This window comes from Dyadobacter sandarakinus, from assembly GCF_016894445.1.
Lineage (GTDB): Bacteria > Bacteroidota > Bacteroidia > Cytophagales > Spirosomataceae > Dyadobacter > Dyadobacter sandarakinus.
In genome coordinates this window covers 57672-115342 of sequence record NZ_CP056775.1, presented here as the reverse complement: position 1 = coordinate 115342, position 57671 = coordinate 57672, and the positions used below count along the sequence as shown (strand labels likewise).

35 protein-coding genes (2 of these 35 cut by a window edge) are annotated in these 57671 nt (G+C 46.8%); 26 read left to right on the top strand and 9 right to left on the bottom strand.

Annotated elements, in window-relative coordinates; translation table 11 throughout:
• Positions 1–575: the start of an aldehyde dehydrogenase family protein gene (locus tag HWI92_RS00400; RefSeq protein WP_229248640.1), read on the bottom strand. Its footprint begins 979 nt before the window's first position; the window shows 575 of its 1554 coding nt (coding positions 1–575); its start codon is at positions 573–575; the stop codon falls past the left edge of the window.
• Between the two features lie 186 nt (positions 576–761).
• On the opposite strand from HWI92_RS00400, the gene HWI92_RS00395 reads away from it, so the two are divergent.
• Both HWI92_RS00395 and HWI92_RS00390 read left to right on the top strand, forming a co-directional pair.
• Positions 762–1694, top strand: a complete 933-nt coding sequence (locus HWI92_RS00395; RefSeq protein WP_204660241.1) for an AraC family transcriptional regulator — start codon at positions 762–764, stop codon at positions 1692–1694.
• A gap of 919 nt (positions 1695–2613) precedes the next feature.
• Positions 2614–3429, top strand: a complete 816-nt coding sequence (locus tag HWI92_RS00390; protein WP_204660240.1) for a LytR/AlgR family response regulator transcription factor — start codon at positions 2614–2616, stop codon at positions 3427–3429.
• Positions 3430–4121: 692 nt separating this feature from the next.
• Here HWI92_RS00390 and HWI92_RS00385 read toward each other — a convergent pair.
• A complete protein-coding gene (locus HWI92_RS00385) occupies positions 4122–4763 on the bottom strand; it encodes a 3-keto-disaccharide hydrolase (protein WP_204660239.1) in 642 nt (213 codons plus the stop codon).
• 471 nt (positions 4764–5234) lie between these two features.
• On the opposite strand from HWI92_RS00385, the gene HWI92_RS00380 reads away from it, so the two are divergent.
• The 18 genes from HWI92_RS00380 (at position 5235) to HWI92_RS00295 (ending at position 29628) form a co-directional block, all read left to right on the top strand.
• A complete protein-coding gene (locus tag HWI92_RS00380) occupies positions 5235–5972 on the top strand; it encodes a tyrosine-protein phosphatase (protein ID WP_204660238.1) in 738 nt (245 codons plus the stop codon).
• 206 nt (positions 5973–6178) lie between these two features.
• A complete protein-coding gene (locus tag HWI92_RS00375; protein ID WP_204660237.1) occupies positions 6179–6994 on the top strand; it encodes a polysaccharide biosynthesis/export family protein in 816 nt (271 codons plus the stop codon).
• A 53-nt stretch (positions 6995–7047) separates the two neighbouring features.
• A complete protein-coding gene (locus HWI92_RS00370; protein WP_204660236.1) occupies positions 7048–9423 on the top strand; it encodes a GumC family protein in 2376 nt (791 codons plus the stop codon).
• Between the two features lie 354 nt (positions 9424–9777).
• Entirely contained in the window at positions 9778–11100 is a 1323-nt protein-coding gene (locus HWI92_RS00365) for a UDP-glucose dehydrogenase family protein (protein WP_204660235.1), read from the top strand.
• A gap of 42 nt (positions 11101–11142) precedes the next feature.
• Positions 11143–12147 (top strand): mannose-1-phosphate guanylyltransferase, encoded by a 1005-nt coding sequence (locus HWI92_RS00360; protein ID WP_204660234.1) that lies wholly within the window; start codon positions 11143–11145, stop codon positions 12145–12147.
• 96 nt (positions 12148–12243) lie between these two features.
• Positions 12244–13764, top strand: coding sequence for a lipopolysaccharide biosynthesis protein (locus HWI92_RS00355; protein WP_204660233.1), 1521 nt, complete (start codon positions 12244–12246; stop codon positions 13762–13764).
• Positions 13761–14879 (top strand): polysaccharide pyruvyl transferase family protein, encoded by a 1119-nt coding sequence (locus tag HWI92_RS00350; protein ID WP_204660232.1) that lies wholly within the window; start codon positions 13761–13763, stop codon positions 14877–14879. The genes HWI92_RS00355 and HWI92_RS00350 overlap by 4 nt, the downstream gene beginning before the upstream one ends.
• Positions 14880–14909: 30 nt before the next feature.
• Complete coding sequence (locus HWI92_RS00345) at positions 14910–15827, top strand: glycosyltransferase family 2 protein (RefSeq protein WP_204660231.1); 918 nt, start codon at positions 14910–14912, stop codon at positions 15825–15827.
• Between the two features lie 71 nt (positions 15828–15898).
• Positions 15899–16774, top strand: a complete 876-nt coding sequence (locus HWI92_RS00340; protein WP_204660230.1) for a glycosyltransferase family 2 protein — start codon at positions 15899–15901, stop codon at positions 16772–16774.
• Between the two features lie 58 nt (positions 16775–16832).
• Complete coding sequence (locus HWI92_RS00335) at positions 16833–17936, top strand: glycosyltransferase (protein ID WP_204660229.1); 1104 nt, start codon at positions 16833–16835, stop codon at positions 17934–17936.
• Positions 17937–17948: 12 nt separating this feature from the next.
• Positions 17949–19205: a VpsF family polysaccharide biosynthesis protein gene (locus tag HWI92_RS00330; RefSeq protein WP_204660228.1), complete on the top strand. Its 1257-nt coding sequence runs from the start codon at positions 17949–17951 to the stop codon at positions 19203–19205.
• A 33-nt stretch (positions 19206–19238) separates the two neighbouring features.
• Entirely contained in the window at positions 19239–20357 is a 1119-nt protein-coding gene (locus HWI92_RS00325; RefSeq protein WP_204660227.1) for a glycosyltransferase family 4 protein, read from the top strand.
• A 39-nt stretch (positions 20358–20396) separates the two neighbouring features.
• On the top strand, positions 20397–21704 hold the full coding sequence (locus HWI92_RS00320; RefSeq protein WP_204660226.1) for a nucleotide sugar dehydrogenase: 1308 nt from the start codon (positions 20397–20399) through the stop codon (positions 21702–21704).
• A 28-nt stretch (positions 21705–21732) separates the two neighbouring features.
• On the top strand, positions 21733–22917 hold the full coding sequence (locus HWI92_RS00315) for a glycosyltransferase family 4 protein (protein WP_204660225.1): 1185 nt from the start codon (positions 21733–21735) through the stop codon (positions 22915–22917).
• Between the two features lie 1012 nt (positions 22918–23929).
• Entirely contained in the window at positions 23930–26152 is a 2223-nt protein-coding gene (locus HWI92_RS00310; protein WP_204660224.1) for a phage head spike fiber domain-containing protein, read from the top strand.
• Positions 26153–26171: 19 nt separating this feature from the next.
• Positions 26172–26762, top strand: a complete 591-nt coding sequence (locus tag HWI92_RS00305) for a T9SS type A sorting domain-containing protein (protein WP_204660223.1) — start codon at positions 26172–26174, stop codon at positions 26760–26762.
• Positions 26763–27160: 398 nt separating this feature from the next.
• A complete protein-coding gene (locus HWI92_RS00300) occupies positions 27161–28720 on the top strand; it encodes a GMC oxidoreductase (RefSeq protein ID WP_204660222.1) in 1560 nt (519 codons plus the stop codon).
• A 59-nt stretch (positions 28721–28779) separates the two neighbouring features.
• A complete protein-coding gene (locus tag HWI92_RS00295; RefSeq protein ID WP_204660221.1) occupies positions 28780–29628 on the top strand; it encodes an aldo/keto reductase in 849 nt (282 codons plus the stop codon).
• Between the two features lie 73 nt (positions 29629–29701).
• Here HWI92_RS00295 and HWI92_RS00290 read toward each other — a convergent pair whose 3' ends face one another.
• The gene (locus tag HWI92_RS00290; RefSeq protein ID WP_204660220.1) at positions 29702–30670 is read right to left on the bottom strand and encodes a glycosyltransferase family A protein; all 969 of its coding nucleotides are present in this window, start codon (positions 30668–30670) and stop codon (positions 29702–29704) included.
• A gap of 497 nt (positions 30671–31167) precedes the next feature.
• On the opposite strand from HWI92_RS00290, the gene HWI92_RS00285 reads away from it, so the two are divergent.
• Positions 31168–33408, top strand: a complete 2241-nt coding sequence (locus HWI92_RS00285; RefSeq protein WP_204660219.1) for a phage head spike fiber domain-containing protein — start codon at positions 31168–31170, stop codon at positions 33406–33408.
• Between the two features lie 198 nt (positions 33409–33606).
• On the opposite strand, the gene HWI92_RS00280 is transcribed toward HWI92_RS00285, so the two are convergent.
• Positions 33607–35145, bottom strand: a complete 1539-nt coding sequence (locus HWI92_RS00280) for a capsule assembly Wzi family protein (protein WP_204660218.1) — start codon at positions 35143–35145, stop codon at positions 33607–33609.
• Positions 35146–35911: 766 nt separating this feature from the next.
• On the opposite strand from HWI92_RS00280, the gene HWI92_RS00275 reads away from it, so the two are divergent.
• From HWI92_RS00275 to HWI92_RS00255, 5 genes are all read left to right on the top strand, one after another.
• Positions 35912–36184 carry a hypothetical protein gene (locus tag HWI92_RS00275; RefSeq protein WP_204660217.1) on the top strand — a complete coding sequence of 91 codons (273 nt, stop codon included), beginning with the start codon at positions 35912–35914 and terminating at the stop codon, positions 36182–36184.
• 11 nt (positions 36185–36195) lie between these two features.
• Complete coding sequence (locus tag HWI92_RS00270) at positions 36196–36798, top strand: T9SS type A sorting domain-containing protein (protein WP_204660216.1); 603 nt, start codon at positions 36196–36198, stop codon at positions 36796–36798.
• 505 nt (positions 36799–37303) lie between these two features.
• On the top strand, positions 37304–38080 hold the full coding sequence (locus HWI92_RS00265) for a LytR/AlgR family response regulator transcription factor (protein WP_204660215.1): 777 nt from the start codon (positions 37304–37306) through the stop codon (positions 38078–38080).
• 494 nt (positions 38081–38574) lie between these two features.
• Entirely contained in the window at positions 38575–39795 is a 1221-nt protein-coding gene (locus tag HWI92_RS00260) for a polysaccharide pyruvyl transferase family protein (RefSeq protein ID WP_229248638.1), read from the top strand.
• Positions 39796–40089: 294 nt separating this feature from the next.
• Complete coding sequence (locus tag HWI92_RS00255; protein WP_204660213.1) at positions 40090–41457, top strand: sugar transferase; 1368 nt, start codon at positions 40090–40092, stop codon at positions 41455–41457.
• A gap of 710 nt (positions 41458–42167) precedes the next feature.
• Here the strand turns inward: HWI92_RS00255 and HWI92_RS00250 are convergent.
• The 5 genes from HWI92_RS00250 to HWI92_RS00230 form a co-directional block, all read right to left on the bottom strand.
• Positions 42168–47459 (bottom strand): OmpL47-type beta-barrel domain-containing protein, encoded by a 5292-nt coding sequence (locus HWI92_RS00250; RefSeq protein ID WP_204660212.1) that lies wholly within the window; start codon positions 47457–47459, stop codon positions 42168–42170.
• Positions 47460–47682: 223 nt separating this feature from the next.
• Complete coding sequence (locus tag HWI92_RS00245) at positions 47683–48015, bottom strand: hypothetical protein (protein ID WP_204660211.1); 333 nt, start codon at positions 48013–48015, stop codon at positions 47683–47685.
• Between the two features lie 308 nt (positions 48016–48323).
• A complete protein-coding gene (locus HWI92_RS00240; protein ID WP_204660210.1) occupies positions 48324–49118 on the bottom strand; it encodes a LytR/AlgR family response regulator transcription factor in 795 nt (264 codons plus the stop codon).
• Between the two features lie 636 nt (positions 49119–49754).
• Complete coding sequence (locus tag HWI92_RS00235; RefSeq protein WP_204660209.1) at positions 49755–56543, bottom strand: PQQ-dependent sugar dehydrogenase; 6789 nt, start codon at positions 56541–56543, stop codon at positions 49755–49757.
• A gap of 780 nt (positions 56544–57323) precedes the next feature.
• Positions 57324–57671, bottom strand: the 3' portion of a protein-coding gene (locus HWI92_RS00230; protein ID WP_204660208.1) for a hypothetical protein. The gene runs 105 nt beyond the window's last position; 348 of the gene's 453 nt are visible here — the last part of the coding sequence; the start codon falls outside the window, past its right edge; the stop codon is at positions 57324–57326.

Sequence of the window (57671 nt, the reverse complement as noted above, 5' to 3'; positions counted from 1 at the left end):
GCGGCCAGAGCGGGAGCGATTTTCCAGGTAGCCATCAGCAGCGGGAAGTTCCAGGGGATGATCTGGGCTACAACACCGAGCGGCTCGTGCAGATTAATGCAAACGGTATTTTCATCATGCTCTGAAACGCTGCCCTCTTCCGCCCGGATCACTCCTGCAAAGTACCGGAAGTGGTCGACGCACAGAGGCAGGTCAGCAGCGCGTGTTTCGCGGATTGCCTTTCCGTTATCAATGGTTTCGACGATGGCGAGGTATTCCAGGTTATCCTCAATCACCTGGGCAATTTTGAGCATCAGATTGCTGCGGCTTGTGGCGGAGGACTTGCTCCATGCAGGAAATGCAGCATGGGCGGCATCCAATGCACGTTCAATATCCTCTTTCGACGACCTGGCTGCATGCGTAAAAACCTGACCATCAATGGGCGATACGTTTTCGAAGTACTCTCCTTTTGCAGGCTCTACAAACTTTCCGCCAATGTAATTGCCGTACTTTTCTTTGAACTGCGGCCTTTTTGCCAGGTTCTCACTGGCGTATGTTTTTTCTCCCGGAACCGGGGTTTCTATGAACGTGTCCATATCAGTATGTTAAGGTTTAATGAATGATTGAAACAAAACTAAGTTGGACCTGCGTTATGCATTGGTACGATCGTTCCAGATTGTAGCATAATTATCTCATTTATTTAAAAAATAATTATATTCAGGAAGAGGTACTGCCCGGGGTTCCAGGACTGTACCTTATTTTTTAGAAAAACTGATACTGAAATGGCGAGCGGGTACAAATTGGCGGACATCGCCCTATCTTCTGAAAAATCATTAAAAACACTGGTGGAAAACCGCCGTGCATTCACGCTTGATCACTGTGAGCTGAACTTGTTTGAAACGTTACAGCCATCACTGCTGGTGCCGCTTACTTTTTCCGACTTCGTGATTACGAGTATGCTGAGGGGAAAAAAGATCATGCATTTGTTTGATGAACCGGGGTTCGACTACCTGCCGGGCGAAACGGTGCTTGTGCCTGCCAATGTAACTATGCGCATTGATTTTCCGGATGCGGGTACTACCAATCCGACCCAATGCATTGCGCTGGCACTCGACCAGGCCAAAATCCAGCATATTGTTGACCGGCTGAACCAGGATTACCCGAAAGCTGCGCAGGGACAAACCTGGCAGCTGCAACATAATGAGTACCACTTCCTGAACAATCTTGAACTAGCCCAAACCCTGAACAAGCTTATTGGTATTTGCTCCGGCAATAGTGTCGGGAAGGATATCCTGGCTGATCTCACGCTGCGGGAACTGATCGTGCATATCATACAGACTCAGAACCTGTACGCAGCGGACCATTCTTCTTTTGAAAGAGCCGACAACCCGCTGGCTTATGTAGTGAGCTATATACGGGCCAATATTGGTGAGAAGATCCAGGTTGATGAGCTTAGTGAAAAAGCATGCATGAGCCGCGCTTCGTTCTATCGTGCTTTCAAACGTGAATTCAGCCTTAGTCCCCTTGATTTTATTCTTCGCGAGCGAATCAAAAGGGCCAAGCAAATGCTGTCAGAATCGAAGGCGAGCGTTTCTGAGGTATGCTATGAGCTTGGCTTCACAGACCTTAACTATTTTGGAAGACAATTCCGGAAATCCGAGGGCATATCTCCTACCCAGTACAGGGCTCTTATTGGTGGAAGTGATGCCAAATAGCGTGCAACAAAGCATGTAGGGCAATGCACTCTCCTATCTAAATCAAAGTTCCTTCTGAATTCACGCGGCTTTTCCGGAAGTCAAATACCTGCACAACCTGAAAATAACACAAGCCGACCGGAAGATCATGCAAGATTCCTGCCTGCCCATCAGTACCGACTACCAGGGCATTTGCTAAAAATAGTTCGATCGGTTTAAACGATCCGATTCTCCTTCCTTTCCAAGCCTGGCAAGTCAACTGAAATCCTGTTTTCTAAAAATCAGCAAATTCGATTTTTAATATATCCATACCGAACTGCCAATAAAATTCGGCATTATCAATAGAACTAGTTTTATAAATAAACGTTAGCCGCTTTTTCCGTCAAATAGTGCTGCTGCTGCTTTTAAATAATGATTTTGAAAAAAGTTTTTTGTGCATAAAAATGCCTGTATGAGTCGCTACAAGCGAAATACTTTGATGTGATATCACCTGCCTGCAACTTCAATATCTACCAAAATTTGCGCTGTAACTTTTATTTGTATATTTGGTCATGTAAGCAATACTTACACCACCTCCCTATTAGACAATACTTGAATTAACAAAGCTGTATCAACAGATATAGTTTACAGTTGATTGAATAATTTCTACAAGAAGTATTGATTTGCCAGAGGCAAAATTTACCAGAACCCACTTAAACAGGCCGGCAACTATCCAGGTTGTTGCTGAGTACTGGAAAAAACAGGAAAGAAAGCAGGCAATTGTTCCGGTAGGCCGGACATGATCCTGCATGTTCGAGGAAGTACCGCTGACTAACTTCATCAAACTAAATCCTGCCGGAATAAGGAATTATCTGGTATTTGCCGGATAAATGAAGGAGCGGTTACTTACAATTAAAGAAGCTTTTAAACAAAGGACATTTATAAATCAAATGCCTTCCATATGACTAACGTTCTAATAATTGAAAACGACTCAATCGTTGCACAGGAATTGAAGATGATGATTGAGCAGGCCGGACTGGGTTTTACCGTCTGTGATGTTATTCACTCTGTGGTTGATGCCAGGGTTTGGCTGATGACCAACAAAGCACCGCAGCTGATCTTCTGCGACGTGCAGCTGGCCGACGGGCTGGGCTTTGATATTTTCAGCAACATGCCTGTTGTAGCGCCGGTAATATTCTGCACGCACGACGGGGACTACGCTTTTAAAGCCTTTGAAAATTACGGGATCGACTACCTTTTGAAACCGCTCAGTCCTGAAAAGCTGCGGAGGAGTCTTCTGAAATTCGCTCAGCTGAAAGAGCTTTTCGGCGAGGAGAATGCTTTGACCAAGCGCCCGGCAAGTTCCCCGGTCACTTACCGCAACAATTACAAGACCTCCCTACTGGTTTATTATCAGGACAAAATTATCCCCATTAGCCTCGACAAGCTTGATTTCATCTACTATAACAACTACCAGGTAAGTGTATACGCACAAAATGCGCGTTACGAGACCCGCGATACGCTGAACAACATTATCACCACGCTCAACCCAAAAGATTTCTTCAGGGCCAACCGGCAGTTTATCATTCACAGAAAAGCGGTCACCAGCATCCAGCAGTATTTCGGACGTAAGCTGCTAATCGGAATTGCATCTCCTACCCCAGAGCCTGTGATTATCAGCAAAGCCAATGCAACTGATTTCCTGAAATGGGTAGAGGGAATGCATTACCAGGCACCACTGCCTATGCTGCTTGAAAATGCCCGGCTTGTTAATTAATATGCCCGGCTTAAATGCGCGAACTTTGGCTTGTATAAATATTTTGACAACTTCGATGCACAATCTGGAAATTGAGCGTGTTTAAAGCAGATTTAATACGATCTGCGGAGAAGTTAAAAAGAAGAAAAATGCATTTACCCTGATTAAAATAAAAGCGCAAATAGCTGGAATCTGCCGGAAAAATAATATTGGAAACAGTTTAGGTTCCGGATTACTGATCACCAAATTCGCTATCGATTATATAATTGTTATGTTCAGCATTCCTGCACTAAGAATCGTAAGTTAATGCATTCCAACAGCTGTACAGCAGTATAGCGCACTGAAAAACATAGCTTTGATATTGTTAAAACCAAATCAGCCAGGCTGGAATAAAGGATAACTTTCCATTTGAATTATTATCGTTCGGCCTGGAAAAAAGAGCCTGGTTTTACCCGATTTAAGCGAAAAAAATAGTTTTGGTTTTAGTAGAATAAATTTTAACGTATATACATAGTAGTTACCAATAAGTTTGATGCCCTTTGCAAGTTCTTCTTAGTTCTTAAACAACCCTATCAGTCTAAAAAAATGCCTATGAACCATCGTTACCCTCCGCTCATCCATTGTATGCGGCCCAGCTTGTTTACAGTGGATGTCTGATTTTACTCAACCTAACAGAAAATTAAAAGGAGGGAGCATTGCCCCCTCCGCCAAAATCATTCAGTAAGAGGCTTTACCTGGATATCCTTGTATAATACGACACTCTTAGGATCATGTGCCTGCAGTGCAAAGGTGCCGCTGCTCAGGATACGTCCCTTCATGTCGCCCTGCCGGGAATCAGCGTCGTTCTCTTCATAGTCGACCACAACCTTGTCATTGATCTTGATCGTAATGTGCTTACCCTCTACCTTGATGTACTCCGTGTACCATTCATTGTCCTTGGCGTAAGTTTCCTTGATGTCGACAACGTTATAGAGACTACCTGTGCGCTTCCAGTCGGTATGTGAATTGTTTACCTGCACTTCGTAACCTTTGGAGGGCCAGCCATCTTCCTGATAAGCTGTATGGATGTAGATACCGGAATTTGCGCCGGGCTTGGTCATCACCGTGGCTTTAAACTCGAAGTTCTTGAACATGTGATTTTTCACAGGTCCGTCATAGAACAAATGAGCTCTCGGCCCGGCTACCTGAATGGCACCATCGACTACGGAAAACGAGGAAGCATTGGCACCCACTTTCCAGCCGGTCAGGTCGGTTCCGTTAAAAAGCCTCACCCAGCCATCCTGGGCAAATGAGGTAAAACCGGAGATCAGGATTGATAATGTTAAAAACAAACGGAAAATGCACTGTGTCTTCATGTTCTGGGACGATTTTGATGGTTATGTTTTGAAAAACATCGTTTCGCAAATGATAACAAAATCATAAAAGCCTGCAATCCTACTGACTGTTGACGAGTTGCATTACAAACTTGCGGGCATCATAACCGCGCAACAGAAGAAAATCACGGTTTAATACAACAGACCATGAAGGAACACTTCCAACTTGAACGTTGGATTGAGGTAAAAGGCAGCAGAATGGGTGTGAATTCCTTAAAAAATCGGGCAAGCAGTTTAATACAAATGATAACTGCCAATTGATTCACACGCATTTACGATAAACATAAACACAAATATAGATTTTATTCTATTTAATTTGTAGAAAAAATTTTAATAGTAAAATCCTGATGAGTCTTATGTTTTTTATCTTAAATTTGTCCAACTTTTAAAAAATCAAAAATCCGGTCTTCACCGCAGCCCGTCAGGGACTTCGGCACCGGCACGGAGAGGATTATGCTAAGCTGGTTATTTGATAGTAAAAAGGAAAAGGAAGCGGATCTTTCCCAGCTCGGGATCGATATTCACTCCCATATCATACCGGGCATTGATGATGGCGTCGAGACAATCGAAGAAGCCGTAGCTATGGTGCAGAAAATGCAGGCCCTGGGTTATCAGCGCATTGTTACGACTCCTCACGTGATGTGGGATTGCTATAAGAATACGCCCGAGATCATTCTGTCAGGGTTGCAGGATGTGCGGGAGGCAGCGCTGGCAGCCGGACTTACTATTCAGATTGATGCGGCCGCAGAATACTTTATTGACGAGCACTTTATGGAGCTTCTCAACACCCAGCAGCAATTTCTGACCTTACCGGGTAACCGCTTGCTTGTTGAACTGCCCTATTCGACACCATTAATGAATACCTCGGAAACATTGTTTTCCATTATTGCCCAGGGATACCAGCCCGTGCTGGCTCACCCGGAACGCTATACCTACTTTCATGCAGATCCGTCTGTGTACAAAAAGCTGGCTGACCAGGGATGTGAGTTACAGGTAAATATCCTGTCGCTTACAACGCACTACGGCGAAAACGTGCATAAAATGGCCGAGTGGCTGCTTAAAAATGAATTGATCTCCTATATAGGTACAGACGCCCATAAGATACAGCATTTGGAGCTTATCCACAGAAGCATCCGCAACAAGTACTTCTCCAGATATCCGTTTCAGAACTTCAACCTGATACACGCTTGACATAGAAGTTTTTCTACATTTGTAAAATAACTCTTTTTTTATAACATTTGGATAATATAAAGAATGCAAAAATTTGCAATCACATTCAGAATTCTCTGATGAGAGGAATACTTTTGCGTACTGAAATCTAAATCTTTCTAATATTTGTAAATTTTTAAGTTATTCCACTAAAACCAGTTGTAATTTATTTACTCATCGTTGCCCACATGAAAATACACCGCTCACCTATTTTTAGCATCTCCATTGTACTATTACTAGCTTGCATTGGTATCCTCGGAGGTACAAGCTCCTGCGTTTCTCCCAAGACTATCGTATACTTTCAGGGGGATACTGCCAGGTTGTACTCTTCTAAAATCAAGCAGTCGTATGTTCCGTTGATCGAGAGCAATGATATGCTATCCATTATCGTCGGTAGCCTTAACCAGGAAGCCAATGCGATTTTCAACTCAGCCAACGAATATTCCACAGCACTCACCACCTACGGCGGAGGAAGCAATGCCATGCGCCAGCCATTTGGTTACCTGGTTGATCAGCAGGGTAACATTGAGTTGCCTCTGGTTGGAAAAATAAAGGTGGGCAGCCTCACTACCAGAGCAGCAGGTGACACCATCCGTCAGCGGTTGCAGCTTTACCTGAAAGAACCGTCTGTGAATATCAAGAACATCAACTTCAAGGTTTCGGTACTCGGGGAAGTGGCAAAACCGTCTGTATACGTGATTCCGGACGAGCGCCTTACCCTCCCGGAAGTACTGAGTCTTGCAGGAGATCTTACCATTTATGGCCGCAGGAATAACGTAATGGTGATCAGGGAAGAAAAAGGAGAACGCATTTACGCACGTCTTGACCTTACCTCCCGCGACGTATTTGAATCACCATTTTACTACATGCATAAAAACGACGTCATCTATGTTGAGCCTGTGAAGGCGCGCATGAATATGACCGACCGTACGATACAGCTTGCCCCGCTGTTCGTGAGTATTCTTACCGCCGTTGTTCTCGCATATTACCGCCTCGGTAACTAGGACCAACCGGACATTTGATATTGAATTGAATAATAAAAGCAGGATTGTAGGCTATGAATCAGAACGCAGAATTTACTCAAGACTCCTTTGAAGAGCAGGATAAAAAGTTTGACTTCCAGAGTTATCTGAGGGCATTTATCCGGTACTGGTTCCTGTTTCCGATATTTCTGGTCATCTCATTGATGGCTGCATTCTTCTTTCTGCAGATCAAACAGCCGGTGTACCTGGCGCAGGCTACCCTGCTGATCAAGGATGAGAAAAAAGGAATTTCGAGCGGCGGGGATATCATCGAGCAGATGACGCAGTTTGGCGGAAACAAGCTCGTTGAAAACGAAGTAGAAGTACTCAAATCGCAGACGCTCATGGAGCAGACAGCCCGGGAACTTCAGCTCGACGTGAATTATGAAACAACCGATGGTCTTAAAACCATTGATCTTTACAAAATCAGCCCGATCTCGGTTAAAGCTGAACTGATCTCTGAGTTTGCTTACCAGAATCCGCTGGTAGTGCATGTGAAAGACAACCAGACCTTCACATTGAATGATGAAGAAACGGTACACAAATTTGGTCAGAAGCTGCGTAATGCCTGGGGTATATTCACGGTTAACAAGGATGTTGAATCTTTATATACTGATGTAAACGTAGTATTCCGGAACATTTCCAGTCTTACCGGCAGCATGCTCGGCAACCTTGAAATTGTAAATACCAACCCAAAAAGCACAGTTCTGGAACTTACGTATGAAGATACTTCTCTTCAGCGCGGCAAAGATGTACTGAACAAGCTGCTGGACGTATATGTACAATCTTCTTTGAACGATAAAAACAACGAAGCCAGCAACACACTTAAGTTTATCGAATCCCGCCTCGGCCTGATTACCGGCGAGCTCGGCGATGTGGAACGCGACGTTGAATCTTACAAGCGTAACCAGGGACTGACTGATATCAGCGCTGAGTCCAACCTTTACCTGCAGAACATCAAGGAAAATGATGCGCAGCTGAATGATGTAAATATCAAGATTTCGGTACTGGAAAGTGTTGACAAGTACATCAAGAATGCAGGCGACGGAACTCCTGCGCCGGCTACTTACATGATTGATGATCCCGTTCTGGTACAATTGCTGACCCGCTACAATGATCTTCAGTTGCAGCGTGAAAAGTATGCACAAACTACGCAGGCAAGCAACCCTTTGCTCGGAACCATCAATACGCAGCTGTCCAATACCAAGGAAGCTGTTCGGGAAAACGTGCAGAACCTGCGCCGCGGTCTGGAAGTTACCAAACAAAGTCTTGAAGCTGTAAACAGCCGATTTTCAGCAGGTCTGCGGGGTATTCCGCAAAAGGAACGCGAGTATGTCGGCATCAAGCGTCAGCAAAGCATTAAGGAAGGACTATACCTTTACCTGCTCCAAAAACGGGAAGAGACAGCATTGGGTTATGCAGCAACCGTAACCGACAGCCGTCTTATTGACGCTCCGATCGGCTCAACCCTGGCGATCAAACCGCAGAAAGCGCTGGTTTGGGGCGGCGCGGGATTGGCAGGTCTGCTACTGCCGGCACTGCTCATTAACCTGCTGATGATGCTGAGCAACACGGTTCAGGCACGTGAAGAAATTACCTCGCTGACCCACTCTGCCGTGATTGGTGAGATCGGCCACATGAAGGGTGCCAAAGATCAACCCGGCGAAGAAGGCATTATCAAAATGACAAGCCGTACAGCGGTGGCTGAACAATTCAGGGCATTGCGTACCAACCTGCAGTACCTGGGTGACGGTTCGTGCCGAACCATTATGTTCACCTCGTCGATTGGCGGAGAAGGAAAAAGTTTTGTCAGCATTAACCTTGCGGCGAGCCTTGCGTATTCGGATAAGCGTGTGATCCTGATTGGCCTCGATTTGCGTAAGCCTACACTGCACGACCGGCTGCTGGTTTCCAATAAATATGGCGTTTCAAACTGTCTGATCGGCCAGGGATCACTGGATGAGTACATTCAGTCAACCGGTATCCACCCTAAGTTTGACGTACTGGTAAGTGGTCCGATTCCACCTAACCCTTCGGAATTGCTTGGTAATGGTCGTCTGCCGATCCTGCTTGAAGAACTCCGTGAGCGTTACGATTATATCCTGATTGACTCGCCTCCATTCGGCCTCGTAACCGACTCGGCGCTGATCGCCAAGTATGCGGATGCTACCCTTTACCTGGTACGTTTCAATTACACCCTGATCGACCACCTCAAACGTATTGGCGAACTGCAGCGTACGCATCGTTTTGCAAACCTGTCTATCGTATTCAACGGTGTTAAATATGGTGCAGGGTACGGTTACGGCAGCTATGGCTATGGTGGCTACGGATACGGGTATTACAGCGAGGAGTCGGAGAGCAAGCTTCAGAACCTTGAATCGAAGCTCAGGAAGATGCTCACCAGGAGCTGATACAGCGCTCTATATAAGTCACCGTTATCTGGTAACTTCTTATTGTTTTTTTTAGAGAAGTTACCAGATAAAAAAAAGATATTTCCGGCAAACTTGGAAAAATAATATATTATTGTTGCAGCCGACCGGAAATTGTACTATTTTCATATACTGAAATGCTTGACAGTAAAAAGCTCCTTAGCGAGATGCTTTGATCAGGCAAACAACTTTACTCATCGTTAATTATGAAAAATACCTTACTCTCTTACGCTGCTCCGCGTTTGCGGCACCTTCACGACCAGCCGACTCTTCGGCTAACCCACTCGTTCTAAGCAGATTCTTACCTCATACAATCATTTTACTAATAATAAAACTATGAAACTAGCAGTAGTTGGTACAGGATACGTAGGCCTTGTAACAGGCACATGCTTCGCTGAAACCGGAAATCAGGTTACCTGTGTTGATATTGACGTAAACAAAGTAGAGCGCCTTAAAAAAGGTGAAATTCCAATATACGAACCAGGTCTTGATGTACTTTTCGACCGTAACGTAGCGGAAGGACGCCTTACATTTACCACCGACCTGAAAGAAGGTATCAAGGATGCAGAAGTGATCTTCCTTGCGCTTCCAACCCCTCCGGGAGAAGATGGTTCGGCTGATTTGAAATACATCCTGAAAGTAGCTCACGATCTGGGTCCGATCCTTGAATCTTATACCGTTATCATCGACAAAAGCACCGTTCCGGTAGGTACTGCCGAAAAGGTGAAAAATGCAATTGCAAAAGCTGCTACGGTTGAGTTTGACGTGATTTCAAACCCTGAGTTCCTTCGCGAAGGTGTTGCCGTGGAAGATTTCATGAAGCCTGACCGTGTGGTTATCGGTACTACTTCTGACAAAGCGAAGAAATTGATGGAGAAATTGTATGCTCCACTGGTACGTCAGGGTAACCCTATCATTTTCATGGACGAGCGTTCAGCTGAAATGACAAAGTACGCTGCCAACTCATTCCTGGCCATGAAGATCACCTTCATGAACGAAATCGCAAACCTTTGTGAAAAAGTAGGTGCTAACGTAGACGATATCAGAAAAGGGATTGGTACCGATACCCGTATCGGAAAACGCTTCCTGTTTGCAGGTATCGGTTACGGCGGAAGCTGCTTTCCTAAGGACGTGCAGGCACTGGCTAAAACATCAGACGATTACGGATACGACTTCCGTACCCTGAAAGCTGTGATGGACGTTAACTACGATCAGAAACAACGATTGATCCCGGTAGTAAAGGATTATTTTGATGGTAACCTGGCTGGCAAAACAATCGCTGTTTGGGGATTGGCATTCAAACCATATACTGATGATATCCGTGAAGCTCCGGCTCTGGAAAACATTCAGGCCCTGGTTGCTGCTGGCGCGAAGGTGACGGTTTATGATCCGGAAGCGATGGAGAACGTGAAAAAACTGATCCCGGAAATTACTTACTGCCACACTGCCTATGCAGCGCTTGACGATGCAGATGCACTGATGATCTTTACTGAGTGGCCGCAATTCCGTACACCTGACTTTGCGAAAATGGGCAAGCTTCTGAAAGAAAAAGTAATTTTCGACGGAAGAAACCTGTACGAACTGGATCAGATGCGTGATCTTGGCTTCACTTATTACAGCATCGGCCGTGAGGCAACGAATGTAAAAGAACTTGCCTGATTGGCAAAAACTGATGGATCTGTAACTGCTACCGGCATTCCTATGTCAACAATCGTACATGTCATTCTATCCGGGGGCGTAGGCAGCCGATTGTGGCCCGTATCCCGTAAGTCCATGCCCAAGCAATACATTCCGATGTTTGGTGACAAGTCTCTGTTCCAGATGACCGCAGAAAGGAACAAGAACTTTGTCAGTCAGACCTTGGTGGTGGGCAACAAGGATAACTATTTGCTGTCACAGGCAGATATGTTCAGAGCAGATATCGGCCACTATGAGGAAATCATCGAGGCTGCGCCCAGGAACACCGCGGCTGCAATTGCATTTGCAGCATTCGCAGTGGCTCCGGATGACGTACTGCTGGTTACACCATCGGACCATATTATTACCAATGAAATTGCATATGCCCGGTCTATTTCCGAGGCTGTCAGATTTGCTTCCGAAGGTTACCTGGTGACCTTCGGAATCAATCCGACGAAGCCCGAAACCGGATATGGGTACATTGAATTTGAAGAAAATTCAGTGCGCTCTTTCCGCGAAAAGCCGGATGCACTTACTGCCAGGTTCTTCATGGAATCTGGTAATTTTTTATGGAACAGCGGCATGTTCTGCTTTCAGGCAGGTACTTATCTGGAAGAACTGAATGCCTTTGAACCCGACATTTTCCAGACCTCCTACGAAGCATACTGCAACCGGAGAGACTCATTGTTACCCGATGGCCTGACGATGCAGATTCCTTCCAAAAGCATTGACTATGCCGTGATGGAGCGCTCCGAAAAGATCAAGGTAGTGAAAGCCGACTTCGGCTGGTCAGACCTTGGTTCATTTGAGTCGATCTGGGAACATTGGGAAACACAGGGAGAAAACCACCGGTTTATCAGCAACAACTGCGTGGTAGGCTCAACCAAACATGTGGAGTTCCTGGGTGTTGACAATGTTGTGCTGGTAGAAACCAGCGACGCGATCCTTGTACTTGATAAAGGCAGCTCTCAGGATGTAAAGAAAATCTATGAGCGGCTGGAAAAAGAAAGACCCGAGTTGGTTCAATGACAAAAAGGCTCAATCCTGAATGATTGCGGTTGAGCTTTTTTTACAAATCTTGAAAATAAGCTCAGCGCACTGACGCATCCTCCAACTAAAATTCCAATGAATACCGCCGTAGCTTTAAAGAAAAACCTCATTTCCAATGTGGTCCTGTTTGTTCTGAATGGGATCATCAGTTTCTGGCTGCCACCTTTCCTGGTGAAAAGCCTGGGCATTGGTGCCTATGGTTTGATCCCGCTATCTACCTCGATGGTAGGTTATGCAGCCATCGTAACCGTGGCGATCAACAGTTCCCTTTCCCGCTTTCTTGCCCTTGACATCAACAATCAAAATTTTGAAGCCGCAAACAAGACCTGGAATACAGCCTTCACTTCCCTGGCCGTCCTGCTCTCGCTGCTGGCTCCTTTCCTCTTTATTTTTGCGTGGAATGTAAGCTCATTTATCTCTGTACCGGCCGGGCTTGAACATGATGTTTCGATCCTTTTCACCTGTGTGAGCGTCGGCTTTATCATGTCTGCATTTACTTCGGTGTTCAACTCGTCGGCTTATGTTGCCAACCGGCTTGACCTGGTCAACAGGGTATCGGTGATCAACACCTACATGCGTGTGATCCTGATCTTCGTGATTTTTCTTCTGATCCGCGTATCACTGGGCGGTTACGGTACTTCTATCCTGATTGCCAGCGTAATATCCAGTTCTTACAGCTTTTATCTTTTCAGGAAATTCACTCCTGACATCAAGATTAATTTCAAGCTTTTTGATAGATCGGTTCTCAGCGAAATGCTGTCGATGGGCTGGTGGCTGATCGTGATCCAGCTGGGAAGTATCCTTTTTCTTCAGATCGACCTGCTGGTCATCAACAAAACACTGGGTAACGTAGCAGCCGGGCAATATGGCCTGATCCTGCAATGGAGCCACATTATCCGTACCCTTGCCATTGCACTTTCCGGTGCACTCGGACCATTGATCCTGAACCTGTACGCTAAAAAGGAATTTGATCAGATGATCCGCCTGACAAAGCTTTCCAACAAAGCATTGTCCCTTTTTATCGGCTGTATCGTAGGTGTACTTTGCATTATCTCCCCTGCCCTCTTTTCAATATGGATGGGAAAAGATTTCAGCAACCTTAAATGGTTGTTTATGATTGCACTCCTTCCGCTACCGATCAACCTGGGCGTTCTTCCGCTGTTTTCACTGAACCGTGCTTATAACAAGCTGCGTACGCCCGGAATTTACACCCTGTTTATGGGCGCCTGCAACCTGGGTCTGGCCATATTCCTGGTGAAAGAAACAGATCTGAAATTGTACGGGGTGGCCGTAGCGAGCGGCATTGTACTCACGTTTAAAAACTTCATTTTCATGCCGATATATGTGGCCGGCAATATGGGAATCAAAAGGACAACCTTTTTCAGAGCGTCATTGAGCACCCTGGTTTTACTGGCAATGTCTGTCTTCGGGGCCTTCTATTATTTCGATTATTTTACGATCTCCAACTGGCCGCAGCTGATCATTCACAGTGGCATTCTGTTCTGCATTTTTGCAGGGGTTTCATTCCTGCTGCTCACCCAGTCCGAACGGAAAATGATACTCAGTACAATCCTTAAAAAAACTAAAAAGAAGTGAACAATATCATTTTTTTCAAACCGGCACGACAAACGGAAAACATCGGTGACCTCCTGATCAACCTTGTTGAAGTGGATTTGCTGAGACCTTATGGTCAGATCGTCGTGGACGACCTTTCGGCTCCGGGCTGGTTTGTGGACGAAATCAGCCGGTCGAAATCCGATCTGCGCTTGTCCAAATTCTCGGGCAAGCCGCTGCTGAAAACACTGTCGTCACTGCTGGTAAAGCAACTATTTTCGTCGAAGAAAAACCAGTACTACCTGGCCATCCAGCCGGGACATACTTCCCGTAAAGGTTTTGACGTGGCTGTTTCGAATTTCAAGATCAATGCAAAAATGTACCTGCTCAAAATGATGGGCTGCCGTATCGTACGCATTGGTTTTTCGATCGGCCCTTTTGATGATTACAATGGCTGGGCGGAGTCTTTCGGATCCAAGGCGTACCACTACTATGCCGTACGGGACAATGAGTCGCTGAAAATTGCCAAAAAATATAACTTCAAAAATCCCCTGTATTTTCCTGACCTCGCCTGGGCTTACTCGCCGGAGCGTCAGCAAAAAGCGAATGGAGATTATATCGTCATCAGCATGCGGTCCAATGCATACGGCCGCATCCACGATTCGACGTACCTGAGACCGCTGCTAACCCGCATCCGCGAGATACTCGTTCTTTCGGGACAGCAAAATACCAAGATCGTGCTCGTGCACCAGGTGAAATACGACCGCGAAGCAAGTGCTGAAATTTACGAAAGCCTGAAAAGCGAGTTTAATGCTGAGCTGATTGATACTATGCTGACGCTGAGCCAGGCCAATGAAATATATGGAAATGCCAAGTTTATCATCAGTAACCGGCTGCACGTATTGCTGCTCGCACTTAAATGCGGAGCGCTCTCGTTCCCGCTGGTGGATGTAGTGGATAACAAAAAGATCACCAGCATTTTCAATGATAACAACCTGAGTGACCTGATTCTCGATATTAAATCAAGCGCTGAAGAAAATGGCCGGCAGATTGTACGGAACTTTGAAAAGCGTGAGGCGGTAATGGGTGAGTTCAAGAAAATCCAGGCTGCCAACAAGCAGGTTATAGAAGAAAAACTAAGTACAGTATTCCGGTAGCGGAAGCATTTTATCAAACAGACAACAACTATGGTTTCGATTATTGTACCGTGTTACAATTGCGAGCATTTTGTAGAAAGGGCCGTAAATAGCGTGCTGGGCCAAACCTACACTGACTGGGAATTGATACTGGTTAACAATAATTCAACAGACGGAACCCAGTTGGTCCTTGAAAAAATTGCAAGTACCTACCCCGACAAGGTACAGGTATACCAGGAATTCAAAAAAGGCGCTCCTGCTGCCCGCAACAAAGGTCTTCGGGCTGCCAAAGGCGAGTGGGTGCAGTACCTGGATGCCGATGACGAACTCCTGCCCGACAAGCTGAAAGTGCAGGTGGAGCTCGGAGAAACGCAGCAGGCAGATTGTGTGATCGGGAATGCAAACCTGATTGAACTGAAAAACGGCGTACTGGCACAAACCCGGAGACCCCTGAATACGGAGGATGTATGGTCCGGGCTGATCACGTCGCATCTTGGCATTACTACCGCGATACTCTGGCGGAAAAGCCGGCTGGATCATATTCAGGGATGGGATGAAAACCTTACCTCCTCGCAGGAATATGATATGATGTTCCGCTTGTTGAAAAACGGGGCAAAAGTGATTTTTGATCCGGCTGAAAATACTTTGATCCACAAAACGGACAGTGGTATTTCAAAAAACCCGGATAAAAACAAGATGCTCGGCATCATTGATAACCGTGTTAAGCTGAGGTTGCAGATTGAGCAGCATCTTAAACAAATCAGTCAATTAACCGAGGCGCGGAAAAACCTGATTTACAGGTATATTTTCCTGGAATTGACAGGTAATAAAATTGACATTGCAGAGTACCGGAAAACCCGTCTTGATGGCGCTTCGCTGGATTTTCCAATGCAATGGAAACTGGATCATTTTGTAAAAACCAGCCGGAAGTCAATTGTCCGCGGAATTAAATCGGTAATCGGAAGCTGACAAGCCATCCCGCCGCTCAAATAAATAATAACCAGGATCAGGCTGATCCATCCCTAACAGCTAAATTGATTATGAACAACGTGCTGGTATCTGTTATCATCCCAACATACAATGACTGGAAGCGCCTGGCGCTTTGCCTGGATGCATTGAAGGAACAGAGCTTTCCGGCCGACCGGTTTGAAATAATAGTTATCAATAATAATCCAGCCGATAAGAAGCCGGCAAACTTTGTTGTACCGCAAAATTGCATTTTGTTGGACGAAGAAGAACCGGGTTCCTATGCTGCCAGGAATAAAGGGATCGGCAGGGCACAGGGTACGATTCTCGCCTTTACCGATTCGGATTGCATTCCGTCCGCTGACTGGATCAAAAATGCAGTTACGCTTCTTGAATCAAATAAAAACATCAGCAGAATTGCAGGGAAGATTGATATTTTTTACAAATCCAATCATCCTACTCCTGCCGAGCTTTATGAAAAGGTATATGCCTTCAAGCAGGAAGATATCGCAAAATCGGGACTGAGTGTTACCGGAAATATGTTTGCCTACAAGTCGGTCTTTGATGCGGTCGGCAATTTCAATAATACGCTCCTGTCCGGGGGCGATTATGAATGGTCCAAACGTGCCGAGCAGGCCGGATTTAAAATTATTTTTGGCGAAAATGTAGCGATCCGCCACCCGGCCCGTCATCGCATGTCCGACCTGGTTAAAAAAACAAAGCGTGTGGTAGGAGGTGATGTCGTAACCAAAAAATCGGCATTTATTGACCTGCTTATCAGCATGAAACCCCCGATGCGCATTGCTGCCAAACAATTTGAAAAATACGGGAAAGAGCTTTCACTCAGTCAGAAGGTTAGCGTATACTCGATCAAATATTATCTTGCGCTCGTTTGCAGCGTCGAGAAATTGAAAATCTCCTGGGGACAACAGGAAAAAAGAAGAGAATAAGGTTACTCAGCTGAATAATAAAAGAACTTGGCTGTACTTTGACACTGGATCCATTAAAATGAAACAAGCGCGTAATATTCTGATCTTTTGCAATGTGTCTGATTTCCGGACTTATACTAGGAGAGCTACGCTTGAATCCATTGCAAAACTGGCGCCGGGTACGAAGTGTATTTCTATGGTATCATTCTGGAATGGCCCGAAGCTGGACCTCAGGAGTGAGCACCTTGAAATCATACCATTCTATTATTATCTGCCCTACCCGGTTATCAAGAAAATCGGTTTCCTGAATTACATTAATTTCAAGCTGAATACACTCCGGACAGGATTTGATTTCAACAAATTTGATACCGTAATCCTGTCAAGACCACACAACTATATTGTGGGTCCATTTATCAAGGATAAAAAGAAAGTTGTCATTTTGAGTGATGCTTATCACACCATGGGCAATACACTGGAAGAAACCCGGAAGGTGATTGAAATGGGGGATGTGATCATGGCAACCAGCATGGCGCTCCGCGATGTTTACGTACAGAAATACTTTTCCATTACGGATAAAAATATTGTTTACTGGCCCAACTGTGTCGACCTGGATGTGTGGGGACCTGCGGCAACAAGTAAGCCGGAGCCACGCAAAACAAATGAAATAGTTGTTGGTTTTGCAGGTAATTTCATGGAAGCCACGGACATTCATTTGTTGTACGATGTGGTCACAACCATGACAGACGTCAGGTTTGTTCTTGCAGGTAAAAACAGATATCCTCAAAATTCGGAGGAGTCGGCCATGCTGGAAAAGATAATCAAGGCGCCAAATGTGGAATACCACGGCTATATTGATTACAATCAGTTGCCCGACGAAGTTAAAAAATGGGATATATGCATTATGATTGATGCCATCAGCGAACATGCTTCTTACCATCATCATAATAAAATGTACCAGTACCTGGCACTTGGCAAGCCGGTTGTTTACCAGAAAAACCACAATGATTACGAACCGCTTGGGGAAGCATCATTTGGTGTAACAGGTTCAGCAGAATTCATTGAAAGACTGGAATACGTGATCCGGAAATTAAAAGACGGAACTGATTTTTCTGCACGGGCAAAGGAGCTTGCGTATGAAAATTCAAGCGACCGCCGGGCCGAACAACTTCTCGAAATCATATAAAAATACACACGCATGTTTTTTCTCGAAAAAAGATGGTTTCCTTCAATCGTTACATTCCTCTCCCTGTTTGTGGGGCCGGGTGTATTGTTGAAGCTGCATTACCCGATCGGGGAAGCGGGTGCCGGCGCCTTGTTCCGGTTCCATCCGGTTTCCTATTTCCTTATCATCCTTACAGGTTACAATGCCCTGAAATATAGCTACAAGCTGGGTGAATTAAAGAAGTTCCAGAATTTCAGCATTGCAGTTTTTGTCGTGCTGATCTATTCACTCACATTCGGAGCTTCCAAAGGAAACCTCTTTTTGTTCAATGTACTGGTATGTCCTGTTCTGATCATTTATAATTTCCAGTTTATTAATTACAAACAGCATATCAATGTAGAAGTATGGACCAAAATCATGTCCATGTTCCGCTTCTTCTTTTATGCTGAATGTCTCCTTGCCATTGCAGAGCACGTTGTACACTTTAAGCTGTTTCCGATTAATGAAACTGCAATACTTTTCCGGTCCAATGCTTTCCAGGGCCACCCGCTGAACAACTCCCTGTTCCTGATATTTTTCTCGTGGTTTTTCTATTCCTATGAGAATTCCTTTCTGAAAAGAATGGTGATTATCGGGCTTACCGTAGGTGCATTGGCGAGCTTTGGAGTACGCTCGGGACTGTTGGCATATTGCATGGGTATTACACTGCTCAGCCTTAAATTCATGGAACGCGGCAAGATCAACTTCTCGTTCCAGAATATCGCCATGCTGGTGATCCTGTTTGTGAGTGTATTTTACATCGTACTTTACACCCCGCTGGGCGCCAGGATTGTATCGGCAGGTAGCTTCAATGACAACAGTTCCGGTGTAAGATTCAATGTGTACAGCATGTTCCTGTCCATATCACTGGAAGACATTATTTGGGGTACCAAGCAGGAACTGATTGATTACCTGATGTACATCAGGGGAATCGAGATTATCGAAAACTTCTGGATTATCTGGATTTTCAAGTACGGAGTCATTTTTGCCGCTTACCTTGGAATTTCCTTTATTCTTTTTACATTCCAGATTGCCCGGCTGGCATTCCCGCTGAAAAAATACGACCGGCTTGTTGTTGTCGGGTGCTTTTTACTCGCAGCGTCGTCCAACAACTCGCTGGCTGTAAATACAACCGTAATCAGCGCGATCACAATCCTGTGTCTGACGCAATACAACCTGCTCCGGTACAAAGCCAATAACAAGCCCAAATCAAATGTTGCCGCACGGGTACCGGCACCGATGCCATTTTAATTACGATCGATAGTCGAGGTACTAACAAAATCTATGAAGATACGCGTACTACATGTCCTCAACAGCCCATCTATCGGTGGAATTGAGTCTTTCGTTTATTATCTGGCAAGGGTACAGCAAAGCAACCCGAATCTGGAAATAGCACTTCTCTTCTCACGCCCCGAGGGTAATTTTAAGGAGAAGTTTTTGTCCATGGGCATACAGTGTTATTTCTTTAATATCAAAGCATTTGATCCGGATATCAGGAAGTATATGCGGTTTGCCAAAATTGCATCGCGCTTCGATATACTTCATTTCCATACCTATATTCCTACCCGCGAATTATTTGCTTCGAGGCTGAAATCAAAAATTGTTTTCACACAGCACAGCGTTGACGGATTTGGAAGAGCCAAAAAGAAGACGGATTATTTCAGGCATTTAATGCTTAGAAACTTCCTGAATAAAGACGCTGATTTCGTCACCTTTAATTCCAACTATACCAAGAAATTCTGGAACGAACGCGGAATTCTTAATACAAGAAGTAAGGTAGTATACAACGGAGTGACTTTTGAAAATCAGGATTCGGTTACGGCTACCAGCGAGCCTGTCATTGAAATTGACCGGAGTAAATTCATTATCGGTACCAGCTCCCGCTTTATCAACTGGAAACGCATTGATCTGCTGGTAAAAGCATTTCACATTTTCCAGAAAGGAAAAGACAATGCGCACCTGCTGCTGGTGGGAGATGGTAATGAAATGGCTAATCTGGTAGAACTGGTGAAAAGTCTCGGGATTGAAGACAAAGTAACTTTCACGGGTTTTACCACCAATGTTACCTACTACCAGTCTGTGATGAATGTTTGTGTTTTCCCATCCACAACAGAATCATTCGGGCTTGTTGCCATTGAATGCCTCCATCAGGGAAAACCCGTGCTGGTATTCCGGGACGGTGGCGGCATTACGGAATTGATTAACAAAATAGATCCCGAGAATGTAGTAGACGATATTCCCGGACTTGCGCAGGCATTTGAAAAATATTATAAAAATCCCGGACTACTCGGTGAAGAAAACAAGCTGCGGTGGAAGCGCTTTGCCGAAGAGTTTGATATGAAAATTGCAGAAAATCAATTCTACCAGATTTATGAAGAATCATTATCTGGCTTAATACAGTAACTCAACTTAATTTATTCAGAAAATTAAATACACCCGTTTATGAACATAAGTATTTTTGGTTTAGGCTATGTAGGCTGTGTGAGCCTTGGATGTTTGGCAAAGAACGGCCACACCGTCGTAGGAGTTGACGTGAGCCAGGATAAAGTAAACCAGATTAACAATGGACAGGCAACCATCGTTGAAAAGGATATAGATCAAATTATTGCAGACCAGCACGAAGCCGGCCGCATCAGTGCCACTACCGACTTCAAGGCAGCGGTTGTTCAGACTGAATTGTCTATTGTAGCAGTAGGAACACCTTCCAGCTCAAAAGGACACCTGAACCTGGACTACATTTTCAATGTCGCCAGAAATATCGGTGAAGTTCTGAAAGAAAAAGATGCATTCCATGTGGTTGCGCTGCGCTCTACCGTACTGCCGGGAACTTGCGAAAAGTTTGCGCACATTATTGAAGATGCTTCGGGTAAAAAAGCCAATGTTGACTTTGCAGTCGTTGATAACCCTGAATTTCTCCGAGAAGGTACTGCGGTTCAGGATTACTACAACCCCCCGCTGACGCTGATCGGTGGCGAAAATGAGCAGGCAACATCCCTGATGGCCAGCCTCTACCAGCAGCTCCCCGCAGAGGTGATCATTACCGATACCAAAACAGCGGAAATCATGAAGTATGTAAATAATACTTTCCATGCGCTGAAAATTTCTTTCGCCAATGAAGTAGGTAACATTTCAAGCGCGCTGGGTATTGATTCGCATAAAGTAATGGAGATTTTCTGCAAGGATAAGCAGCTTAACATTTCTCCGTATTACTTCAAACCCGGCTTTGCATATGGCGGCTCATGCCTCCCGAAAGACCTGAAAGGCTTGCAGACCCTGGCTCATGACCTGTATGTGAAAGTCCCGCTGATTGACAGCATTGACGAAACAAACACGATCCAGATCCAGCGCGCAGTAAGCCTTCTGAGCCGCTTCTTCGGCAAGCGCATCGGTATCCTTGGATTGAGCTTCAAGGCAGGAACAGACGACCTTCGTAACAGTCCGTCGGTAGAGCTGGTTGAAACACTTGTCGGAAAAGGTTTTGATATCTCTATTTACGATTCAAACATCCAGATTGCGAAGCTGACCGGTAAAAACAAAGACTACATCGAGAGCCGGATTCCTCACCTTTCCAAGCTGCTGGTAGACAATCTTGACTACGTGGTAGAGAAGAGTGATGTGCTCGTGGTTTGTAACAAAGAGCAACAATTCGTAGAAAAATGCGACACCGTTTCAGGCAAAACCATCGTGGATCTTGTGCGTCTGCCGGAGGGTGTAAAAGAAAATAATCAATATTTTGGTATCAACTGGTAGTAAGGAATTGTACTCAACGTATAATGTAATGGAGAATAACCTTCTTGGCAAGCATATACTCATCGTCGTTGAAAACCTGCCGGTTCCGTTCGACAGGCGAGTATGGCAGGAGGCGAATACATTGAAGGAGAATGGGGCAAAAGTTTCTATAATTTGTCCAAAAATGAAGGGCTATACCAAGAGCCGGGAAACCATTGATGGTATAGAAATTTACAGGCACCCGCTCCCCGTCGAGGCGAGCGGTGCCCTGGGCTACCTGCTCGAATACAGCGCGGCTTTGTTCTGGGAGTTTACGCTGGCACTCAGGATCTTCTTCAAAAAGCGCTTCCACGTTATACAGGGTTGTAATCCGCCCGATCTGATCTTCCTTGTTGCGCTCCCATTCAAATTGTTTGGTGTCAAGTATGTGTTCGACCATCACGACATCAATCCGGAGCTCTATGAAGCGAAGTTTGAAAAGCAGGATGCATTTTACAAGCTGATGGTATTGTTTGAAAAACTTACTTTCAGAACGGCCAATGCGAGTATCGCCACCAACGAGTCTTACAAAAGTATAGCAGTGGAAAGAGGCGGCATGTCGCCGGATAAAGTAACCGTGATCAGAAGCGGCCCCAAGCTCGACAGGCTGCGCATTACTGCCGGTAACCAGACCTATAAAAAGGGCCGGAACTACCTGGTAGGCTATCTCGGGGTGATCGGCGAGCAGGAAGGGATCGATCTGCTTCTTGAAGCATTTCGCCTGCTGGTGGACCGGCGCAAGGATGTGCAGCTGGCCATCGTAGGCGGAGGCACGAGCGTAGAAAGTCTGAAAGCACTTTCCATTGAAAAAGGATTGGGCGACTACGTTGACTTTTACGGCAGGGTATCCGATGAGCTGATGGTAGATATTCTGAATACCACGGACATATGCGTTAATCCGGATAAGCCATTGAAGATGAACAATCTTTCTACCATGAACAAGATCATGGAGTACATGGCACTCAAAAAGCCGATTGTACAATTTGATCTCAAAGAAGGAAAGTTTTCGGCCCGGGAGGCATCGCTGTACGCTACTTCGGTACCGGACTTTGCAGATAAAATGGATTTTCTTCTGAGCAACGCAGCGGTTCGTGAGCAGATGGGAAATTATGGCTATAACCGGGTGGTTACGGAGCTCTCGTGGGAATTTGAAAGTAAAAAGCTGATTGATTTTTATAAGAGGCTGCTTAAATAAGCATGGGACTGGCGCAACCCGCGCCGGTCACTCATCCTCTTTATGAAAATAAAACGTATATAAAGAATTACCCTGACCGGGTGTTTCTTTTTTACTGCACTTTTGGCTCCATAATCAGCTACCTGCCAGCAGATTACCTATCGGAATGTATTGGCGGGTGATATCCACAGTAAGTTGTTAACAAGGAAAAGTTCTGCGGCGGCAGTTGCGGAATAAAGTGTAATATGAAAAAAGCCGGCGGCCAGTTGCAGCACTTTGCAGCTTCCGGTTGCTCCCTGACCTGCTGGTGAGCGGGCTAAGCCGGGATTGCCAGAGATCAGTACGCCGCCTCTGGTGCTGGTATCGTTTTAGTATCTTTTTGACCATCGCATACCTGGGTGACCCGGGCTACCAGGTTGTTGTGCAGTAGCACGAATTCCCGGTTTCAGTGTAAATCTGAAATTTATACCGTATCCATTTCACTTGAAATTGTAAAAATGGATCAAGGTGTATTGAAGGCATAATGAGAAGGTTGTTGACTATACGGGCCGTGATTATTACATTATCCATGCGGCCCTTCTTTAAGAAAGAATGCACAAAGTGCCGGGGAGGTACGAGTCTGCGGATCACCCCACTGCTGAAAGCAGGACACTTTTTTACTCCGATGCTGGCATTGGTAGTGAAAAGGCCACTTTCAAATCCATGAATAACGCCCCTAAGAAAGACAAATAACGTATCTGTGAGTGATGAAGGTGAAAGTTCGCTGGCAACACTGACGATTTCTTTCGTAAATTAACAGTTTAGAATTGTCGAATTGACATTGTCAGGCCCTCCGATGTAAAATGAACTATTAGCCTGGAAAACTGCGGATTAAAATCTGGTCCTGACCTGCGCAAAAAAGCAAGGGCTTTGCCCATTGCAGGTTCGGACAATGAGTTTTAATAGTGGCGAAATAAGCAGCGTATATCGCTTGTTCCGCCCGAATGCTTGTCTGGTAACTAATATTCACATAACCCCAATAATTTAATTTAAAATGGCTACCCTACTTAGATCTTTTGATTTCAGACAGGAACCTTCGGTAGATGAGGACAGTATATCTGTTACAAGAGACAGCGAAGCATCCTATTACGGATCAGACGGCTACCTGCATTTTTCTAATAAAGGCAGAGAGCTGATAGTAAACAGTCAGAGCTTTACAGGTAATTCATGGAATCGTGTGGGCGTGACTGCATCCGTACCAGGTGATATTGCTGTTCCGGATGGTTCAAGTTCGGGCAATAAGATTACAGAGTCAGTATCAAGGGGAGAACACCGGATATCACGCGGACTAACCATTACCAAAGGCACTCCTGTTACAATCAGTATCTATGCAAAAGCCGGTAACCGGTCGAGCGTGCAGTTCAGCTTCCTGAAAGCAGCTTCCTTTACCGGAGGTAATCCGGGTATCCGGTTTAACCTTGCCAGCGGCAAGCTCCTCTCCCGAAGCTCAAACGTGATCAGCTACGAAGCGATTGACGCCGGAAATGGCTGGTGGAGACTTAAAGTGACAGGCCTGCCAGACCGGGGCTCAGAATCCGGTGTGCACCTTTATATTCTCAATGACAGTACGTCTATGAGCTATGACGGAAGCGCTGAAAAATACATCTATGCCTGGGGAGCGCAGATAGAGCAAGGCGCAACCCTGTCCGACTATACTGCCTTCAACGGTCTACGGTTTAACCATGACCTGTCCGGTAAAACACCTAAGTTAATCGGCGCCCTGATTGAGCCGCTGGGCACCAACTATACGCCGTACTCACAGATCCTTACGCATTCCTCGTGGCGCAAGCAGTACGCTACGGTAGTTTCTTCCGGCAAAGCTCCGGATGGCTCGTCCACCGCATACAAGATCAAGGAAGACTCGACCAGGGGTGTACAGCATTACATCATGCCATACCCTACATTGCCTACTGCCATCGGCAACAAGTACACGTTCAGCGCATTTCTGAAAGCAGCCGAACACAAGTGGGCGTTCTTCAATATCAATGGGGTGACGGTGCACTTTGACTTACAACATGGCGAGGTAGGAAACAGAAATGATATTTTTTCTCCATCCATAGAAAGTGCCGGAAACGGTTGGTACAGATGTTCGGCTACTTTCCTGGCCCTGCTACCATTTACATCCGCAAAAATCGGTCCGGAACCCGCCAATGGAAACCCGACCTACAATGGAAGCGGTAACAGCGGCGTACTGGTTTGGGGCGTACAGTTTGAAAGGTCGCCATCGATGTCCAGCTACATCAGGACCACTTCAAACCAATCTACCCGCAGTGCGGATAATGTCAAGATCAACAAGCCCGAAGAAAGCAGCAAACTCGACATATTCGTGCAGCGCGCTACCGGCGGTACATGGATCAACAATGTAGACGGGAACTATGATATTCCGCTGGGTGAAAGCCCGGTTCAGGTTGTAAATTTCTACAATTCCGGTGAATCAGTTTCCACCAAAGATTCGCTTGTACAATCCCTTTTTGCACAGGAATATAAGTATCTTGGTAACTCGGGCATGCGCCTTTCGATTATGGGTACGGAATATCAGATCCAGACTCCCAACAAGCCGTGGTCGATCCAATACGCCGTGAACAAAAGCTCGCCGGTGTTCCGTGTTCAGGTGAATGCAGGTGACTTGTGGGACGGAGATGCGGATAACCCGAAGGAGAAAGAAAGATGCGAATTCTACATGAAAAATGCAGATTTGCCCTTTAACGAAGATGTCTGGATCTCGTATGCCATGAAAATAGCTCCGGGAACACCATTAAACCTTTCACCTGTGGAATGGTGCTACCTGGGACAGGTACATGCTACCGAAGATCCGGGCGATATCAGCACAGGCCCTATCCTCGGTTTCAGGCTGGAAGGTGAAGATACCATTACCGCTTACACGGCTTCGAGCAGTGAGGATCCGATCAAAAGGCCGCCTACTTACATCCCGCGTGGAAAAGGTACATTCACGAGGGGAGTTTGGCATAAGGTTGTTATACGTGCAAGGTTTACACATACCGATAATGCAGAGCTGCAATGGTGGCAGAATGGTAAGGAGCTGGTCAATGTAAAAGGGATCGGGATGGGTTATAAAGATAAGATCGGCCCTTATTGGAAGTTTGGCGTATACCGCTCGGCGATGTCCCCCACAGTTACAGTAGAATACGCTAATATGGAAGTACGGTACGGCTCATCATTGCTGTCAAGAATAGTATCGCCATTACTTATCAGTTAGTTATGTCACACGTTTAGCCATGAAATTGAGACGCAGGAATTTTATACAGATCACCGCCTTGTTATGGGCTACTGTGATTTCAGGACTGTCTCTGCGCGCCAATCCCAAGAAGCGGGACTCTCAACTTGCCGTCAGTATGATGTCGGATGATGGTGATTATGCAGTTCGGGTGGATGGGCATTTGCAGATTTTGCGCATCATCGACAATGTGGGTGAGGTTAGTATTCCACAATACTCCTGTACGCTCGAATACACGCCCGCAATCGGCACTTCGGATGTAACGGTATATATCGATCAGGGTACAACCATGTCGTACCTCGCACCGGCAAAGTTACTCGCCGAAAGTGGAAGCAAATGGGAAGTTACGCTGATGGGAAATCCCGTGGCAAACGGCAAAATCATTACGAATATCACGGGGCCATCCAACAAGATGCCGGTACTGGAAGTAACCGATATAAGCGGACGATCACTGGTGAAAAAGCAGGTTTCAAAGACGAAATTTTCACAAGATTTTGAGCTCGACATCCAGCGATATGCCAAAGGAACACTGTTGTTCACGGTAAGCTGCGACGATTTTTCCGAGACAATGAAGGTATTTCATGATTTTTAATATTCAAGTAATTGCTAACGTAAACAGCCAGCTTCTCTACCATGGAGAGGCTGGCTTTTGCGTTTCAATTTGATAATATCAGCTGGTGTTGGTAGCTTTGACAAAGTGCTACCCAAAACTGAATAATCCCTCTTAAGTGCTTAAAAAGCTACTTTTTTTGCTAAGCTTATCTGAAAAGCTATGATGCGGATCATCGGAATAAATGATTGAAATCAGGTTTTAAATTTTACACAAAAACGCCCTCCGGATTTATTTAAGACGCCGCCCGGGAACAGGAAATTTGCACTGCTTTTTACAAATCTTTTTCCAGGTGGGTTTTTAGCGGTTACGCCGCAGGTTTTGAGGTGCATCCTTACTCAACGAATACTTTTACCTCATACTTGCTAAACAAGAACTGTATGATTATTGATTTTAATGATGACAGCGCCCCGCTCGACTTTCAGGCAGATATCTGCATCGTGGGTAGTGGTGCCGCTTCATTGGCCATCCTCACAAAACTTTATAATTCCAACTACAAGGTGCTGGTCGTTGAGGCCGGCGGCGAAAATGTAACGGATCAGAACCAGGAACTTTACAATGTCATAGCCCCTTTTCATCCTTTCGAAGGAGCACATAATGGTCGCTTCAGGGTATTTGGAGGGTCTACCACACGCTGGGGAGGACAATCGCTGCCGCTGGACCGGATTGATTTTGCACAGAGAGACTGGCTGCCGAACACGGGCTGGCCGATCGCGTATGATTCGGTTTCGAAATATTATCCAGATGTAGACAAGTTCCTTAACCTGGACCCTACCGGCTATGAAAACGACATTTTCGCCCTCCTGAAAGAAGAACCGCTGCCATCCATTGACGAGCTTCAGTTCAGGTTTTCAAAGTGGAGCCCGCTCCCAAATCTCCGTGAGCAATACAGAAAGGGTATTACCAAATCGGCAAATGTTACATTACTGAAAAACGCCAATGTAACCAATATCAGGCTTACGGACGACCACAGCCAGGTTGACCGTATCGAGTTCAAAAACTTTACCAAAAAGAGCGGCCAGGTAAAAGCAAAAAAGTATGTGCTGGCGTGCGGAGGTCTTGAAAACGCACGTATTTTGCTGGCGTCGAATAAACAGCAGCCCCTGGGCGTAGGCAACTCCCGCGACCTGGTAGGCCGCTTCCTTCAGGATCACCCGAGGGCAGAGGTAGGCACGCTCATTTCGAGCAAGAAACAACAGTCTTACCTCAACTATTTTTACCTGGGTAAAACACGTATCCTGCCCAGGTTCTTCTTTTCTGATGATTTCCAGAAAAAACATGAGATCCTGAACACGACGGCTTTCGTCGAGTTTTATACCAAGGAAGATGATGTTTTTACCATTGCCAAAGAAATCTACCGTAAACAGGTTCGCGGGACTTTGTCTTTTGAAGAATTTAAAATGGCATTAAGGCTGGTCAAAAACCTTCCTGAGCTGCTCGTTATTGCCAAGCACTACTACATCAACCGCAAGGTATATACACCCAATGCCCGCGCCAGGCTCAATGTGATGACCGAATCGCAGGCGTTACCGGAGAATCACATCGAACTCAGCAAGGAAGTGGACGCACTCGGCATGCCGAAAGCGATCGTCAAATGGAAAATTGATGAAAAGGTACGCCATACATTTCTGACTTGTACCGAGCTGATCAGCGATTACCTTACTTCGGTAGGCTTTGGCAAAATTGACGTGGACGACTGGCTGGAGCAAGATGGCTGGGAGAAGAATGTGCGGGATTCGAAGCACCATATTGGTACTACACGCATGGCTGCCTCCCCTGAAAACGGTGTTGTGGATGAAAATTGCCGCGTTTTCGACCACGGGAATCTTTACCTGGCAGGGAGCTCCGTATTTCCGACGAGTGGACAGTCCAACCCTACGGCTACACTGATTGCATTAGCCTTCCGGCTCGGCGACCACTTTCTGGCGAGTAAAATTTAGTCAAACAAAAAAGGAGCATTACTTACAAAAGCTGCACTTGCTGCACAGATAAACGATTTATGAAAAAAGTTGAATTGGTAAAAGGTATCCCCTCCTCCGCGTTGGGCTTCGGCTGTGCTCCTATCCTGGGTGCGGTTGACGGTAAAACTGCAAAACGCATTATCGACTGTGCACTGGATTGCGGCATTTCCCACTTCGATCTCGCACGGTCCTATGGCTACGGCGAAGCAGAGGAGTTTGTAGGAAAAATCCTGAAAGAACGCCGAAACGAAATGACCATAGCCAGCAAATTCGGTATCATGGCAAACTGGAAATCCGAACTGCTGAAACCGCTTAAACCATTGGTCCGCTACCTGCGCAGCGGTGACAAGAAAGTTGACCTCGTCCCTAAAAAGCAGCCGGCACCTACTGGCCAGCCTGGAAAAGGAGGTGATATGTTTCACGACCGTATCCCGTTCAGGGCAGCAGATATGAGAAGGAGCCTTGAAAAAAGCCTACGTGCGCTTGGTTCCGACCATCTCGACTACTTCTTTGTGCATAACCCGCTGGAAAAACTGGTGCATATTGATGAGCTGAGTGAAGCTGCGCAAAGGTTGAAGGAGGAAGGAAAGATCCGGGCCTGGGGAATTGCCTACAAGCGCTCCCTGCAGGAACTTCATCAGCCGTACCTCGATCGGTTTGATGTACTTCAGTTTGACAACTCTGTCGGGGTGGATGGTTATGACAATCTGATCAAGACACGTGCTCAAAAACCAAATATCTTCTTCTCTCCTTTGCGTGGTGCCGCAAAAGAAATGAAGCCCAATGAAATTCTTCAGCAACTGTTTACTGATTTTCCGAACACGGTGATTTTATGCTCCATGTTTAATGAAAAGCATCTCCGCGAAAATGCCAAGCTGGTAAGTTGAGCAGTACTTTATACAAAAAGACCGGCCGCCAGGAAGCTTTCTGGCGGCCGGTCTTTTTGTATGCCCTATAAACCTACTTTTTAGGCACAAACGAAGGGTTTTCGCGCTGGCTCAGCATCTTCTTGTAACCCACAATTTTTTCAATCCCTATAAAAATGTTGGAGCGGTGCTGGACAAGTTTCTGCATTACATACAATACGTACTTCCAGCCGAATGCATGCGAGCGGGCCAGGTAATACAGTACCGACTGCTGGTACTTGCGCTTGTTGATAGACCGCAGAAAGTCATTGGCCTGCAATGCAGCATTAAAGCGCGTATCAAAGTGCTCTTTGCTGAATGAATTGCTGATACTACCCGGCGTTACGGTGATAATGTACAGCACATCGGTTGTGGCTGCTATTTTCCTGGCCCGATTTGCCGAAGTAATGGAAAAGTAGATATCGTTGGAAGCCAGAATCTCCTGAAAGCGCAAATTGTACTGCTCCACCATCTGCCGCCTGATCAGCTTGCCCCAAGGCGGATTGAAGTAGTACCGCAATGCATCTTCATTGTCCTGACTCGGGTCAGCTACAAAATCGGAAACCAATTTCAGGTACCGCTGGTGACGATAAGCTACCTGCGTAATATCATCGTTGAAAACGCTGCCCGTGCCAAAGAAAATGATGTCTTCCTCAGCATTGTAGTACTTCTCAATCAGGCTCAACATATTGCCGGCAAAGTAGTCGTCTGCATCTGCAAATAGCAGCCATTTTCCTGTGGCGTGTTTCAGGGCAGTGTTCCTGGCGCGTCCGGCTCCTTTCGCAGCAGTTTCAAAGATTAGAACTACTTCTCTACCAAAATCGAACTCTCTCAGCTTTCGTTTTTCGTCCTCGGTGCTGCTGTCATCCACAATGATGATTTCAATGTCGGGACTTGCAGGAATCGAGTCCAGCAAACGCGTAATTAAGTGTGTAGCGTTTTTGTGGGGTATGATGATGGAAAACTTCTTTTCAGGGATGGATGCTGATGTGCCCGGGACGGCGCCCAATACATTGTCTGACATATGGATTGCTAACAATAATTTACTAAGACCTGATTGATAGGAGGTTCCGCTTGGTAATCTAAACCGGCACATGGCATGCCAGGCTGTTGTGTATGGGAACACATGAAAATGAATGCAACCAACATTGCCTAATTTCGGCAGTGACTGCTACATGGCTATACTACAAAGATAGGTAGTCTGAACTTAAAAACGCCAGTACAGAGAGCAGCCCTGATTAGATTGTTGAAAACATCCTCAATGATATCAAAATCATCCTCTATCTATCTGATAACGTGCATTCAATGCATTATGGCGGTGTTTGAGGAAGATCATCAATCATTTCAGAAGGCAGGATAAAAGGTCGTAATCAGGCATATCATTATACATGTAAAAATTAGCTTGAATTGCTATTGTAGAATTAATTCAAAAAATTTGTCATATAAATTTTTTTTTCTGTACTCCCATAACTACTTTTGTATTGTCTCACATTAATCAACCGCATATACTATCATACTACTATGGAATCTGACGCACTATCGGTATTTGATTTCCGCCGTGAACCTACGACCACAAACAACAACATCTCGTTTTCACGCGCTACGGAGGCTTCTTTTTACGGAGCAGACGGTTACCTGCACTTTGCACAGCCGGGTCAGAACTGGCTTACCAACAGCCAGAACTTTATAAGCAGCTCATGGACAAAGGTGAATGTGGCTGCTACAACACCAGGAGATGTGATCAGTCCTGATGGTAGTTCAAGTGCCGGCAGGCTTACCGAAAATAGTGTTACAGGTGAACACCGTTTTTCAAGGACGGTAACTGTTGATCAGAATGCGCCGGTTACAATCAGCATCTTCGCCAAGGCAGGTACCCGCTCGATGGCCCAGTTTGGCTTTACCAATGGTGCTTCGTTTACAGGCGGCACACCGGGTATGAAAGTCGATCTGGTACGTGGAACAATCATGTCAAAAAGCTCCAACGTTGTGGATGCACAGATGGTGGATTCGGGCAACGGATGGTGGAGACTCAAGCTGACTGCTGTACCTGACCTCGGTAAAAGCGTAGGTTTGCAGATGTATCTCAGAAATGAGCTCAATACGGTAAGTTATAAAGGCAATCCGGACTCTTACGTGTATGTATGGGGTGCCCAGCTTGAACAAGGAGCCGTGATGTCCAGCTATGCGCTCACTACCTCAGCCGCTTACACCGGTCTGCGCTACAACTACGATCTTTCCAACGGTACACCCAAGCTGATCGGTACACTAATCGAGCCGCAGGCAACCAACTCCGTACCCTACTCCCAGTTGCTGTCACATTCGGCCTGGCGGAAGCAGTATGCATCCGTAATGACCATCACGAGCAAAGCGCCGGATGGCACCGACACGGTATTCAAGGTTCGGGAAGACACCAAAGCATCCGTTCAGCATTACATTATGCCGAACCCCGTAATTCCTGCCGACGCAGGTTCCGTTTATACTTTCAGCGTGTTTATGAAAGCTGCGGAACGCACCTGGGCTTATTTCAACATCAATAATGTAACCATTCACTTTGATCTTGTAAATGGGGTTGTCGGTAACAAAAATGATATTTTCACCCCATATATAGAGAATGCGGGTAACGGTTGGTTCAGGTGTGCTGCCACCTTTCTGCTCGATGGTTCTTCGGTCTCTGCTAAGATTGGTCCTGAGCCAGGGAATGGTCAGCCCAGCTACACCGGCGACGGTACAAGCGGCATTCTGGTTTGGGGTGCTCAACTTGAAAAAAGCCCGGAACTCACCAGCTATATCAGAACTACATCGGACAAGGTTACGCGTGCCGCTGATATTATTACGCTTGCCAAGCCTACTACTGACGACCACGACGTATTTGTTCAGAGAAAATCAGGCGGGTTCTGGATGTCCAGTGCAGCAGGAAACCTGCAGATTACGCCTTCGGAAAGTGAACTGCAAATGGTTAACTTTTATGAAACCGGCGAAACGGTAGATTCAAAAGACGAGATTGCCCAGACTTTGTTCAGAGAAGAGTACCGCTCACTGGGCGATAACGGAACAAAAACAAAGATTTTTGATACCGAGTACGTTTGCCAAAGCCCTAACAAGCCGTACTCCATGCACCGCGCCATCAACAAAACTTCGCCGATCTTCCGTGTACAGATACAGGCAGGAGACCTTTGGCAAGGTGATGCAACCAATCCGAAGAAAAAGGAGCGCTGTGAAATGTACATGAAGAATGCAGCACTTCCATTTGATCAGGACGTATGGTTTTCGTATGCGATCCGCATTGAGGAAGGTGCGCCGCTGGATTTGTCAGCTGTGGAATGGTGCTACCTCAACCAGGTACACGCTACCGAGGATCCGGGCGAAATGAGTACAGGTCCGGTACTGGGCGTCAGGCTGGAAGGTGCCGATACGATCTCTGTTTACACCGCATCTACACTGGAAAACCCGATTAAAACGGCACCAACCTACATCAGAAGAGGCAGTGTCACACTTGCCCGTGGCGTTTGGCACCGGATTGTATACCGCGCACGTTTTTCACCATACAATACCGGACAACTTCAGTTCTGGGCTGATGGAAAAGAGATCATCAATGTTTCGGGAATCGGAATAGGATATGTGGACAAGCTGGGGCCTTACTTCAAGTTCGGTATTTACCGCTCAGCAACAAGCCCTACACTTGCCGTGGAGTTTGCGAATGTAGAATGTGAGTACAAGAAATCACTTTCATCAAGGATTGCTAACCCACTACCCATTGCATAGTTAAGTTTAGGAATAGGTTTTTGGTTGTTTTTAAACCCGGAGAGCTGCTGCTTCCCGGGTTTATTTTTGTATAAATACAAAGTACATTGTTATATGTACCCATTTAGTACGGGAGATATAAACCATCATCACAGCTGCAACAATCACATCTATTTATTCACGAAAACCCACTGCAACCTTCCCGCCGGAATGACGATATTACCGGATCACTTTTTTAATCCCGAACGTAGCTCCTACCGCATTCCGCAATAACTGTCCCCGGTCAAATGCCACCACGCAGGCCAGTTCCGTATTTTCTTTTACTTTCTTTTTCAGATCCAATGCACCTGATAACTGGCGCGATACGGGGAAGAGGCCATAGCTTTGACGCCTGATTTTTCCCCGTGAATGCCCGTCCGGACTTGTTCCGTAGGTTCCAAAATTTTCCGAACAGGACAGGCGGCCTTGTACAAGAAAACCGGCAACCTTCACTTCCGTGGCCAGATGCAGCATGGCTACCCGGTTATTGTTAAAGTAGTCGCGGGGATCATTCGGGAGATTTCTCCGGGTGGTTTTTACAGTACTGATAAAGGGAGTTCCAAGGCCCACTCCTTTGTACGACCATCCCTCTTTGTAGAAGCCGTTATAGTAATTTTCATCTCCTGATTTGGTGTACCTGGCATTCAGCTCTCCCGCCTGACTTTTTGTATAAAGAAATTCCACCAGAATTTTCTTCCATTGAAACGTGCGGTTGTCGGTACTCAGGTTTGTGATGCTGAATCCATTAAGACCATCTTTAATGTTGGCAAGCTTTGCCAACGCTCCCACATCATAAAAGTTTTGCCGGTAAACAAAAATACGTGTACGACCTATCCTTACATCGCCACCCATATCAACCGATCCCAGGTGATTACCCATTTTACCTTTTTCAAAACCATTGATTTTTGCCTCCATGGTTTTGCCGGTGAATACATAATAATAGGAGTCAAACACCGAAACCCTGAAGCGCTGGCCGTAAACAATCCGCTCATTACCCCAGAAAACCTGATGATTGAACCCGCCATACAGCCGGACACGGCCGGTGGAACGTCCCAGACGGATGTATAAAGACTTCTGATGAAAGTACGTCTTTGCCGGATTTAGTTTTTCCCGGATCTGGTTGACTGCCATTGTTCCCAGCCATCCATGCGCCAGGTTACCTTTTACAGCAATGAATTGTCCGAGTATATGCAGGTTTGAATAGTCGGGCATTGCAATTTCCAGTTTCGGTATTCCCAGTGCATTGCCCGAAACGGCAAATGATCCGCTCGACAAGGTACTGTCCGTCAATCCCGAAATCTGCCGGGACCTCCCAGCCCGGAACTCCAAAACGCCGAGTTTTCCTTTGACATAGGCTTCCGTCAGTATGAACTGGTCACGTACTCCGGTGTTTGCGCGCCCTTCAAAAGCGTAACCCCAGTCGGTCAGCTTTCTTTTTGGGGTGTAAGCCTTGGTACTTCTCAGCACAATGTACCCCGAGTTTCCAGCCAGCGGCACATTCCCGAACTGATTTGCCCGCATCCAGAAAGGCACATGACGCTCGGAAGTTGAAGTGAGTCCGGATTCAACAGTGGCCGTCACGGGGTGTATGCTTGGATGTGCCTCCTGCCGGAAGTACTGGTTTGCAGTACTATCACTGCTTTTAGCGGGATCGGGCTGGGCCGATGAGGTACAGCAGGTGGAGAGGATCAGGAATGAACCAAGTAGATGTTTTATCATGAAGAGGGAGTCGGGCAATTTGCAATCAAATGCAAGTTAGCAATTACTTCTACTTGCAGGTATTCAATTACTTTATCATTGCTGTTTTACGGTCTTGGTTCAAAGGAAAGTATACTAAAAAGCTCGACTATGAACCCTGGCTAAGTATTCGCCCGGGAACATGACACCTGCATCTTCTAATAGCTGTCATTTGCATTTTGTACATAAACCATATAGACAGGTATATTAACCGTAAGTTACATAGCTATATTTATTTTCAATCTTCTGATTGTACCATAATGAAGTGTTTCTTATACACTTCAATCGACATTATTGCATTTTTCTGATACTCCGCTACCGGTAAATAAAATTATTTGTACGTAGTATAGTATAGTACTTCTACTACAAAGTTCGATCGTGTAAAATAACGTCGCGGTGGATAACTCAGGTCAACAACTTGCAAATTTTTCCACAGTTTTTTGCGGCAGTAACAACAAAAATTCGTTCCTTAGAGTATTCAAATCCTCGATATCTCCTCTAAGTGCTTCCTTGACATAGCCTAAATCATTGATTTTCAGGCTATAATGTTTTTCATAGCGAGTTATACTGTTGTTTAAGTGTCTTTTTAGCCTTTTATGGCCAGAAATGACCGATCGCGCAACATATTTTTCGTGCCAAAAAAATATTTTACAAATTTTTAAAAATTAATTCTACAAGCTTGTAGGTATTTAGAATAACTTCTACTACCTTTGTAATGAACAATTAATAATAACAATCACAAGACGAAATGGCCTACCCACTCCAACTAAACGGTTCTGCCAGGAGGCTCGAAAGAAGCTCCTCGGTATCAGGCTCCTGGACTTCGTTCACCCAGCAGCAACAAAGTGTTTTGTATTTTTCTCAGAGCAAAGAAAGTGCACCGGTAAGTTTCGCAGCCCGGTTTGCTGAAAAGCAGGAGAAAGATCAGAAAGTACAAAGTGAAAGTTTTTACAGCATGCTATACCGGATCGATTACTCGCACACACTGACACGTAAACCATCCTCTTTATTCATTTTCTAACATTATACATCATGACTATTAAACGCAGAAACTTCGTAAAATTGATTGGTCTTGGAATGGCCACAGCAGTATCCGGATTGTCTTACTCAGCAACAGCTGCAAATCCAGGATCATATCCTAATGCATTGAATGTACATATGCCGGTTCAAGACGGAAAATACATCTTCCACGTTGACGGCAAAAAACAAATCGTTGAGATCTTCAACGGCGAAGGTACCATGAAAGTACCTGACCACTCTTTCACAATTGACTATCTTGCAGAAGACGGTAAATCCCCTCTATCAGTATATGTTGAGCACAATTCTTCCGAATCTTTCCTGATGCCTGGCTTTAAAGCAGAAGAAGTGGAAAGCGAAGTGGAATGGAGTGCAACGCTACTTGGTAACCCTATCCAGAATGGAAAAATCTTTGCTCAGATCAGCGGCCCGACCAACGTGGCTCCGGTAGTAGCCATCTTCGACATCAACGGCCGTCCCCTTATCAAGGAACAGGTTAAAAAGACCCAGGTTGTTGAAGAGTTTGTATTCGATGTTCAGCGTTTCGCCAAAGGAATCCTGATCATGCAAATCAAATGTGAAGGTTACACTCAATCCCTGAAAGTTCTTCACGCATAGTATTGCTGCATTATAGTAATATATGTAATGAAATAAAAATACGCTGGCGCAAATAGCGCCATGCCACCGCACTTTAATCGTAAACCACCACACACTATCCTCTATCTTTTACTATCAGTTCGCGGAAGCGGATGGGATCCCGATCCCGTCCGCTTACTGCATTTTAAAGCAGACCAATGAACATTAATATTGGTATAATGCAACTTCAATTTTTTCTTCACCCCTGATTTCCTTTCATACCCCAAATTTGTGGTAGTCTACCCCATTATTTTAGAGATTAAAATCGCCTTAATTTTTTTTGTAATACTAATTCAGGCGGAGGACCTCGGATAATTCTCAGGTTGACACCCAATTAAATGAATCCGGCCTTCCGGATCGAACCCGGTGTTCAGATCATAAACCGAATTAGTCATCCATTAAAATTAGCAGCCGGTCAGTTAATTACCGGTTTTTAGCCAGCCTTGAAAACGCTGGAAATAATTTTGAAACTATTACTACTTCCTTTATGATTGATGTTCTGATAATTGAAAGCAATGTTGAGCTTGCAATAAAGTTGCAGCAAACGATTGAAAAAACGGGCGAATTCGCCGTCAGCAAGCTTTTGCACTCCGTGGCCGATGCCCGCGACTGGCTCAATATCGGGCCCTCGCCCCAGCTGATCTTTTGTGATATCGTGCTGCCCGATGGACTGGGGTTTGACATTTTCCGAAATACGAATCTATCCGTGCCGGTTATTTTCTGTACTTCGGACCACGCCTATGCGATCAGGGCATTTGAAAATAACGGGATTGATTACCTGCTGAAACCTTTCGATCATGCGAGGGTACAGAAGAGCCTCAAAAAGTTTTTACAACTGAAAGAGCTTTTCGGAGAAGAGACAATGCCTGAAAAAAAGAAGGGTAAGAAGAACGTCTCATACAAAAGTTCACTGCTTGTTTACTTCCAGGACAAGATTATCCCCATCAACCTCGAAAAGCTTGACTTCATTTATTACAATAATTACCAGGTCAACGTACATACACAAAATGCGCAGTACGAAACCCGTGATACCCTCAATAATATTATTGCCGCATTGAACCCCCGGGATTTTTACCGCGCCAACCGGCAGTTCATCATCCACCGCAAAATGGTAACCAGTATTCAGCAATACTTCGGCCGGAAATTGCTGGTAGGAACATCATCACCCACCCCTGAGCCCATTATTATCAGCAAGGCCAATGCAAGCGAATTTCTGCGTTGGGTTGAAGGAGCAAACCTGGGTACAGGCGTTCTGGACATGTAAGAGGCTTGTCCGTTTCGGGGCTGAATTTGTCCGTCTTACATACGGGTTATTTGAATTACTTTGATCTTTCTTCACATTTGATTGTAAATAATGTTTACCATGTTCCCCTGAACTCGTATTAAAAGTTCAGTTTAGTTTTAAAACCAGTGTACCGGTAAGTTTCAGCATTGTTGCAATGCATGTAATCTGATACTTGCCAGCTGCTTAACGCCATAATCCACGGTTGAGGCAGTTTAATGAAAGATTACCCGTAAAACAGTAAAATGTTCACAACGGATCAGGAAATGTTTATATGCGTATACAGCTGAGCGGTAAGAAAATCGGGTAATCCCCGGTTATTTTTTTCTCAGGCTTGTCAAACAAATTCTACATAAGCAGTTCAGATCAGTGATCAAGTACTCAACACCCCCAAATGAAAGATTATGAATCGGAGAAAATTTCTTCAACAAGCAGGAATTCTAACAGGTGCAGTAATCTCGACCTCCATAGTTAAGATGACACAGAAGACCAACCCTACGGTGATGATCGTTTCGGGCTGGCAGGATGTAAACATTGGCGATATCGCCCACACACCCGGATTGATCGGGCTAATCAAAAAAAGACTCCCGGATGTAAAAATTATACTTTGGAAAAGGAATCCCAGTGCGATGGTGGAAGATATGCTTGCCCGCCATTATCCCGACGTAAGGGTTATACATGGAGGTGTACAGGATAACATTCCGCAAAGTGAAAGCGTAAGGGAAGCATTCAACGAAGCCGACTTCTTCATTCACGGATCAGGTCCGTCGGTAGTGGCGGCTAACTACCTGGAAGCCTGGGCTGCCAAAACAGATAAGCCTTTCGGTTTATTCGGGGTGACCACGGAGCACATTACGCCTAAGCTGAAAGAAGTACTCAGCAAGGCATCCTTCATTTTTACAAGAGAAACAGCTTCCATTAAAGTACTGAATGACAATGGAATCAAGGGTGATTACATTCGTTTCGCCCCTGACGCAACATTTGCCCTTGAAATTCACGACGATAAAAAAGCAAATCAGTTTATCAAAGACAATAGCCTGGAATCAAAGAAGTTTATCTGCGTCATTCCACGTCTGCGTCTTACTCCTTATTACAAGCTGCGTTCCAACAATGCAGGATGGAGCGAGGAAAGGATCCGGGAAACGGATGCAGTGAACAACAAGTACAAAGAGGAGGATCATGCCAAGCTGCGCGAAGCGATGATCACCTGGGTACGGGCCACAAAAAACAAAGTTGTAGTTTGCCCCGAAATGATCTACCAGGTGGATATCATCGACGAGTTGCTGGTGAACCCGCTTCCTGAAGATGTTAAACCCTACATTGTAAAGCATGGCTACTGGCTCCCGGACGAAGCTGCATCCTTATATAAAGAAGCGCATACGATCCTGAGTCTGGAATGCCACTCCCCTATTATTGCGATTGCAAACGGCACACCGGCATTTTACCTGCGCCAACCGGAAGATACCATCAAAGGACAAATGTATTATGACCTTGGCTTGAAGGACTGGACATTTGAAATTATGGATTCTACGGGAAAGCAGATCTCCGACAGGCTGATGGCAGTCCACGGAAATTATGCAGCTGCACAGCGCACGGTTTCCCAGACATTGTCCAAAGTAGAAAGTCAGTACGACGGTTCATTCCGGACTATGGTAGCCCGCGTCCAGGAATTTAAGCCGGACTCCGCATTGGTGTAACCCACCTCATTCATGACTAGGCAAAATTGTAAACGGCGAGTTGAACAAAATCAAGAAGAAAGTTAATCATGGTCTGAAAAGAGGCTATTTTTTATTCTAAATCCAAGTTTTGTAAGACTGTTTCTATGTTTGTGTTTTGAATAGCAGAATAAATCACCTAAACTTGTTTACTTAATAATTCCGCAGTCCGATTTTACCACAAATATCCCGGGTCTGACCAAGTTACGGCCCGATTATTGTGATGGTTTATAAGAAATGTGCTATTATTGTAAATAAGCTCAACGTTCAACAATTATGAAAAATCATTATCCTGGCCTTCTGCCAAAAGCCCACCTGTGGACAGATGTAATTGTCCTCAACCTGTCGTTTTTTACCGCATACATCTTTCGGTTTGACAGCTTTTCGGGACTTCTGGAAAATCAGTACATCAACCTGCTCCTCGTAGCAAACCTTGTGTGGATTTTTACAATCCACATGTTCAAGACGTACTTCTTTACAAGACTTTCCTATCACTTCAACAATCAGCTGGGTCAGTTCCTGAAAGCGGTTACAGTGCATTGTGCTGTGATGATGGGTTACATTTACCTTTCGAAGCAGGGTGAAGAGTACTCCCGCTATCAGTTCCTGATGACCTACATGCTTTTTGTAGTCATGAGTACGGTATCGCGGGCGGCAGCGGTTTTCTTTCTGAAAGTTTACCGTCAGGCAGGATACAACTATAACAGGTATGTAATTATCGGAAAAGGTGATCTCGCATCCCTGATCCGTGAATTTTACAGCAACCGCAAGGAACTGGGCTACCGTTTTTACGGCATGTTCGAGATTGACGGTCAAGTGAATACCGTGAGTGCGCTGGAAACCATGGTGAAAGAAAAGAAGCTTGACTATATCTACTGCTGCCTGTCCGACATGGAGGATTCGCAGGTACAGGAAATTATCAAAATGGGTGAGCGCCAGCGTACACAGATCCGCCTGGTTCCTGACTTCCGCGGGTTTCTGACCAACATGGCTACCATTGAGTACCATGACATGTACCCGATTATCCAGATCAACACCAAACCGTTTTCAAGTTTCAACGAGCAAACTGTTAAACGTACCTTTGACCTTGTTTTCTCAGTGATTGTGATGATCCTCGGAGCTCCTGTTTTCTTTGCAGTGTGGGCAGCCATCAAGATTTCTTCTCCCGGGCCCGTATTCTTTAAACAAAGACGCTGCGGAAGATGGGGTGAAACTTTTGAGATCTACAAATTCCGCAGTATGCGTGTAGATGCTGATAAAATGGGATTGCAACACTCACAGGGCGATAATGATCCGCGTATCACACCTATCGGTAGAATTCTCCGTAAGTCACGTCTGGATGAGTTGCCGCAATTTATTAATGTGATCAAAGGTGAAATGTCGGTAGTAGGTCCTCGTCCGCTCTATAAATATGATGTGGATATGCTGATGGAAGCTGCTCCCCACGATTTCCAACGTTTGCTGACTGTAAAACCTGGTATTACATCCATCGGTCAGATTACCGTAGGCTATGCTGATACAGTTGCCAAAAACGTAGAAAGACTTAAATACGACCTGATGTACCTGAAAAGTTACAGTGTGTTTGATGACGTGCTGCTGATTTTCCGTACAGTCCAGGTAATGGTACTTGGAAGAGGACAATAAGGTTCAATATTGCAATACAAGTGAAAGCTCCTGGCAGTGCCAGGGGCTTTTTTTGCTTTGGGATGAAAAGGAAAATGGAGTAAGGGAATTTTGTTGTTGAATGAAAGGAGTAAAGGAGGATGGTGAAAAGGTGAATGAAGATTGGAGGAATGAAATATCAGGATCCGACCAGCTGGAAAGAAGTATTATGTAGCATCATAAACTAATAACAATGGCCTGAAAACCTTTGGATCTTCGCATATAATCAATAACAGACCAAGCCTCGATCAACAAAACAGACCCGAACATACTCTTCCATAACCTGCATTGATCCCCGCTTGAATCCTCTCCCTAATAATAGCACGATAGTTCAATTACAAAAACCAGGTTCATTTCCCATATGCTTCCTGCTCAGAAAGCAATTACACAAAGCTCAATTCAAATTAGAAGTCCATTAACAGCCTGACCTCAAATCCCAGGTAAAAAGGCCCTCCGCTTAATTCCATATACCTCCAAGATAAAGTTCCAAGCAACACCAACTCAACATACACCCAATATATAAAATGTAAGAAAGAACTTTAACCGTTCCCCATCCTCCATCCTCCATCCTCCATCCTCCATCCTCCATCCTCCATCCTCCCTACCTCCTTCCTCCCTTCCTCCCCCCTTCCCCAACAAAAAAACCCACCGGGCAAGCCCGGCAGGTTTTCCGCATTTCCCTTCAAAAAAGGTTATTCAATAATCAGCTTGGACGTGATAACCCCACTTTCTGACTTCGCCCTGATGATGTAAAATCCTCTGTCCAGGCGACGTCGTGGCTCAATTGCCGAAGCTGCCTTTCCTGCCTCGTCGGTCATCACCGTTTCGGTATGCAACACGGTATTCATCAAAGTAAGTACAGAAACTGCTACCTTTTCATTTTTACCAAAATTTCCTACGGTGTACCGGATCAGGTTACCTGCACTTGGATTCGGGTACACGGTTACATTGCAGGCCGTGTCTGCATCAACCGTCATAGCATCTTCCAAAGCTGCTACCCGCAGGTTGTTGGTCACCGCTTCAAAAATTTCCAGACCTGCCAGCGCCACCCGGTTTACCGTCGGTGCAAAGTTGATGTTCAGCTCGCCGTCGGTGATCGTTACCGGAAAATCTTTGACAATCGCCTGGCGGTAGCCTACTTCACTGAAAATATCGAGGTTGGTCAGTACAGGCTGGTTTTCGATACTGGTTGTAAACACGCGCTCACCTACGCCCGACCAATAGTTTTCTACAAAATGCATCCGGAGGGTATAAGTACCATTAGCCATCGGTATATTATAGCCAGTCGGTGCCAGGTCGGTTGCTGCCGAAAGATAAGTCTGATACAAAGAGTCCATATCCGTCGCCCGCACGCCTGATAGTGTTACCTGCTTGTCAAGCTTGATAGACCCCGTGCGGTAGTTCTTGTCTGCTTCAAACAGCTTGTTGCCGATCATGACATTTACATCCGCGGCACCCTTTACGCGCTTCACAACCTGAACCGTAGTGTTGCTGGTATTTGCAATGCCATAAACCGGAATCCGGAGCGGTGTGAGTGCTGAATTATTATAGGTGATCAGTACAACAGCATTTTTCGGACCTACGGAAGTTGGTTTGAAGTTTACGGTAAGATTTACCGTACCCTGCGGCACCAATGAACTCACCGACAAGGTATTCAATGTAAACTGATTTGCATCCGGTCCGGACAACTTCACGCTCTTGATGGAAATGGTAGGATCCGTGGTGTTATCAGGATAGGTATTACCCTGATTTTTGAGCGTTACCGTCATAGATTTGGTCGTACCGGTAAGTGCCGGCTCAAATGTGATGTCCGAAGAAGTAATGCTTTCAAGCACCGAGTAGTAAGCTGCTCCCGACTCCGGCCTGACGTTTTCAACAAAGTAAACATTATCCTGAAAGTCATAATTGGTGGCAGCAATCCCGAGGTAATCACCATTTACAAAATAGGCATTCGGTACAAGATTACCATTTGCATCAATCGCCTTGATAATTCGCAGACCGATCCGCCCGTCAATATTCTGGGTCCTGTCCGAAGACATTCCTTTCATTCTCAGTCCAAATGCTCCTGAAAGATCAAAAGTACCCTGCGCAACACCGGTTTTTGCATTTCTGAGTCTTGGCAGCAGCGACTGTCCGTCGAGCCTGTCGTGGGTGAAAAGCGTTACAATCGTTGACGAACCTTTCTGAAAGTAATCGAAAGACTCCACCGTATTGCAGCAGCCATGGTAGGCAGCCAGCTGCGTAACTTTCACAGGCTTACCCGGATCTGCTTTTACAAAATACGAAGCCGCAATTTCATGGGAGCTCGGCATGACGGATGTACCACTGTTACCATTGTCATTCGCATTGTACCCGACCTTGGATGTAAACCCAAACGCATTGATAATTTCCTGCGCGTAGGGCTCGCTCTTTCCTTCGCCTTCTTTCTGGAACAATCCGTGCAGAACAATGCGCTTCGTCGCAGCTACGCTGTCGTTGCTCGTAATCACCAGTGTATCATGCAGTACCTTGGCCCTCGAAGACAAATCTTTACCAATAAACTGAATCACAACGTCCGTAAATGCTCCTGTGGTAATATTTACCGGCAGCGACAATGTGCTGTCGTTATTGATGGAGGCTACTTTCCAGGATGCAGGATTTGACAGCCGCAGGTTACTTACCGACAACTTTCCAACTCCCTTGCTATGCAGCCGGAGGGTTACCTTGTCGTGGTTGGCATTGTACTCCGTGGTATCAGGAGAGGTTCTCCGCCATGGGATCTGGATGCGTGAAAAGGTTGCCTGATCATCGCCCGGGAATCCGTCGAGGTTTTTTACCACCATATAGGCTCCTGCCAGAGGCTGCACATATACATTGAGCGTGTATTGCGCAGTTCTTTCATTGTTATTGGCATCAGCCGCTTTCACCACCAGGTTGTGCGTGCCGTTTGTATTTATGTAAAATGGTGAGGTATAATTGAGGTACTCGCCTCCATCCACTGCATATTGCAGCCGCGCAAGGCCCGATTCGCCTTCATCCGTCGCACTGAGGAAAACCTGCACCTGCTCGCTGTATACATTGTCGGACTTGAATGTTCCCGCAAATCGTGCACTGATTGAAGGTGCTACTGCATCCGTCACCTGTACCGCCGGACTGAAAGTCAGGTAATTCATTTTGGTGTTGGTACCGCCGGTAGGATCAATGGTCAGCTTGCCGTCGGTTACCTGTACAGTGGCTACGGCTGAGCGGAATTTAACGGACGAGGTGGATGCAAAATCGGAGATAGCAGGCAGGCCTTCCACGTTGATCTGGTGCTTGCTGTCAAAGTAGCGGAAGTCACCGGCATTCACAGTAACCCTGTAAGTACCGTTTGGTACTGCATACTCCCATGCGCCCGGTGCTGTATTGTCGGTAGGAGCCTGCATTTGTACAAGAGACAACAACTTGGAATCACCCGTGCCCGCCCGCAAACGCATATTTCCACGGTAATCACTTGGTTGCCTGGTAGCTGCATTTACCCAGCCGTAACCACGGGCAGATTCATATGCATTTCCATAATCCGGCGTATACGTACTTGCCACAGGTGACCCTTCGGGCAGGAAGCTGATTTTGGTCAGACTTACCACAGGCGCCACATACACGCTGAATGTATAGGCATTGGTAATGGTCTCATTTCCGTTCGCATCAGCCACCCGCACTTTCAGGCTGTAATCACCACCTGCATTGATGGTAAAGGGAGCGCGGTAATCTACGTAGCTGCCATTATTAATGGAATATTGAAATTCAGCCAATCCCGATGCGCCGGCATCCGTAGCCGACAGGATCACCTTTACCTGCTGATCATACACATTCGCAGATTTCACAGAACCTTCAAAACGTGCGCTGGCTACCGGAGCCGTATTGTCGGCAACTGCTGATGATTTGGTAAAAGATACATAATTAAGCTTGGTACCAGTTCCACCTGTGGCATCAATGGTCAGCTTGCCGTCGGTCACCTGCACGGTTGCCACTGCGGTCCTGAACCTGGCTGCAGTAGTCGGCGCAAAGTCCGATACGGCAGGCAGGCCTTCCACGTTGATCTGGTGTTTGCTGTCATAGTATTTGAAATCCCCTGCACTGACCGTCACAGTATAAGTCCCATTTTCCACCGCATATTCCCATGCGCCGGGCACCGTATTGTCCGATGTAGCCTGCATCTGTATCAAACCAAGTTGCTTTACATCTGCACTGCCGGTCCGGAGCCGGGTGTTACCTGTATAGTCACCCGGCACTTTGGTATCGGCACTTACCCAGCCGTAGCCGCGCTCAGCCGTGAAAGCAGCGCCATAATCAGGTGTAAAACCGGCAGCAATGGCCGAGCCCTGCGGCTGAAAGCTGATGTTGGTTACAGCCAGTACGGGCTCCTGGTAAATGCTGAATGTGTAAGGGCTGGATATGGTTTCGTTTCCATTTGCATCAGCTGCCTTCACTTTCAGGCTGTAATTTCCGGGCGTTTCCAGTGTAAACGGAACCGTATAGTTCACATAAGTACCTTCACTAACCGAATACTGGAAAGACTTCAGCCCCGAGTTTCCTGCATCTGTGGCCGAAAGAAAAACCTTTACAGTTTTGTCATAAACCCCGGCCGACTTCTGGGTTCCTTCCAAACGCGCACTTACCGCCGGTGCAATTCCGTCGGTTACGGCCGTAGCGGGTACAATATCAATGTAGTTCAGCTTTGTGCCGGTACCTCCGCTGGCATCCACCGTCAGTTTACCGTCCGAAACCTGCACCACCGCCGTAGCAGTCCTGAATTTGGTTGCTGAACTGGATGCGAAATCTGCCACAACAGGCAGGCCTTCCACATTAAGCTGGTGCTTACTGTCAAAATATTTAAAATCACCTGCACTGACAGTCACCCGGTAAGTACCATTGGGAATAACGTACTCCCAGGCACCCGGTGCTGTGTTATCCGTAGTTGCCTGCATTTGGATCAGCGATAGCTGGCGCGCATCAGCCGTGCCGGTGCGCACACGCGTGTTTCCCGTATAATCTCCGGGCACCTTGTCGGCTGCACGTACCCAGCCGTAGCCGCGCGCATCCGTAAATGCATTGCCGTAGTCGGCCTTGTACCCTGCGGGGGTAGCAGCTTCCTGTGGCTGAAAACTGATTTTCACATCCTGTGACACCGGTTCCGGTGCAGATTGATCAGCGATCGCGAAATTGTCGAAGGTATAGGTTACGGGGCTGGTACCATTGCGGTACGTGGCAAATACGCCTGCATACAGCTCGCCGGTAGTAAGTCCCAGTCCTGCAATGCCGAGCGACGACGTTGCGTACAATGCGCCGGTGCTCGAAAAGTTGGTACCGTCTGTGGAATAAAAACCTTCAACCGTTTGTGCATTGGCATCTACTACCATTCTCAGGGTTACCGTTTTACTGTTAAGCCCGCTAATGGTTTCGGTACGGCGCTGATCAGGATTACTGGTTCCTGAAACCGTGCTCGACACATCGTTAAACTCTTTGCGCAACTCTACTTTATTACCGGTCACGCCTAGTTTTACAAACGTCCGGTCATCAAGGCCGTACCAAAGTCCGCCCTGCTGTGCCTGCGACGCATTCACGGGATTGATCAGCTGTACTTCCAGCACCAGCTTTTTTACACTTGCTACTTTTACACCCAGTACGTTGATCTGATTGTTGTTTGCCAGGTAGTCAATCCCTTTATTGGCAACAATCTGAAGACGGCCGCTTGTCAGTGCAATTTTGGAAGGTTCATAACCGGGTAACCCCGGTACCGACGGCTGCCCGTCCTCCGCAGCACGGGAGCCTGAGGAGCTGTTAACCGTCGTAAAGCCGGTACCGCTTCCGTTTTTGTCATGAACAGAATTGAGAACTGCATTGTCAAATGACAGGGAAAAAGGCAGGCTCACCCGGAGCGCCGAACATGCAAGCGGGCTTACCGGCAAACAGCTGTCTGCCACCATACCGCCTCTTTTTACGGGTGTTCCAACCCCAGCAAGCAAAGTACTGCTACTAGTTAGCAGCACAAGAAAACTAATGCACATCCGACCAAAAACTAATTCGATTGGCTTGCGCATGAAACGGTAGCTTTGATTCATCATCGGTTAATTTGGGATACGTTAAGAAAATTCAGATGGAAGTACGACAGCCTGTAAGCAGGCCCCGGCGGGTACAGGTCGTACGTTGTCAGGGGAAGAACCGGGCGCCGGCCCGGGAAAGCAGTTGTTATTCGAAGATCTCGTTCCTCACCTTTTCATGCAAAAGAAGGATGCGCCTGGTGACGCCCAAACATTCCTGGGTAGACATCTGGTCAATGGTATTCATAATGGCATTCCTGACGATCTTGCCATCTTCATTGGTACCCGGGCCCTTCTGGCTGACGAGCTTGCAGATACTTTCCCATTCAGGATTGAGCTCCTGAGAGAAATATTTGGATGGAATAACAGAAAAGTAGCTGGATTGGTCGCGAAGGTGCTTCTTGCAAAGCTGCATATCGCTGGTCAGTGATTCGACGAACTTGCTCAGTTCAGCGTATACAAAGATATTAGACTTATTCATGCGTAAAGAGGAGTTAAGCAAAGCGCACTGTAAACTTTATTCTATAAACATCATAAAATAACCTTGATGTATATACGAAGAATTGGTTTTACAAACTTTCATCTTACAGTACCTGCCGGGTTATCATTGATCCGTGCAGCATGTGAAAAAATCAGTTAATCAGGGCGTATTACAATGGTTAAAGCACACAAAGCAGGCTCATCATACCATCACACGGTAACCACTGTAACCCAAAGTTGCATAAAAATGCCCCCCATCAGAATGCACCCAGACTAAGACGGACAAATTCACGAGTGAAGCGGGCAGACCTATTGGAAGGAGTAAGAGTTTTCCTCTACCCCAAGCCCTTCCAGCCATTTCAGGAAATCGGAGGCATTTGCCTTGCTGATAATGACAGGCTCCGGTGCCGGATAGGTAGTACCCACCAGCAACTTTCTTCCGAAATACTGCTGTATGGTGGTCACACTTTTACGATGTATGATAAATTGCCGGTTAGCCCTGAAAAAATCACGGGGATTGAGCGTGGCAATGATATTGTTCAGTGTATCACGGGTTTCGTAATGTGCATTCTGTGTATACACATTCACCTGGTAGTTGTTGTAATGGATAAAATCAACCTGGTCCAGGTTGACGGGAATAATCTTGTCCTGGTAGTACACCAGCAGGGATGTTTTGTAGCCCGTCAGGTAGCTTGCACCATTCCCTATTTTCCTCGGAAAAGATCCGTTTTCTTCACCAAATAGCTCTTTCAGCTGATTAAACTTTTTGAGGCTTCTTTCCAGCTTTTCCTGGCTGACCGGTTTAATCAGGTAGTCAATTCCATTATTCTCGAAGGCTTTCAAAGCATACTCGTCGTAGCTGGTGCAGAAAATAACCGGAGCGGCTACGTTCACGTCCTGGAAAATGTCAAATCCAAGCCCGTCGCTGAGCTGTATATCACACACGATCAGCTGCGGTGACCTGTGGGTGGTCAGCCAGCTTTTTGCGTCATTAACAGATATGGCAATGTAAATAATCCGGTAGTCGCCGGCAGAGGTCTCGATCATTTGTCTCAGATCCTCGGCCATACCCGGGTCACTTTCAACAATTAGTACATCAGTCATAACAGAGGGGTTTGAGTACGTTTCAGGTTGCATGCGCCTGAACCGCGACCTGGTTCCGGGCATTCAGCATGAAACGGTATTTCGTTGAGTAAAACGCAGGCTCACAAAGCCGGATTTTCGCTAAAGGATTTGCTTTCATCCGGTGATCAGCCGTAAAAATTCCTGAACAATTGTAAAGCAAGCCACTCCGGGAGTCCATTAAGCAAATTCCGTTCTGTATAAAGTTCGGTCATTAAGGGTATTTAATCCCCATTCTGCCAGTTTTATGGACAACACTTACTGGATGTTAACAACTTATGTTTTTACATGAAAGTAAAACAAAATGCACCTTCACCGGTGGGCCTGCGAATCTCTCTTCATATCCATTACCCTGCAAAAACCGGAAAATTGAAATACCCGGAAGATCACGGCAAGTCATAGCTCCGGCGCTTGCGTGCCGGAAAATTCACCGGAATGCAGAAAAACAGAAATAGTGAGATTTTCAGAAATGAAATCGTAAATTTTTATGCCAGATTAGTCCCCAAAACCCGCCAGCGATTTCGTAGCTGCGCAATTTCGGGTACCAAAACAAAAAGCCCCGTGAACCCCGGGATTGTAATAACCTCAGTTTTCACGGGACTTTCAGATGCAGGCTGCTCAGGGAATGTTAACCCACTTCACAAACCGGAATCCGGCCGGATACGCCACTTTGATGATAAAGCTATTCTGGTTTGTCCCTCTTTTGGGCTCTACCCGTATGTTGAGCTCTCCATTCATATCCGTCCGTTCCGATATCGACTGGATTACATTGCCCTGCATATCGTACATATAAACGGTAACAGGCTCCATTTTGCTGAAATTTTCAAGTTTGAGCGTTACGGGCTCAGTGCCTGCACTCGGGTTTGGAAAAAGACGCAGGGTATGGTCAGGAAGGCCGCTCTCGCCGGCTTTTTCGGCAGGCAGGTTTGAGAGATAGCGTTCGGGAACATTGTTGATCTCCACATCCTTTGCAGTATTGTCCATGCTTACTACATGCAGCCTCGCGCTGGAACTACGGTCCGACCTCACCGAAGCCAGTACCTGGAAAGTCAGCGAGTCGCCGGGTTCCAGTACCAGCGGGCGGTCCTCACTTGGCGCATCCAAGTCTGCAATGCGGAACGCAGCAGCATCTTTACCCGACAAATCTACCTGCTTGATTTCCAGTCTTGCGTTACCCTTATTGCTCACTTGCACGGAGTAGGTACGGGTGCGTTGGCTGGCCCCGGATGCAGTCTCTCCCGAGCTGGTCATTTGTACAGCCAGAGCAGGTGCCGGAGCAGGATTTCCCTGGGCACGCAGCAAGGTAATCTGCGAGGTAAGATTCGGGCTATCGTTCCAGTTATATTCTATGACGTACAGGTTGCCCGTTTTCACATCTTCGGTAATGTCCAGCGGGTTACCAAATCCCGACATGCCGTTCAGCCCCGTGTTGCTTGAACCCGTATTTACCTTCACAATGTCGTAAAGACTATCATTTTCGGTAACATTCATGGGTACCCGGGCGCCCGGCTCCATTACGATAATATCGCCCCCGCCCGAGAACCGGCACACGAGCAACTTGTTTTTCAGTACCCCGCCGAAGTTGTTGCTTTTGTACTCAATCGCTCCGTTTGGTGAATTGTTCAGCCCGAAGTTGTATCCGATGCGGTAGTTTACATCCGGTTTGACCGACGGCAGGTACAATGCATTATCCGGAAAGCCCCGGTTAAGTACATACTCTCCGCGCATAGGATTAGGATGTCCGTAATAACCTACCGGTTTGTTGGGGTTCACCCGGAACAACCAGTCGTTCTGGGCTTTGATACCGTTGGTTGCAGGTATCGCAGGACCATTGTACACCGAACCATCCGGCCGGCGTGTACCAGCTACGGACTCCGGCGAGTTACCTCCTCCTCCCGAGCCGTTTGTAGGAAGGTAAAGCTGTCCGTTAGAGTGCCATACTAAGTCGTACGCATTTCGTACACCCGATGCGAAGATCGTGAGCGGCGCGTTGCTGCCATAAGGGTTGTAAGTACCATCCCTGAAAATGGCAGAATCCACAGGAGCCTTGTTGATCAATGCCTGGTTGGTTGTCGTTTGAACATTAATCGGCAGGGCAAAGGCGGCCAGCTTCACGAGGTCAAGCCGCAGTACGCTGCCTGACAGCAGGCTCTCGTCGCGCTGCCAGTCGGAGTCGTAAGAACCCGCCGAGCTGTTGCTGCCCTGGTTGATGTACAATGCACCATCCGGCCCGAAAGCCATACTATTTGTCAGATGGTCCCTTTTGGAACGCGGCAGCTTGGTGACGATGAGCTGCTCATATTGCAGGCTATCGCCGCTCAGCTTGGATACATTTCCGTCAAAGGTTGGCGCGGAAGTAAGCCCGGCCGAGGAATGCGTCACCCAGGCCACCATATTCTGCGGGGTAGCTCCGGGCTCAAAAGTGAGTCCGATGGCAGTGCGGCTTCCATACTTGTGCACAAGTGTATTGATGAGCCTTTGATTTTCCAGGCTTCCGTCTGCCGGATTAACCGTATACTTTTCGATGACACCATCAAGCCGCAATGCATAGAAGTTTCCGTCCGGACCAAAGGTGAGCGAAGTGTACTTCTTGTTCTGGGTGCCGGGCACGGGTACTTTCGTGAATGTTGCATTCAGGAACCCGCTGGTATCCACTGCGGCAGCATCGGTGGTGAAGGTAGCTTCATAAGGCGCAAAGCCTGCACCTGAGTACGATTTTACGCCCGATGTAATGATAAACTTATAAACCGTGTGCGCTTCCAGGCTTGCCGAAGGCGAAAAGCTGATCACATCGCCGCCTCCTGTGCCTTGTACCACGCCTTTTACAGGTGTTTCAATATTGTCCACCACCTTTACAAGCTTCACGGTACTTTCCGTAATGGTTGCATTGTTGACTCCCCCCTGGTATCCGGGCACCGCCGGTACGTGCAGGTTATTGGCCGCAACACTCACCGTATTCAGTCCCACCTTCGTAGCGCCGTTGATGGGGTTAGAAGATATGACATAAGGTTTTTCTTCTTCCACCACATTCAGCTGGATTTGCAGCTCTGCGCTTGTCAGCCCGCCCGAGGAAGCCCTGATCGTAGCATGGTAAATACCCAGAGGCAGGTCCTTGGCAGCAGTATAGTTGATGCTCACATTGGGCTGTGTTCCCGAGGGGGAAGGCTCAAACGTGAGCCAGCCTGTGGCGCCCGCACCATATACTGCCGACAGGTTATAGGCAGTAGCGGAGTTGTTAGAGCTGCCCAGTACAACCGAAATGGTGTTTTGTACGGTTGTTTCTTTTTTGATAATAATATTGGCATTCCGGGTTGCCCAGTACAGGTAAGGGTCAAGGGTGACCGGAAAAACATTGATGTAGTTGATCTTGGTATTGGTACCGCCATCTGCATTTACCGTCAGCAGCTCGTCGGTGACATGCACCTGGCCCGTAGCCGATTTGAACCGGCTGATCGTACCTGTTTTTCCATTCGGCACAAAATTGCTGATCAAAGTGACGCCTTCCACATTCAGGGTATGGCTTTCTGCCGAAGTACCGATATCGCCATCTCCGGCAGAAACTTGCACCTCGTAAGTACCATTGGGAACTTTCATTTCCCAGTAGCCTTCTACTTTGGTTCCTTTAAATGTACTGGTGATCTGGTTGGCCTGCATGTGTATGAGGGTTGCAAGCAGCACATCTTCCGGCGTATTGCGGTTCCTGCCATTGGCCGTAAGGTCGAGCGGGGTTCCGTCGGAACGTTTTTTCCATCCAAACTGAAGACCGGCTCCCTGCTCCCGTGCCGTGCGCGCTCCGAAAGCCTGACCAAAATCACGGAAATAGTTGAGCGGAGGTCCGCTAGCTGCGTCCTGAAAGTTGATCTTGGCCACAGCCGGGTTAAGTGCATTAACCACGTGCAGGTTGACGAGCAAGGTAGTAGGTTCGTGACCATCGGCCTGGCAGGTGACCAGAGCCTGGTAAGATCCTTCGTCCAGGTTACTGTTGATGTTGGCAGGACCAAATTCCAGCTTACCGGAGGTATTGGCCGGCAGGGTAAGCCAGCTGGCTTCTGTTTTGGACAAGGTAAATGCATTCACCGCAGGCGTTGCGAGCACTTCCACCGTCTGAGGAAGCACCTGCTGTCCTTTGATGACCGTAAAGTTGAGGACCGGTTTTGAAAATGTCATGGAAATGACTTCTACCGGATCCACGATGCTGAATGCAATATTCTGCGTAACTCTTTCATTGGGCGTTGCATCAGCCGCCCGCAGCTTGATGGTGTAATTTCCCGGAGTCTGGATCAGGACAGGGCCGGTGTAATTAACAAAGCTGCCGTTATTAATTGAGTACTGGAACTCCGCCAGGCCGGAAGCACCCTCGTCTGTTGCCGTAAGGAAAATTTTCACCTGATGCTTATACACACTTGCGGAGTCCGACTCGCCTTCAAAGCGCGCGCTGATCACAGGTGCAAGGGTATCGGCCACCGTTTCGGCCGGCGTAAAAATAATGTAGTTGATTTTGGTATTGACACCATTGGCAGCATCAATCGTCAGCTTGCCATCCGTCACCGGCACGGATACTACTCCGTACCTGAACTTGTGATCATTGTCCGGCCGGAAATCGCTGATAGCGGGCAAACCTTCAACATTAATCTGATGGTTACTTCCCAGATTTTCAGCGTCACCGGCACTTACTATTACTTTATAGGTACCATTCTGAACGGCATATTCCCAGGCTGCCGGAGTAGTGTCGGCCTGCATTTGGGCAAAAGACAGCTGCAATGGCTGGTCGGCTCCGTTTCTGATCAGGACATTTGTGCTGAAATCAAGCGGTGCCTTTGTGGAGGAGTTGATCCAGCCCGAGCCTTTCAGCGGTTCATAAGCTTTTCCATTGTCTGCTGTAAACCCTTCCGGCACCGCATTCCCCTGCGGCCGGAAGCTGATTTTCACCGTTTTTGAATCAGGTTCACGGAATACTCCGAACAGATAGGGGCTGCTCACCACTTCATTGTTATTGGCATCAGCAGCACGAACTTTCAGGCTGTAACTGCCTCTTGCATCTATCACAAACGGACTGGTGTACCGGATATAGTCTCCATTGTTGAGGGAATACTGCAGAGCAGCCAGCCCTGCCTGGCCGGCGTCAGTTGCGGTGAGTATGACCCTTACCTGCTGGTCGTACACATTGCCGGACTTGATAGTACCTTCGAAACGGGCGCTCGCCACCGGCGGCAAGGTATCAGCCACCGGCACATACCTGCTGAAATTGATGTAGTTGATCTTGGTCCCGCGCCCGCCTGTGGCATCAATGGTAAGCCGGCCGTCGGTCACCTGCACCGTGGCAGTTGCCGCCCGAAACTTGGTGGTACTGCTAGGGTTAAAGTCCGAAATCGCCGGCAAACCCTCCACATTGATCTGGTGGTTACTATCGAAATATTTGAAATCCCCCGCACTCACCGTCACGGTATAGGTCCCGTTTTCAACCACATGCTCCCACGCACCGGGAACAATGTTATCGGTCGTAGCCTGCATCTGAAGCAATGAAAGCTGCTTGGAGTCGCCCGAGCCGGTACGCACGCGCGTATTGCCTGTGTAGTCACCGGGCACTTTCGTGTCAGCACTCAGCCAGCCGTAACCTCGTGTTTCGTCAAATGCATTTCCCAGATCGGCCACGTAGCCCGAAGGTACCGGCGTACCGGCCGGCTGGAAGCTGAACCGCGTGACAACCGGCTGCTTGAAGATGCTGAATTCGTAGTTACTGGTAATGGTTTCGTTCCCGTTTGCATCTGCTGCCCGTACTTTAAGGGTATAGTCGCCGCCAGTGTTCAGAATAAACGGACCCGTATAGTTTACATATTGACCGTTGTTAATTGCATACTGGAATAAATTCAGGCCCGAGCTTCCTGCGTCAGCTGCACTCAGGATCACTTTTACCTGTTCGCTGTACACATTGGCCGCTTTGAGCGTACCCTCAAAGCGCGCGCCCGCCACAGGAGCCGCAGAGTCGGCCACGGGTGCTGCCGGGGCTACATCTATATAGTTCAGTTTGGTACCGATACCGCCATTTGCATTGATCGTCAGTTTTTTGTCGGTTACCCGCACGGTGGCTATGGCTGTCCTGAACCTGTTGGATGAGGTGGGCGTAAAATCCGTGATCGCCGGCAGGCCCTCCACATTCAACTGGTGTGTACTGTTATAGTATCCATTATCACCCACGCTGACCGTAACCGTATAGATCCCGTTTTCGATATCATGCTCCCATGCGCCCGGTGTTGTATTGTCAGAAGCTGCCTGCATCTGGATCAGTGAAAGCTGACGCGGATCTCCCGAACCTGTGCGCACGCGGGTATTTCCGGTATAGTCGCCTGGCTCTCTGGTAGCGGCGTTCATCCAGCCGTAGCCTTTGGCAGCGTCAAATGCATTACCATAGTCAGCTGTGTAACCTGCCGGAATCGTGGCGGACTGCGGCTGAAAGCTGACCTTGAATTCGCGCGGCAGTGGGTCCGGTTTGATCAGATCATCTATCGCGAAGTTGTCGAAAGTATAGGTTACCGGAGCCGATCCGTTGCGATAGGTTGCAAATACGCCCGCAAACCGGTCTCCCTGCGTAAGCCCCGTGCCTGCAATATCCAGTACCGGAACTGCATAAAGCGCGCCGGTACTTACATAATTTGTTCCGTCTGTAGAATAAAAACCTTCCACTGTATTTGCCGCCGAGTCGATCACCATACGCAAGCTTACTGTCTTGGTGTTGAGCCCGGTAATGGTTTCCGTACGGCGCTGATCGGGATTGGCAAGGCCTGAAATATTGCTGGAAACATCATTGAGCTCTTTTCTCAGCTCAACCTTGTTACCTGTCACGCCCAGCTTGATGAATGTTTTATCATGAAGCCCGAACCACAATCCACCCTGCTGGGCCTGTGCCGCATTAACAGGATTAATCAACTGTACATCAAGCTGTATTTTCTTTCCGGTCCGCACCTTCACGCCCAGCACATTGATCTGATTGTTATTGGCGAGATAGTCGATGCCCTTACTGGCTACAATCTGCAGCCTGCCTCCGGTCAGCGTGATTTTGGAAGGCTCATAGCCGGGAAGCGAAGGAATGGTTGGCTGGCCATCTTCGGAAGTGCGTGTACCTGACAAACTATTGATCGTCAGAAATCCCGTCCCGTTGCCGGCTTTGTCGGTGACAGTGGCAGGTACGCCCGCATCAAAAGACAAGGCAAAAGGATAGGCCGCATAGGTGGCGGAACAAGCCAGCGGACTTACCGGAACACATCCGTCGGCAAGTGTCCGCGAAGCAGGTTGAGTTACTGACAAAGCCTCACCGGGACTGGCCAGGCTCATCAGAAAAGATAGAAAAAGGCATGTTCTGGCGAAAATGCCTGCCATCGGATTGTCGTTTGAAATGTAGTTTTTAATCATCTTGAACAGAGTTCGTAGAACAACGGATAGATTCAGGTCAAGGTTCACCCGGCTTTTTGGTTGGAATGCGTCGGGAGATCAGGGGTCGGAATGGATTAGAATGAACTCATACAGGTGCGTGCCTTTTTCGTGCATACGAAACCGACTGAGCCTTTACTGTTGGTCATTGCTGATTTACAGGCGGAGTGCACTTCATCCATGCAATCCGAAAATGTTATGGCGCCAATGCATGTGGGTAAGGCATGCAATGAAAATGATGAATGTTAAAGAATTGCTTCTATCGTGGGGTTAACAGGGTGCAAAACTCACTAAATAACCTTGCGGTGACAACTTTATGAAGATGAAACGGACAAATCCGTAAACAAAGCGGTCGGGATTTGGCAGGTATACAGGAAGTATGATTTTTGTCATCCTTTGAAGACGGGCGGTGACACACCCAGCAGGAGTACCTAAACGTATATTGGTATACGCAACAAATAGTTGTACAGTCCTGAAAAGTTTATAAAAAAACTTTAAAATTAAATGCAGAAAAGCTCACCCAAGTAGTTTGAGCAAGCTTTTTATAGAGGAAGATTACGACAGAAAAGTGCCTTTTGCTAAAATTTTCGGAGAATGTTTGGCTAAATTGACCTGCTTGTGAATATCTTTATTCCACCGGTACAACCCACAGTAACCTGGGCCGGTCCGATTGCTGACATCCGCCACCTGGCTATCCGCACAGCCGGGAACAACAATTTTATACCTTTCAGCACTACCACACTGTATCAAACCCGGCGGCAGCTACCGGCTGTCCGAAGGCACCTGAACCGAAGATGTAATTTCGCTGTATCTGTATACCCAGTTGGTCAGAAAACCCCGGACTGAGATGTATTCCACCGGTTCTCCGACCAGCTTGGCATAATATACATCCCGCTGGCATTTCAGGCGCAGGCTTTCACCGGACCTGGTTTGTGTAAGAATTTCCCAGGAAGCGGGTTCCGTTTCGGAAGTCAGGCGGGAAGTGCGCCGGCCGTCCTGGTCCAGCTCGGTAACCTTGGTCAGGTGAATGCGTTCGGGAACATAATACTTGTTGAGTATCATGCCTGAACAAACCACCTCCCGGCCGGCCGAGTAATCGAACAAAATAAA

Coding starts and splice junctions, on each gene's coding strand:
- HWI92_RS00280 (WP_204660218.1), bottom strand. CDS start 35,145: ATGATAAAACATCTACTTGGTTCATTCCTGATCCTCTCCACCTGCTGT.
- HWI92_RS00380 (WP_204660238.1), top strand. CDS start 5,235: ATGCTAAGCTGGTTATTTGATAGTAAAAAGGAAAAGGAAGCGGATCTT.
- HWI92_RS00315 (WP_204660225.1), top strand. CDS start 21,733: ATGGAGAATAACCTTCTTGGCAAGCATATACTCATCGTCGTTGAAAAC.
- HWI92_RS00335 (WP_204660229.1), top strand. CDS start 16,833: ATGAAACAAGCGCGTAATATTCTGATCTTTTGCAATGTGTCTGATTTC.
- HWI92_RS00270 (WP_204660216.1), top strand. CDS start 36,196: ATGACTATTAAACGCAGAAACTTCGTAAAATTGATTGGTCTTGGAATG.
- HWI92_RS00295 (WP_204660221.1), top strand. CDS start 28,780: ATGAAAAAAGTTGAATTGGTAAAAGGTATCCCCTCCTCCGCGTTGGGC.
- HWI92_RS00385 (WP_204660239.1), bottom strand. CDS start 4,763: ATGAAGACACAGTGCATTTTCCGTTTGTTTTTAACATTATCAATCCTG.
- HWI92_RS00330 (WP_204660228.1), top strand. CDS start 17,949: ATGTTTTTTCTCGAAAAAAGATGGTTTCCTTCAATCGTTACATTCCTC.
- HWI92_RS00285 (WP_204660219.1), top strand. CDS start 31,168: ATGGAATCTGACGCACTATCGGTATTTGATTTCCGCCGTGAACCTACG.
- HWI92_RS00395 (WP_204660241.1), top strand. CDS start 762: ATGGCGAGCGGGTACAAATTGGCGGACATCGCCCTATCTTCTGAAAAA.
- HWI92_RS00390 (WP_204660240.1), top strand. CDS start 2,614: ATGACTAACGTTCTAATAATTGAAAACGACTCAATCGTTGCACAGGAA.
- HWI92_RS00235 (WP_204660209.1), bottom strand. CDS start 56,543: ATGATTAAAAACTACATTTCAAACGACAATCCGATGGCAGGCATTTTC.
- HWI92_RS00340 (WP_204660230.1), top strand. CDS start 15,899: ATGAACAACGTGCTGGTATCTGTTATCATCCCAACATACAATGACTGG.
- HWI92_RS00300 (WP_204660222.1), top strand. CDS start 27,161: ATGATTATTGATTTTAATGATGACAGCGCCCCGCTCGACTTTCAGGCA.
- HWI92_RS00375 (WP_204660237.1), top strand. CDS start 6,179: ATGAAAATACACCGCTCACCTATTTTTAGCATCTCCATTGTACTATTA.
- HWI92_RS00345 (WP_204660231.1), top strand. CDS start 14,910: ATGGTTTCGATTATTGTACCGTGTTACAATTGCGAGCATTTTGTAGAA.
- HWI92_RS00370 (WP_204660236.1), top strand. CDS start 7,048: ATGAATCAGAACGCAGAATTTACTCAAGACTCCTTTGAAGAGCAGGAT.
- HWI92_RS00245 (WP_204660211.1), bottom strand. CDS start 48,015: ATGAATAAGTCTAATATCTTTGTATACGCTGAACTGAGCAAGTTCGTC.
- HWI92_RS00365 (WP_204660235.1), top strand. CDS start 9,778: ATGAAACTAGCAGTAGTTGGTACAGGATACGTAGGCCTTGTAACAGGC.
- HWI92_RS00320 (WP_204660226.1), top strand. CDS start 20,397: ATGAACATAAGTATTTTTGGTTTAGGCTATGTAGGCTGTGTGAGCCTT.
- HWI92_RS00240 (WP_204660210.1), bottom strand. CDS start 49,118: ATGACTGATGTACTAATTGTTGAAAGTGACCCGGGTATGGCCGAGGAT.
- HWI92_RS00310 (WP_204660224.1), top strand. CDS start 23,930: ATGGCTACCCTACTTAGATCTTTTGATTTCAGACAGGAACCTTCGGTA.
- HWI92_RS00325 (WP_204660227.1), top strand. CDS start 19,239: ATGAAGATACGCGTACTACATGTCCTCAACAGCCCATCTATCGGTGGA.
- HWI92_RS00360 (WP_204660234.1), top strand. CDS start 11,143: ATGTCAACAATCGTACATGTCATTCTATCCGGGGGCGTAGGCAGCCGA.
- HWI92_RS00260 (WP_229248638.1), top strand. CDS start 38,575: ATGACACAGAAGACCAACCCTACGGTGATGATCGTTTCGGGCTGGCAG.
- HWI92_RS00305 (WP_204660223.1), top strand. CDS start 26,172: ATGAAATTGAGACGCAGGAATTTTATACAGATCACCGCCTTGTTATGG.
- HWI92_RS00290 (WP_204660220.1), bottom strand. CDS start 30,670: ATGTCAGACAATGTATTGGGCGCCGTCCCGGGCACATCAGCATCCATC.
- HWI92_RS00355 (WP_204660233.1), top strand. CDS start 12,244: ATGAATACCGCCGTAGCTTTAAAGAAAAACCTCATTTCCAATGTGGTC.
- HWI92_RS00265 (WP_204660215.1), top strand. CDS start 37,304: ATGATTGATGTTCTGATAATTGAAAGCAATGTTGAGCTTGCAATAAAG.
- HWI92_RS00255 (WP_204660213.1), top strand. CDS start 40,090: ATGAAAAATCATTATCCTGGCCTTCTGCCAAAAGCCCACCTGTGGACA.
- HWI92_RS00275 (WP_204660217.1), top strand. CDS start 35,912: ATGGCCTACCCACTCCAACTAAACGGTTCTGCCAGGAGGCTCGAAAGA.